This is a genomic window from Treponema sp. JC4, from assembly GCF_000260795.1.
Taxonomy (GTDB): Bacteria; Spirochaetota; Spirochaetia; order Treponematales; family Treponemataceae; genus Treponema_D.
This window is the reverse complement of the sequence record NZ_AJGU01000008.1, coordinates 1-57671: the sequence shown is the minus strand read 5'-3', so window position 1 is coordinate 57671 and position 57671 is coordinate 1. Positions and strand designations below refer to the sequence as shown.

Annotated in this window: 44 protein-coding genes and 2 pseudogenes (1 of these 46 running past the window's edge); 13 read left to right on the top strand and 33 right to left on the bottom strand. The window is 40.2% G+C overall.

The genetic code is table 11. The features are described 5' to 3' along the window. The 7 genes from uvrA to MSI_RS05480 all read right to left on the bottom strand — a co-directional run. A protein-coding gene (uvrA, locus tag MSI_RS05510) for an excinuclease ABC subunit UvrA (RefSeq protein WP_009104546.1) crosses the window boundary here: on the bottom strand, nucleotides 1–935 show its beginning. It extends 1912 nt beyond the left edge of the window; only the first 935 of its 2847 coding nucleotides appear in the window; its start codon is at nucleotides 933–935; the stop codon falls past the left edge of the window. A gap of 109 nt (nucleotides 936–1044) precedes the next feature. Next, the gene (gene ade, locus MSI_RS05505) at nucleotides 1045–2781 is read right to left on the bottom strand and encodes an adenine deaminase (protein ID WP_009104545.1); all 1737 of its coding nucleotides are present in this window, start codon (nucleotides 2779–2781) and stop codon (nucleotides 1045–1047) included. 16 nt (nucleotides 2782–2797) lie between these two features. Beyond that, nucleotides 2798–4105: an NCS2 family permease gene (locus tag MSI_RS05500; protein ID WP_009104543.1), complete on the bottom strand. Its 1308-nt coding sequence runs from the start codon at nucleotides 4103–4105 to the stop codon at nucleotides 2798–2800. A gap of 75 nt (nucleotides 4106–4180) precedes the next feature. Continuing rightward, nucleotides 4181–5389: a BMP family ABC transporter substrate-binding protein gene (locus MSI_RS05495; RefSeq protein WP_009104541.1), complete on the bottom strand. Its 1209-nt coding sequence runs from the start codon at nucleotides 5387–5389 to the stop codon at nucleotides 4181–4183. Further along, the gene (locus MSI_RS05490) at nucleotides 5386–8925 is read right to left on the bottom strand and encodes an HD domain-containing phosphohydrolase (RefSeq protein WP_009104538.1); all 3540 of its coding nucleotides are present in this window, start codon (nucleotides 8923–8925) and stop codon (nucleotides 5386–5388) included. Before MSI_RS05490 ends, MSI_RS05495 begins: the two co-directional genes overlap by 4 nt. Further along, on the bottom strand, nucleotides 8912–9961 hold the full coding sequence (locus tag MSI_RS05485) for a hypothetical protein (RefSeq protein ID WP_009104536.1): 1050 nt from the start codon (nucleotides 9959–9961) through the stop codon (nucleotides 8912–8914). Before MSI_RS05485 ends, MSI_RS05490 begins: the two co-directional genes overlap by 14 nt. A gap of 88 nt (nucleotides 9962–10049) precedes the next feature. Continuing rightward, complete coding sequence (locus MSI_RS05480; protein ID WP_009104534.1) at nucleotides 10050–11555, bottom strand: IMP dehydrogenase; 1506 nt, start codon at nucleotides 11553–11555, stop codon at nucleotides 10050–10052. Between the two features lie 317 nt (nucleotides 11556–11872). On the opposite strand from MSI_RS05480, the gene MSI_RS05470 reads away from it, so the two are divergent. Continuing rightward, nucleotides 11873–12691: an Rpn family recombination-promoting nuclease/putative transposase gene (locus MSI_RS05470; protein ID WP_009104532.1), complete on the top strand. Its 819-nt coding sequence runs from the start codon at nucleotides 11873–11875 to the stop codon at nucleotides 12689–12691. Between the two features lie 238 nt (nucleotides 12692–12929). Here the strand turns inward: MSI_RS05470 and MSI_RS05465 are convergent, their stop codons facing one another. Genes MSI_RS05465 through MSI_RS13895 form a run of 3 tightly spaced genes read right to left on the bottom strand, consistent with a single transcriptional unit; the run spans nucleotide 12930 to nucleotide 18903 of the window. Continuing rightward, complete coding sequence (locus MSI_RS05465; protein WP_009104529.1) at nucleotides 12930–16196, bottom strand: right-handed parallel beta-helix repeat-containing protein; 3267 nt, start codon at nucleotides 16194–16196, stop codon at nucleotides 12930–12932. A 10-nt stretch (nucleotides 16197–16206) separates the two neighbouring features. Continuing rightward, nucleotides 16207–17547 (bottom strand): InlB B-repeat-containing protein, encoded by a 1341-nt coding sequence (locus MSI_RS05460; protein WP_009104527.1) that lies wholly within the window; start codon nucleotides 17545–17547, stop codon nucleotides 16207–16209. Nucleotides 17548–17550: 3 nt separating this feature from the next. Continuing rightward, complete coding sequence (locus MSI_RS13895) at nucleotides 17551–18903, bottom strand: OmpA family protein (protein WP_009104525.1); 1353 nt, start codon at nucleotides 18901–18903, stop codon at nucleotides 17551–17553. 77 nt (nucleotides 18904–18980) lie between these two features. Here MSI_RS13895 and hydG point away from each other — a divergent pair, with 77 nt between their 5' ends. From hydG to hydE, 4 genes are read left to right on the top strand one after another with little or no spacing between them, the layout of a single operon-like run. Then, nucleotides 18981–20501 carry a [FeFe] hydrogenase H-cluster radical SAM maturase HydG gene (gene hydG, locus MSI_RS05450; protein ID WP_009104522.1) on the top strand — a complete coding sequence of 507 codons (1521 nt, stop codon included), beginning with the start codon at nucleotides 18981–18983 and terminating at the stop codon, nucleotides 20499–20501. Between the two features lie 43 nt (nucleotides 20502–20544). Beyond that, nucleotides 20545–20865 carry a GTPase gene (locus MSI_RS14285; RefSeq protein ID WP_009104519.1) on the top strand — a complete coding sequence of 107 codons (321 nt, stop codon included), beginning with the start codon at nucleotides 20545–20547 and terminating at the stop codon, nucleotides 20863–20865. Next, nucleotides 20825–21775: a [FeFe] hydrogenase H-cluster maturation GTPase HydF gene (gene hydF / locus MSI_RS05445; protein WP_009104517.1), complete on the top strand. Its 951-nt coding sequence runs from the start codon at nucleotides 20825–20827 to the stop codon at nucleotides 21773–21775. Before MSI_RS14285 ends, hydF begins: the two co-directional genes overlap by 41 nt. 2 nt (nucleotides 21776–21777) lie before the next feature. Next, nucleotides 21778–22833 carry a [FeFe] hydrogenase H-cluster radical SAM maturase HydE gene (gene hydE, locus MSI_RS05440; RefSeq protein ID WP_009104515.1) on the top strand — a complete coding sequence of 352 codons (1056 nt, stop codon included), beginning with the start codon at nucleotides 21778–21780 and terminating at the stop codon, nucleotides 22831–22833. A gap of 1 nt (nucleotide 22834) precedes the next feature. Here the strand turns inward: hydE and MSI_RS05435 are convergent, their stop codons facing one another. Beyond that, complete coding sequence (locus tag MSI_RS05435) at nucleotides 22835–23350, bottom strand: hypothetical protein (RefSeq protein ID WP_009104513.1); 516 nt, start codon at nucleotides 23348–23350, stop codon at nucleotides 22835–22837. Nucleotides 23351–23620: 270 nt separating this feature from the next. Here MSI_RS05435 and MSI_RS05430 point away from each other — a divergent pair, with 270 nt between their 5' ends. The 4 genes from MSI_RS05430 to MSI_RS05415 all read left to right on the top strand — a co-directional run bounded on the left by MSI_RS05430 (nucleotide 23621) and on the right by MSI_RS05415 (nucleotide 29272). Further along, nucleotides 23621–24847, top strand: coding sequence for an adenylosuccinate synthase (locus MSI_RS05430; protein ID WP_009104511.1), 1227 nt, complete (start codon nucleotides 23621–23623; stop codon nucleotides 24845–24847). A 163-nt stretch (nucleotides 24848–25010) separates the two neighbouring features. Beyond that, entirely contained in the window at nucleotides 25011–25376 is a 366-nt protein-coding gene (locus tag MSI_RS05425; RefSeq protein WP_009104509.1) for a hypothetical protein, read from the top strand. Between the two features lie 45 nt (nucleotides 25377–25421). Further along, on the top strand, nucleotides 25422–26672 hold the full coding sequence (locus tag MSI_RS05420) for a CapA family protein (protein ID WP_192807738.1): 1251 nt from the start codon (nucleotides 25422–25424) through the stop codon (nucleotides 26670–26672). Further along, entirely contained in the window at nucleotides 26663–29272 is a 2610-nt protein-coding gene (locus MSI_RS05415; RefSeq protein ID WP_009104504.1) for a helicase-related protein, read from the top strand. Before MSI_RS05420 ends, MSI_RS05415 begins: the two co-directional genes overlap by 10 nt. Here the strand turns inward: MSI_RS05415 and MSI_RS05410 are convergent. From MSI_RS05410 to MSI_RS05335, 17 genes and pseudogenes are all read right to left on the bottom strand, one after another. Next, nucleotides 29269–31059: a HEAT repeat domain-containing protein gene (locus MSI_RS05410; RefSeq protein WP_009104502.1), complete on the bottom strand. Its 1791-nt coding sequence runs from the start codon at nucleotides 31057–31059 to the stop codon at nucleotides 29269–29271. The two genes, MSI_RS05415 and MSI_RS05410, sit on opposite strands and share 4 nt — an antisense overlap. A 9-nt stretch (nucleotides 31060–31068) precedes the next feature. After that, entirely contained in the window at nucleotides 31069–32202 is a 1134-nt protein-coding gene (tgt, locus tag MSI_RS05405; protein ID WP_009104500.1) for a tRNA guanosine(34) transglycosylase Tgt, read from the bottom strand. 1 nt (nucleotide 32203) lies between these two features. Next, entirely contained in the window at nucleotides 32204–33283 is a 1080-nt protein-coding gene (locus MSI_RS05400; RefSeq protein ID WP_009104498.1) for an LptF/LptG family permease, read from the bottom strand. Nucleotides 33284–33301: 18 nt separating this feature from the next. Further along, nucleotides 33302–34338, bottom strand: a pseudogene (locus MSI_RS05395) (LptF/LptG family permease). Beyond that, complete coding sequence (locus MSI_RS13885; protein WP_009104491.1) at nucleotides 34335–34604, bottom strand: hypothetical protein; 270 nt, start codon at nucleotides 34602–34604, stop codon at nucleotides 34335–34337. The pseudogene MSI_RS05395 and the gene MSI_RS13885 overlap by 4 nt, the downstream one beginning before the upstream one ends. 12 nt (nucleotides 34605–34616) lie before the next feature. Beyond that, nucleotides 34617–35058 (bottom strand): annotated as a pseudogene (gene dut / locus MSI_RS05390) (dUTP diphosphatase). Between the two features lie 37 nt (nucleotides 35059–35095). Further along, the gene (gene eda / locus MSI_RS05385; RefSeq protein WP_009104484.1) at nucleotides 35096–35680 is read right to left on the bottom strand and encodes a bifunctional 4-hydroxy-2-oxoglutarate aldolase/2-dehydro-3-deoxy-phosphogluconate aldolase; all 585 of its coding nucleotides are present in this window, start codon (nucleotides 35678–35680) and stop codon (nucleotides 35096–35098) included. Between the two features lie 158 nt (nucleotides 35681–35838). Continuing rightward, nucleotides 35839–36951 carry a hypothetical protein gene (locus MSI_RS05380; protein WP_009104482.1) on the bottom strand — a complete coding sequence of 371 codons (1113 nt, stop codon included), beginning with the start codon at nucleotides 36949–36951 and terminating at the stop codon, nucleotides 35839–35841. Between the two features lie 176 nt (nucleotides 36952–37127). Further along, nucleotides 37128–39233 carry a polyribonucleotide nucleotidyltransferase gene (gene pnp / locus MSI_RS05375; protein ID WP_009104480.1) on the bottom strand — a complete coding sequence of 702 codons (2106 nt, stop codon included), beginning with the start codon at nucleotides 39231–39233 and terminating at the stop codon, nucleotides 37128–37130. 128 nt (nucleotides 39234–39361) lie between these two features. Then, a complete protein-coding gene (locus tag MSI_RS05370) occupies nucleotides 39362–39982 on the bottom strand; it encodes a response regulator transcription factor (RefSeq protein WP_009104478.1) in 621 nt (206 codons plus the stop codon). A 15-nt stretch (nucleotides 39983–39997) separates the two neighbouring features. Next, nucleotides 39998–40468, bottom strand: a complete 471-nt coding sequence (locus MSI_RS05365) for a sensor histidine kinase (RefSeq protein ID WP_009104475.1) — start codon at nucleotides 40466–40468, stop codon at nucleotides 39998–40000. Continuing rightward, nucleotides 40455–41159 carry a histidine kinase gene (locus MSI_RS05360; RefSeq protein WP_009104473.1) on the bottom strand — a complete coding sequence of 235 codons (705 nt, stop codon included), beginning with the start codon at nucleotides 41157–41159 and terminating at the stop codon, nucleotides 40455–40457. The genes MSI_RS05365 and MSI_RS05360 overlap by 14 nt, the downstream gene beginning before the upstream one ends. Before the next feature lie 3 nt (nucleotides 41160–41162). Next, nucleotides 41163–41783, bottom strand: coding sequence for a hypothetical protein (locus MSI_RS05355; protein WP_009104471.1), 621 nt, complete (start codon nucleotides 41781–41783; stop codon nucleotides 41163–41165). A 314-nt stretch (nucleotides 41784–42097) separates the two neighbouring features. Then, a complete protein-coding gene (rpsO, locus tag MSI_RS05350; protein WP_009104468.1) occupies nucleotides 42098–42367 on the bottom strand; it encodes a 30S ribosomal protein S15 in 270 nt (89 codons plus the stop codon). Between the two features lie 161 nt (nucleotides 42368–42528). After that, on the bottom strand, nucleotides 42529–43326 hold the full coding sequence (locus MSI_RS05345) for an FAD synthetase family protein (RefSeq protein ID WP_009104466.1): 798 nt from the start codon (nucleotides 43324–43326) through the stop codon (nucleotides 42529–42531). A 101-nt stretch (nucleotides 43327–43427) separates the two neighbouring features. Beyond that, entirely contained in the window at nucleotides 43428–43745 is a 318-nt protein-coding gene (locus MSI_RS05340) for a hypothetical protein (RefSeq protein WP_009104464.1), read from the bottom strand. Between the two features lie 137 nt (nucleotides 43746–43882). Next, nucleotides 43883–44890, bottom strand: coding sequence for a sensor histidine kinase (locus MSI_RS05335; RefSeq protein ID WP_009104462.1), 1008 nt, complete (start codon nucleotides 44888–44890; stop codon nucleotides 43883–43885). Between the two features lie 358 nt (nucleotides 44891–45248). On the opposite strand from MSI_RS05335, the gene MSI_RS05330 reads away from it, so the two are divergent. Continuing rightward, entirely contained in the window at nucleotides 45249–45959 is a 711-nt protein-coding gene (locus MSI_RS05330; RefSeq protein WP_039924359.1) for a response regulator transcription factor, read from the top strand. Between the two features lie 186 nt (nucleotides 45960–46145). Here the strand turns inward: MSI_RS05330 and MSI_RS05325 are convergent, their stop codons facing one another. From MSI_RS05325 to MSI_RS05315, 3 genes are all read right to left on the bottom strand, one after another. Then, on the bottom strand, nucleotides 46146–46964 hold the full coding sequence (locus tag MSI_RS05325) for a carbohydrate ABC transporter permease (RefSeq protein WP_009104458.1): 819 nt from the start codon (nucleotides 46962–46964) through the stop codon (nucleotides 46146–46148). Continuing rightward, complete coding sequence (locus tag MSI_RS05320) at nucleotides 46964–47854, bottom strand: carbohydrate ABC transporter permease (protein WP_009104457.1); 891 nt, start codon at nucleotides 47852–47854, stop codon at nucleotides 46964–46966. The genes MSI_RS05325 and MSI_RS05320 overlap by 1 nt, the downstream gene beginning before the upstream one ends. 99 nt (nucleotides 47855–47953) lie before the next feature. After that, a complete protein-coding gene (locus MSI_RS05315; protein WP_009104456.1) occupies nucleotides 47954–49240 on the bottom strand; it encodes an ABC transporter substrate-binding protein in 1287 nt (428 codons plus the stop codon). Between the two features lie 134 nt (nucleotides 49241–49374). Here MSI_RS05315 and MSI_RS05310 point away from each other — a divergent pair, with 134 nt between their 5' ends. After that, nucleotides 49375–52593 carry a glycoside hydrolase family 2 TIM barrel-domain containing protein gene (locus tag MSI_RS05310; protein WP_009104455.1) on the top strand — a complete coding sequence of 1073 codons (3219 nt, stop codon included), beginning with the start codon at nucleotides 49375–49377 and terminating at the stop codon, nucleotides 52591–52593. A gap of 32 nt (nucleotides 52594–52625) precedes the next feature. On the opposite strand, the gene MSI_RS05305 is transcribed toward MSI_RS05310, so the two are convergent. After that, nucleotides 52626–54632, bottom strand: a complete 2007-nt coding sequence (locus MSI_RS05305; RefSeq protein WP_009104454.1) for an ATP-dependent helicase — start codon at nucleotides 54630–54632, stop codon at nucleotides 52626–52628. A gap of 205 nt (nucleotides 54633–54837) precedes the next feature. Continuing rightward, nucleotides 54838–55755, bottom strand: coding sequence for a DUF5677 domain-containing protein (locus MSI_RS05300; RefSeq protein ID WP_009104453.1), 918 nt, complete (start codon nucleotides 55753–55755; stop codon nucleotides 54838–54840). 208 nt (nucleotides 55756–55963) lie between these two features. Here MSI_RS05300 and MSI_RS13880 point away from each other — a divergent pair, with 208 nt between their 5' ends. Continuing rightward, entirely contained in the window at nucleotides 55964–56884 is a 921-nt protein-coding gene (locus tag MSI_RS13880; protein ID WP_009104452.1) for a hypothetical protein, read from the top strand. Continuing rightward, nucleotides 56884–57671, top strand: a 788-nt coding sequence (locus tag MSI_RS13875) for a competence protein CoiA family protein (RefSeq protein WP_081481353.1), incomplete at its 3' end; no start/stop codon positions are given. The genes MSI_RS13880 and MSI_RS13875, both read left to right, overlap by 1 nt.

The window sequence follows — 57671 nt, the reverse complement described above, 5'->3', positions numbered from 1 at the left end:
GGCAGAGCCTTCTGATTAAAGCTTAAATTGCGGTCTGGAAGAATCTTACTTTCATCCCATTCCATTTTCTGGCCAAGACCTGTACATTCCGGGCAGGCACCAAAAGGGTTATTAAAAGAAAAAAGACGGGGCTGCAAATCCGGAATAGAAATACCGCAGTCTGGGCAGGCATTTTTCTGGCTGAAGAAAACCTCTTCTTCCCCCTCTTCTGTGCGGCGGGTAACAACAACAATTCCGTTTGCACTCTTAAGGGCAATTTCAACGCTGTCAGTAAGGCGGGTACGAACATCAGCGCTTTTTACGATTCGGTCAACAACAATTTCGATCGTGTGCTTTTTCTGCTTATCAAGCTTAATTGTCTCATCAAGGTCAGCCATAACGCCGTCAACGCGGGCACGGATAAAGCCCGATTTCTTAGCGTCCTCAAAAATCTTAGTATGCTCACCCTTTTTACCCCGCACAACCGGAGCCAGCACCTGCATTTTAGTGCCGTCTTCCCAGGTCATAATGGTATCTATAATCTGGTCAATGCTCTGCTCCCGGATTTCGCGACCGCAGTTAGGACAGTGAGGCTTACCGATTCGGCTGAAAAGCAGACGGTAATAGTCGTAGATTTCTGTAATAGTACCCACAGTAGAACGCGGGTTTTTATTTGTAGATTTCTGTTCAATAGAAATGGCAGGAGAAAGCCCTTCAATCAAATCAACATCAGGCTTATCCATTCGCCCAAGAAACTGGCGGGCATAGGCCGAAAGACTTTCCATATAACGGCGCTGACCTTCGGCAAAAAGCGTATCAAACGCCAGAGAAGATTTACCGCTACCGCTAAGCCCCGAAATTACAACAAGCTTATTGCGCGGAAGTTCAACATCAACATTTTTAAGGTTATGTTCCCGCGCCCCGCGGATAACTATCTTCTCATCATTTGCTTTCATACGGATAGTATAGTAGAAATCAGGGTAAGGGGAAAGTCTTCCCCTACGCGTGCACTTCGTTGCACGCTACCCCTTCTGCGGGCTCATACGCCGCCCGCAACGCCTGCTTTTAAATCTCAACACTTACATGCTTAAATTGAGTAACGTCAAAAAGTCCCATATCTGTAATCTTAAGGGCCGGAATTACAGGAAGAGCCATAAAGCAGAGAGTCATAAAAGGTGCAATTTCACTAGAAATATGAAGTTGATTTTTTACAATTTCCTTCATTTCTTTGATTTTTTCGGCAACCTCATAAGCAGGCTTAGTGCACATAAGACCGGCAATCTCATGCTGAAAGCTTGAAAGAATCTTTCCTTCTTTTGCAATCGCCATTCCACCACCAATCTCTATAAGGCAGTTTACAGCCGCTTCCATATCTTCATCTGAATCACCAATAACAATTATATTGTGGGAATCATGGGCTATTGTCATTGCCATAGCACCGCCCTTAAGTCCAAAGCCCTGAATAAGACCAAGACCTACATTCCCGGTTCCCTTATGACGTTCCACCACCGCAATCTTAACCACATCGTCAGAATTTCTTTGCCAGAAGCCATCCTTATCGCGGGAAACCTTCACTTCCGCATCTTCAGTTACAATAGAGTGAGGAATAATTTTAATTGCCCTTGCCCTGTCTGATTCCAGCTTCAGCGCCAGTCTTTCGCGGCTGAAGTTTTTTACATTCATTTTTCCGCTTACTTTTTCAGGCTTTACGACAAGGTCAGAAGCAAGATACTTTCCTTCATCAGAAACAAGTTTTCCTGAAGCCCAGACTTTTCTTACCTTAAAATCATTTAAATCATCGAATAATATCAAATCTGCAAGACGGCCCGGCGCAACAGCACCCCTGTCTTTAAGACCATAGCAGTTTGCAGCATTCAAAGTTGCCATTGTAAGTGCAGTAATAGGATTCAGCCCGTTTTTTATTGCAAGCCTTACGTTATTATCAATATGTCCGTCATTTACGATAGAAGAAGGCTGGCGGTCATCCGTACAGAACATGCACAAATGGGAATTATTATCGTTTACTATAGGTAAAAGCTTTTCAAGATCATTGCAGGCTGTTCCTTCCCGCAGCATAACGTACATTCCCCTCTTAAGCCTTTCAAGAGCTTCTTCCGGGGTCGAACATTCGTGGTCATTTATGGCACCGGCGGCAATATAAGCATCAAGCCAGTTTCCGAACAAGGAAGGACTGTGCCCGTCAAAATATTTTCCAGCCTTTCTTGCCGCCATGATTTTATCAAGAATCTCTTCATCCGCATTACAAACGCCCACATAATTCATAAACTCGCCCAGAGCAAGAATACGGGGATTTTCTATTCGGGAAGCAATTTCTTCTGCCCCCAGCTCTGCCCCGGAATTTTCAAAAGGAGTGGCAGGAACACAGGAAGGAAACTGAATAAAAACCTTGAGAGCAAGCTTTTCAGAAGCCTTAAGCATATAGTCCAGACCGTCAAGTCCACATACGTTACAGATTTCGTGAGGATCTGCAACAACCGTAGTTGTTCCATGGGGCACAACAAGGCGGGAAAACTCAGCCGGGCACAAATGACTTGATTCAATATGAACATGAGCATCTATGAGCCCCGGTGCAATATAGCTTCCTTTTGCATCAAAGACTTCTTTTACCGGCGGATAATTATAGCCGCCAAAGCCTGCAATATAGCCGTCAGAGATAAAAATATCCCCTTCAAAAACATTTCTGGTAAAAACATCGACAATCTTAGCATTTTTAATGCACAAATCTGCTGAGACTTTTCCAGTGGCTGTTTCAATCAGTTTTTTCAGTTCTTTTTTTTCCATAATCACATCTTACACATCAGGAAAGAATCCCGATAATTATTCTTATTACAAAAAGACCTGCTACAACCCAGGTCATAAGCTGTAACTGCTTGATACGGCCGGTAAAAGCCTTAAGAAGCACATAAGATAAAATTCCAAAAAGGATACCATCAGAAATACTTGAAGTACAGATCATCATAAGGATAGTAAGAAAGGCAGGAATTAATTCCGTGTAATCTGAATAATCAATATCCTTCATAGGTTCAATCATCATACCGCCGACAAGAATAAGGGCAGCTGCTGTTGCGGCAGAGGGAATAGAACCAAAAATCGGTTCTATAAAAAGAGACAGAAGAAAGAGAATTCCCACAACAATCGTCGTAAGTCCTGTACGGCCTCCTTCTGCAACACCGGTAGAACTTTCAACAAAAGTTGTAATTGTAGAAGTTCCAAAAACAGCACCCACTGTAGTTCCCACGGCATCCGCCATCAGGGCTTCTCTTGTGCGCGGAATGCTGCCGTCCTTTTGTATCATGTTAGATTTACCGGCACAGGCTATCAGGGTTCCCACGGTATTAAACATATCTACATATAAAAGGGTAACCGTAATGATTATAAAATCTGAAAGAGTCTTATGATTTGTAAAAATCTCAGAAAAAGAAAATTCACAAAAATAAGGACTTGCCGGAAGAAAGCTGCCGCCAGCGTATTTTGTTTCCCCCATAGGAATTCCAAGAAGAGTTATAATAAGAATACCAATCAAGATTGCTCCGCGGACATTCCTGACCATAAGTATAGCTGTAATAACTACACCAAGAATGGTCAGAAGTGGAGTTCCCGTAAACCAGTGGGAATTAATGGCTGTAATCGTAGAGTCATCAGCAACAATTACGTTTCCATTTTTCAAACCTATATAAGCTACAAAGAGTCCAACCCCTGCTCCGATTGCCTTTTTAAGATTAGGCGGAATGCTGTTTACAATTGCCTCCCGCAAATTTGTTACGGTAAGAAGGATAAAAATTATACCTTCCATAAGGGTAGCTGTAAGCGCCCACTGCCAGGAATAGCCCATAGAATTACAGATTGTATAGGCGAACATGGCATTTACGCCCATGCTGGCAGAAAGAGCAAATGGAAGGTTGGCATAAAAGCCCATTACAAAACAGGATATTGCAGAAGCAATGGCAGTAGCGGCAAAAACCTTGGTAAAATCCATACCGCAGGCAGAAAGAATAAGAGGATTAACCGCAAGAATATAGGCCATGGTCATAAAGGTAGATAGGCCTGCTATTATTTCGGTTTTTACATCACTGCCGTTTTCTTTAAGCTTAAAAATCTTAAACATACTTAAAGAATACACGTCAAATTTAAAAAAGGAAAGAAAAAAAATGCGGGACACTTTCCCGCATTTTTTTATTTTCTATTTTATTTCAATTACATCTTTAAGTACGTAGCAGAAAGCCGGTGCACTGCGTTTTTCGCACTCGTTGAAAGGCTTTCTTAAATCCCAGCTATCAGAAGGATCATAGGGATTTACTCCAATAAAATTTCCCTTAAAAACTGATATGGTTCCAGCCTTAAACTGCTTTTCAGTTTTTGAAATTTCCTCTTCCGTTCCAGCTGCAAGAATATGGCGGTTTAAACCTACAATTTCAATCCAGCCCTTATCAAAACCGCCGGTTGAATCATTGGTTTTATAAGGACTTTTTAAAAGGCTTTCAATCTTCTTACCTTCCATGACAGCCCTGCAGGCATTAAGAATATAAGGAGTCCAGTCAATGCGGCAGGAAACAAGAGATGTTGTAGGAGCTACATCAATCATGCTCTGGTTATAACCTACATGAAAAACAGTTTTTCCCTGTTTTACGCTGGCTTCTTCACAGGCAATTGCAGGGCCGGAAGTATCAGAATGCTGGCTGATAATTACACAACCTTCATCAATAAGTTTTTCTGCAGTTTTCTTTTCGATTACGTGATTACTCCAGGTATTTGTGTAGCGGACAAGCATTTCTGCTTCCGGAACAATGCTGTGAACTCCAAGATAAAAGGCTGTATAACCGGAAATTACCTCTGCATAAGAAAAAGCACCGACATAACCTACCTTTACGGCATTACGCTTAATCTTTCCGCTGGCAATAAGTTCACGAATCTTGAGCCCTGCAATAATTCCGCACAAATAGCGGCCTTCATGAATTGTTCCCATAAAATTATGATAATTAGCAAGCAGTGGCTCTTTATCTGCTAAATCACCCGTTGCATGGCAGAATTGAACTTCCGGATATTTAGCTGCCATCTTTTTAGTAGCCTCTCCATAGCCGTAGCTGACGGTAAAAATAAGACGGCAGCCTTCCTTTACAAGTGCTTCAATAGCATCTTCGCAGGCAGTCCCGTTTTCACCGATATTGTATTTTGCAAAAACCTGAACCTTATCACCAAAAGTATCTTCAAGCGCCGTCTGCGAACGGAAAAAATTAATTGAATAGGCAGTAGCTGTGTCAGCATTGTAAATAAAGCCGATTTTTAAAAGGTTCTCATCTTTACTGTGAGAAAAGATTTTTGTATTCAAAAACATTATTAAAATACCGGCCATTACAGTAAGGACGGTAAGGACATATTTGTTTTTTATCATCTTTTTGCCTCCGTTTCAGGCTGGGCACTTTCTTCCACAGTCTTAGAAACGTTGATTTTTCCACTTGCAATCAAAGAAAGCATGATTTTTACTAAGCCCGGATCAAACTGAGTTCCAGAGCAGCGTTTAAGCTCGGAAACTACATAATCCATATCAAGCGCCTTACGGTAAACACGGGTTGCAGTCATGGCATCAAAGGCATCTGCAATTCCGATAATTCGCGCATTCAAAGGAATCTCTTCTCCCTTCAAGCCGGTTGGATAGCCGGTTCCGTCGTAACGCTCGTGATGATATTTTGCCCCTTCATCTACATGAGGAATAAGGGTAAAGTCCTTCATAATCTCACCACCAATAATAGTGTGAGTTTTCATAATCTCATATTCTTCATCATTAAGTTCTGCAGGCTTATTCAAAACAGAATCAGGAACACCAATTTTTCCGATATCATGCAAAAGTCCTGTCCGTCGGATTTGAGTCTGCTCTTCTTCGGTAAAGCCCAGTTCGCGGGCAATCAAAACCGCATATTCTGCTACGCGGTAGGCATGACGGCCTGTACTCTTATCACGGGCTTCGACAGCATTCGCAATAGAAAAGATTGTTTCATTACCCATGCGGATCTGATGCCTGATTGATTCCATTTCGGCTCTCTGTTTTTCCATCCTTCGTTCCTGAAAGCCAGAAACAATAAACCAGGTAAGCCAGATAATGGCAAGCATGGCAACCGCAAGTATATAGAAGAGGAACCACCAGTTATCAAACATTCGGTAGGTCTTCTGAATTGTGTAAACCGACTCTTCAAGAATATTTCTTCCCTTTGAATCAAGAACCGCAATATGAAATTTATATTCCCCTGCCCTAAGGTTTGTGTAAATAACGCTGGAAAGATCATTCTGCAGCATTACAGAAGGCTTTTCATCAAGGCCCTCAAAAAAGAGGCTGATATATGGAGTATTAATAGAATAATTTATGATTTCCGGAACAATTTCCAGAGTATCAGTTTCTGCAGGGATAACAAAAGGAATATCCTTTTGAACAATATGGCGTCTTCCATCTATTAATACAGACTTCATCTGCATACGGTAGGAATGTTCAGCTTTATCGTAGGTATTCAGGTTGATTCTGCTGGCTCCGGTATCGCAGGAAAGATAGAGATTTCCTTCCTCATCAATATAATTCCAGGAATTGGCAGTAAGGGAACCTCTCAAGCCCTTTTTCAAATCAAGAAGCTCGTAATCAATTTTTCTTCCGGAAAGCAGTTCGTCCCGGTTTACAACAAAGATTCCCGCGCTGCTCAGAACAAAAACATTATTGTTTTCAAGAACGACTAAATCATAATTGTTGGAAAAAGGAAAATTTGAAAGGGATTTTACCTTAAAATTTCCGGCCTGGTCAAAAGCCATGTAGTTAATGCTGTTACTTGTAATTACAAAGACACCAGAAGGGTCTTTAGAATCATTTACAGTACGAAGAATTACGTTTGAAGAAAGGCCGTCTGACCTCTTGATAAGGCGCTTTATGCTGTAAGAAGTTTCTTCCCCTTCTTTAGAAATCAGGGCAAGTCCACCGCCGTCAGTTCCGGCAAGAATAAGACTTCCGTCCTTCTGTCCAAGCGTCAGAACCTGAGGATTTTCAAGCCCATCCTTATCAGAAAGCCACTGAACAATCTGGTCATTTTTAACAAAGGCAAGACCGTCGCTCATACCAGCCGCAATAGTTCCGTCAGCAAGCTCCCTTGCCACACGGAACTGGTGCCCCTTACCAATAGAAACAATTTTTCCATTAGTGTAAGCATGAACCAGGCCCCTTGCCTTTGTGGCAATCCACATAGAACCGTCTTCTGCAATGCAAAGACAGCGGACTCGGGTATTGGAAAGCAGGGCTGTAAGTTCGTTTTTAAGAGCCTTTCCGTTTTCAGAATTAATGGCCATAAGCCCGTTATCGGTAGCAAAATAAAAGTTTCCGTTAAAACGCGCAGTTGAGTTCACAACACTTTCAGGAAGCTCAGCAAGGGCATAGACATCCAGAAAAGAAGAAGAGCACATCTTCAAAAGACCAAGACGAGAGGAAGTAAACCAGAGGTTTCCCTGGTAATCTTCGGTCATATTATCAATGGAATTATTAAAAACTCCTGTTTCAATGCGCTGGTAGACTCCGTTTTCAACATAGCCTGCCCCGTTATCTGCGCACAAAAACATAACATCATCATAAAAGGAAATTGAATTGATATGTCTTACACCCGTGCACTTTATCTCAGAAAGAAATTCTGCCTTATTTTCTTTTACTTCAAAAACCATAAGGCGGTTTGATTCCGTAGAGGCATACAAGTATCCGTCAGGAGAAAAAGAGGCAGCGGTAAAATTTTCAGAAATCTCAGAAGAAGACCAGGAAAGCTCAGTTCCTGTCATTATAAATAAACTTCCGCCTGCCGTAACAGCGGCAACGTGATCCTTTTCATCAGGGCTTACAGTAAGGGCAGTCTGAATCTGAGGAAGGGTTTTTACAATGCCAAGACCGTCTGCATTTGAAAGCACAGCCAGAGCCTCTGCAGTTCCAACATAATAAAGACCGTTTGAACCACGGGTAATGCTTCTGATTGCGTCGGCAGGAAGACCATCCTTTTCTTCAATCACGTTCATTATGCTTTCGTTGATAATGATTGAAAGACCGTTATCATTAGTTCCAACAAAAAGTCGTCCTTCATCATCAACATAAAGACAGCGGACAGCCTTAATGGAATCAAATTCTGTCATAAGGCGGAATTCATGACCGTTATGGCGGTAAAGCCCTTCATAAGTTCCAATCCAGAGGATACCGTCGTTGGTAGAAGCAATATCATTTGCCTTGCTTCCTGGAAGTCCGTTTAACTTATTGTAAATTGTATGAACATAGGAATTATACTCTTTAATAGAAGAAGCATAAGTTTTTTGAGGAATAAAAATAGCCAAAAATAAAAGAATCAGTGCAGGCTGAATCTTCAGGATTTTAGGAAGGAAGGGCTTTAACACCCGGTATACTCTTATAAAAATAAAAAGGGCAACAAGGGTAAAAACCTTATCCAGAAAATCAATATAAAACTGCCCCAGCACAATGCGCACAGGCTTTGGAGTTCCCCAGCTTTCAAAAAGTTCAACTACGGAATTTCCCCAGACATTTCCAACATCGCCGTCATAAAAAACAGCGTTTAAGACAACAGAAATCAGAACACAGACAAGAGTTACAAGAACACTAAGCGACATGGTCTTTAAAAGCGTATTCAGCCAGCCTCTTGCCGCAAGAACTCCTACAATAAAGGCAATAAAAACTGCCGTAATGGAATAAACATAGGAAATTGGATTTAATAATCCGTGAATCATATTTCCCGAAACACCCACAATTGCGCCGCAGATCGGGCCAAGAGTATAGGCTGTAAAGAAGGTTCCAAAGGAATCCATCCATAAAGGAAGCTTAAAAAAGTCTGCAATTACCCTTCCCCCGACATTTGCAAACATGCTGAAAAAAACAATCAGGACAACCTGATAAGGCTTATATGTTTTCAACTTTCAATGCCTCCTGCTCTTCAATTCCCTGGAAAACGGCACCAATAATACAGAAAGGCTCTCCTGCATTATCAAACTGAACATTTGTTGTAAGGACACAAAGCTGATTTGTAGTTTTCATGCGGACAGAAGTTTTTTCTCCGGTTCCTTCCCGCGCATTTTTCAGGAAAACCATAGTTTCAACATCAGAAAAGGCAAATAAATCACGAAGAGAAGGATGCTCTCCCTCAGAAATATTGAACTTTTTTGTAGCACAAGGGTTTTGAATACAGACATTTCCGTCCATATCAAAAATCAAAATCGGAATATCAAGAGTATCATAAACCTGACGGCTTACATTTTTAACATTTGGCCGGTAAGTAATGTGCCAGCGGCAGGCAAACCACCAGGAAAAATAAACAAAGGAAAGGGCAATAGAATAAGGAAAGGTCGGATATTTTGCAGAAAAAACAGTATGCATTACATCAGGAAGAGCCGCAAAAATTACAATAAAGTTTGCGCAGATAACTTCAAGGGCAAAAACCTTATCACGGTGGATTTTCTTGCTTTTATACCATTTAATGCCAAAATACAAAAGAATACAGGCCATAACCAGCATAAAGATATAATGAAAAGCAAACTTTCCGTCGCCGGTGTTTTCATAAGCCGTACAGGAATTATAACGTACATAATTCAGGGCATTTTTGCTGCCAAAAATCAGCATGTCAAAAATAAAATATAAAAGTAAGCAGGCGATAATCATAAAATGAAAAGTGTTTTTGATATTCAATTCCCTAAGCAGAAAGGAAAGCTCGATTATCAAAAACAAATCAATTCCTGCAAGCCCAAAAAAACGCGGGATATAGGCATAATTCAGGTTTTCCGTAAAGGCCATAAAAACATAACCCGTACAAATCATAAAGATTGCAGAGCCAAAATGGAGGGTATAAACCCGGATATAGCCGGATTCAGGCTCATGTATAAAGAAAGAAATGGCTGTTGCAATTGCAAGCGAACCGCAGGCCACCAGAAGGAGATTTAGAAAGATTCCTAACATAAAGAAACCCCGTATAATTAACTTTTTGTATTAAGAAAATTATAAGGGGTTCTTCAAAATCTGTAAAGAATGCGACGCTGTAATTTAATTAGTTTGCTTTAATAGAATTCTTAACAATAACGTCGTGAGCGCCGCCTTCGCGGATAGAGGCAGAACTTACGCGGGTAATTTTTGCCTTCTGCTGAAGTTCCGGAATGCTAACAGCACCACAGTTACACATAGCGTGAATAACCTTGCTTGTTGTAAGGGTAACGTTATCGTGCAATGAACCGGCATAAGGAACGTAAGAGTCAACGCCCTCTTCAAAAGCCATGCCTTTTTTACCGCCCAAATCATAACGCTGCCAGTTGCGGGCACGGTTAGAACCTTCACCCCAGTACTCTTTAACGTAGTTACCATTAACGATAAGTTTATTTGTAGGAGATTCATCAAAGCGGGCAAAGTAGCGGCCAAGCATTACAAAATCTGCACCCATAGCCAAAGCCAGAGTAACGTGATGGTCATAAACAATACCACCGTCCGAGCAGATAGGAACGTAAATACCAGTTTTTTCGTAGTAGGCGTCGCGGGCCTTAGCAACTTCAATTGTAGCAGTAGCCTGACCACGGCCAATACCCTTCTGCTCGCGGGTAATACAGATAGAACCGCCGCCAATACCAATTTTTACAAAATCAGCACCAGCTTCAGCAAGGAAGTTAAAGCCTTCAGCATCAACAACGTTACCAGCACCAACCTTAGCATTAGGCCATTTAGCGTGAATATCCTGCAAAGCACGGCGCTGCCATTCAGTAAAGCCTTCAGATGAATCCAGAGTCATTACATCAACACCAGCAGCAAGCAAAGCAGGAACACGTTCCATATAATCGCGGGTATTAATACCAGCACCAACGATATAGCGTTTTTTAGAATCCAAAAGTTCAAGAGGATGTTCAGTGTGGCTTGCCGCATCCTTACGGAAAACCAGATACAAAAGATTGCCGTTTTTATCAACAACAGGAAGCTGATTGATTTTGTTAGCCCAAATCAAATCATTAGCTTCTTCCAAAGTAATACCGTCTTCAGCCTTTACCAGGTCTTTAAGCGGAGTCATATATTCAGAAACTTTTGCGTCAGGAGCGCAGTGATTAATTCTAAAATCGCGTTCAGTAATAATACCAAGAAGCTTACCGTTAGCAGAACCGTCTTCAGTTACAGCAACAGTAGAGTGACCAGTTACTTCAATCAAAGAAACCAGTTCAGTCAAAGTCTGGTCAGGACGGATATTAGTATCAGAAGAAACAAAGCCAGCCTTGTAATCTTTTACGCGGGCAACCATGGCAGCCTGATTTTCAATAGTCTGAGAACCATAAATGAAGGAAATTCCACCCTCTTTTGCAAGGGCAACCGCCAGCTTATCATCAGAAACAGCCTGCATAACCGCACTTACCATCGGAATATTCATTGTAAGGGGACATTTTTCGCCGTTTTTCTTATTGTAGCGGACAACCGGAGTCTGCAAAGAAACATTAGCCGGAATACAATCAGGGCCAGTGTAGCCCGGAACCAACAGATACTCATCGAATGTGTGGGATTCTTCTTCAAAAAAATATGCCATGCTTTACCTCTTTATTTAATCGAACATTCTAGAGTAAATTACGGATTTATACAATGGTGGCGCAGCCGACTTTTCCCAGACGCATTTCGCAGTTCCCTTCCGGTCAGTTCCCGTCCTTTCGTCCGGTAACCGCTTCGCGCTGCTCAATTCTTGGCGCAGGGGAAATTTAAAAGTTAGCAGCGCCACCTTACCTATTAATAGTCTTTTCATAAAATTTCGTCGAAAATTTCAAACTTTTTTCCAAATCCATTTCCGATTTTTTACAGTCTGCAGCTAGTGTATATGTAAGGAAATAATACAAACTACAGGAGGGCTTTATGCAGGAAATTAAACCAATTGAAGAACTGGAATACAGTGACGATTTTATGTTTCATCAGGTGATGAAGGATGATAAAATCTGCATCGGGGTTCTTGAACGGCTTCTCAAAATTAAAATCGATCACATAGAGCGTGTGGAACTTGAAAAACCTATCAAACCATATTATCAGTCAAAAAGTGTAAGGCTTGATGTCTATATAAAGGACTCTGATCGCGTTTTTGACATAGAAATGCAGACCAAAAATTATGATAACTTGCCATGCAGAGTCAGATATTATCAGTCAATGATAGATGTAAATGCACTCTTAAAAGGACAGAAATATGAGCAGTTGAATGAAAGTTTTATAATTTTTATTTGCAAGGATGATCCAGTAGGAAGAAACTTTCCTATCTATACCTATCTTGAAACCTGTCAGGAAGATAAAACTTTACTTCTTAATGACAGAACCCATAAATATTTTTTTAATGCAGAGGCGGCAGACGATGTAAAAGATGTTGAACTCAGGGCATTTCTGAATTATATTAAAACAGGAACGGCTTCAGATGAATTTACAAGTAGAATCGATTCAATTGTTGAAGAAGTAAAACATAATGAGGACGTTAAGGAGCTTTATTTGTTTGAATCTATTGTAATTCAGGATGCAAAATCAGAAGGAAGAGCTGAAGGTCTTGCCGAAGGCGCACAGCAGAAAGCTGTTGAAGCTGCAATAAATCTTCTCAAAATGAAAATACTGTCCGACGAACAAATTGCACAGGCTCAGGGATTAACTGTCGAAAAAGTAATTGAACTAAAATCGCAGTTAGATAAGGAAAAGTAATATAATCTGCAGGGGTAAATTCCTCACAGAGAGCACGGGGCACACAGAGCGGGATTCTTTTTGACACGGATTAAACGGATGGATACGGATGTGCACGGATACTCTTTATAAGCTCATAAATAATTAGCCGCAGATGGGACACAGATGAACACAGATAGGATGATGGTAAAAGAAAGCCCACCGCGAGGGGTGGGCTATTTGAGAAAACTAGGTTTCTGATTTTAATTCATTCAAGAGGCTAGTCTGGTTGGATTTCACCAGCACCTTCAGGGATATCTACTGTATATTGATTTGTTTTATTAAGAACACCAGCTACAGTTGTATCACCTTCCTCTGCAGGTTCTGCGACACCATTATATAATACATATCCACTGGTTATAGTTAGAGAACCAACATTAACAATTCCACCACCATCAGTTGAAGCATAATTATAATAAACACCACCAGTAAGAGCTGTCTGATTTCCTAATGTCAAAGAACAACTTGTATTGTTATAAATTCCACCACCGTTTGCTGCATAATTTGAACGAGATGTTTTTGTAGCATTTTGTGTATGACTAGAACTATCACCAATAACAGCAGTACCAATCATAATCATTGTTTTATTGTTATAAGCACCACCACCTGCAGTTTTTGCTCTGTTATGCTCAAAACTTCCCCCTGTAAAGTTGAATACATTTTCATTATATATTCCCCCACCATTTTCTGTTGCATAGTTATATGAAACTACACCAGCTCTCATATTTAATTGAGAACCTTCAGTGTAAATACCAGCGCCACTTGTTGCATAGTTATAATAAATTCCTTCTGTGTAATCTGCTTCTACACCATCATCACTATATCCGATATTTAAAACCCCTTTGTTATAAATACCACCTCCATTAGTTGCTGAATTTGAATGATTACTATCCGTAGCTACACTGGCAGGATTTGCAGCTCCAATTACAGCCTTGTCATAAAGGAACATAGTTGCTCCGTTATATACACCTCCACCTTGTGTTGTTGTAGAAGTACTAGATGCTGTATTACTTGCAATACTACCCGCACTCATTTTAAATGTTGCGGTATTACCATCAGAATAAACACCAGCGCCATTAACAGCATTGTTACCTGTAATGTTTGGATAACAGCTGTTTGCAGTCTGCATTGTAAAACTTCCGGCATTGTAAATTGCACCACCGTTACCATTTTCAGCTGTATTATTTGAAACTCCTGAATTACCCTGTAAAGTAAGAATATTTTCATTAAAGATACCAGCGCCAGCCTCAGAGTTTGCACTTGCAGTATTATAATTTATTGTTGAAGATGCAGTCTGAGTTCCTGTAACGGTGAGATCACCTGTATTGTAAATACCACCACCAGTTACGGCTGTGTTTGCAGCCTCAGAAGCACCGACCTTAGAAGATGTGAGTGTTAATGTTCCTGTAGTGTAAATACCACCACCAGAGCCGTTTGTTGCAGAGTTTCCTGTAATTTCAGTATTTGTAATGGTATTTGTTGTACCACTTGTATAAATACCACCACCAGAACCATTTGTTGCAGAGTTTCCTGTAATTTCAGTATTTGAAATGGTATTTGTTGCCCCGCTTGTGAAAATACCTCCACCAGAATCATCAGCAGTATTATTTTTTATAACAGAATTGGTAATAGTATTTGTTGAACCACTTGCATATATAGCACCACCTTTACCATTTGTGGCAGAGTTTCCGTTCACAGTCGCATAACTTACATTAAATAATGTTCCGTTTGAATAAACAGCTCCACCAGCTAATGCTGTATTGTCAGATAAAGTAACATAATTATCCTGCGAGCCAGTTATTTTTAGTTTACCTGCATTATAGATACCACCTCCATTATTTGATGCAATATTAGACTTCACAGAACCACTGTCTATAATTACATTACCGGTATCCGCAACAAATAAACCTGCACCGTCCGTAGAAGAATTGCCAGTAAACGAAGTTCCTTCAAGATAAAGAGTTCCTACTTTTACATAAGCTCCACCACCAAACTGAGCGGTATTGTCCTTAACAACAGAATCAGCACCCAAAGTAACAGAAATGTCTATACTGTTTGTGGCATTAAGATAAAGACCGCCACCCACTAATCCAGTTCCAGCAAGATCAGTTCCTTTTCCACCTTTTACTGTAATTTTACGCAAAATTACAGGAACATCTGTTGAAACTGTCAAAACACTATTTCCATCAGCTTTACCAATAATACTGTTAGTACTACTACCAGTTTCACCCTCAATAATGATCTGTTTTGCCTTGGAAGAATCAGTTGTTATAATTACATTTTCAGTTATCTCACCAATAATATAGATTGTCCAGCCCAAGTTTCCATCAGCTAACTGTCCTAACGCATACGCAAGAGTCTGATATGGTTTTTCCTTGCTACCAGAATCTGTTGCATCATCACCAGCAGCAGAAACATATCTTTCATTTTTTAGCCATTTTGCATAATAAGTTAACGGTCCGGGACTAATTGTATTAATAGGAGTCTTTAGAATTTTATCTCCTGTACCTTCTGCATTTGTATACCAACCTATAAAAGCTGCATCATCTCGTTTCATATCATCTTTTGTTGGTAATGTAGTACTTTCATAAGGGCTGTAGAACTCAGGTTTATCTACATTCTCTTTCCAGTAAGAAACATGCTCAGCAGATTCCATTCCTTCATATGTAATTGAATACATTTGATTAAGTACTATAGTCAAATCATCTTTTTTACTCTCACAACCAGTTGCAACTACTAATGTATCACTACGATAAGACTCTTTCTTTGTTGATGTGTTTTCCCCAATAGTACTGGTTATAGAAAATTTGCTTAAATATGTATCGCTTTTTACTGCTGATTTTTTGTATTTAATAAATCCAGTTCCATTATCAGGAAGTGTAACTGACAAAACATCGGTATCAGTTCCTTCCCAAGTGTCTTCATAGATTTTGCTTCCATCATCTTTTTTTGTAAGGGTAACTACAACGTTTGTAACCTTACTCTCACTGTCAGCTCCCAGAGTGTAACTTAGAGTTATATCAACAGAACCTTCTCCTGAACCATTAGGTGATAAAGGAAATTTAATTGAATTTGAACCAGAAACTATAGGCTGATTATTTAAGGTTCCAGAAACTATATAATCTCTATCACCTTTTTTTGCATAGCCTTCCAGTGTAAAATCCCAATTTCCAGCAGACAGTCGGAATGAAGCCTTACTTAATTCTTCCCAGGCCATATATTCGACAGCTTTTCCTGAAGTTGTTGGTAAAACTGTCTGTTCTGCCTCACCGGTCTCAGCCCCTTTTAGAGTAAACAATAGAGTTGTTGTATCAGCAGTTGTAGGAACTATTGTTCTGCTGGAGTTTCCATTTTCCTGAATTAAAAAATGAACAATACAAGTATTTGTATTTTCTAAAGATTCATCTGAAAAATTCTGCAAATTACTACATGAAAAAAAACTAAAAATATAAATAAAAGATAAAATTATTGTACATATTTTTCTCATATAAGCCACCTTATTCTGTTATCACTACATATGTAGTATTAGAATACGAACCTTCACTATCCGTAGCCAAAACCATGATATAGTTTATTCCTAAATCTGCATCACTGATATCCCAGATATAACCATCAGAAGCAGGTGATATTTTTGTTGTAGTTTCCCCGTTAATATACCAAGTATAACTATCGAAGCCTGATGTTACAGTGAACTTAATCTGATTTTGACTTCGTGATGCGCTTGTAGAACTAGGTGTAACAGTAATTGTCTTATCAGGCACATCTTTAACTTCAGTTGATATACCACCACCTTCAATTGAATTCTCTTTCCACTGTGCAGTAAGTGTTACATTATTAGAAGGCATTATGAATGACGTTGTACCAGTTATTTCATAAACTGTCATACCGTCACTCCATCCTATAAAGGTATAGCCGTAACGTTCACCAATCTCAAAAATTACATTAACTGTCACACCTGGTTTGTAATCCTTTGCAGCTGGCACAGAAATTTCAACTTCTGGTGCTCCATCGACATAAGTAACAGTTGATGAATCTGCATCACCCCACACAGCATAAAGAATCTTATCTGCTGTTAATTCTATTTCTTCCTTATCAGTATATTGTACTTCTGTTGCAGTTTGAGATTCACTCCATCCTAAGAATTTATAATTGGCACGTGTGAATGTATTTACAGCAAGAGCTTGTTTTAGCCCGTCAATAAACTCTTGAGTTACATCAGCAGGACCGCCGTCATAATTAGCCTTAAAGGTAAGAGTATGTAAATCAGCCCAAACAGCATAAACAGTTTCACTTGAACTTATAGAAACACTCTGTTCATCTTTATAGCGAATTTCACTTGATTCAGCATCAATTCCCCATCCCTTAAAACCTTTACCTGATAACGTAAACTGATTTTTCCAGAGATTCTGAGAAAGACCACTATTAAATGCCTGAGTCACCTCTGTGACCTCACCTTCGGGTCCTTGATAACTACCACCATTACCTTTAAAGGTAATGAAAAGATCTCCCCATATAGCATATAAAACAATATCAGATTTTACTGTAATTTCACCTTTATCGGGATAGTTTGGTTCTATTGCATTTTTATCTTCATTCCATCCCTTGAAAATACAATTGTTACGAGTAAAACTATTAGCAGTAAGCTGTTTCTTTTCACCGTAATCAAAATTCTGTATAAATGTTTTACTTCCACTTGAAGTTTCTCCACCATTTCCATCAAAAGTAACTGTGAACTTTGTCTGAATCTCATCCTTATCATACAAATCCATGCAGGAAGTGAGCGAGAGAGCGCAGAGCATGGTGATAAGGGCAATAAAAGTATATTTCAATTTTGTCATACTCTACTCCTTTTCTGTCAAAATGAATTCTACGCGGCGGTTTTTCCAGGCTTCGTCTTTTTTGTTTGTGACCATCTTTTCTGAACCGCGTCCAACAGCATTAAGACGTTCGGCTTCTATACCACGGGCAATAAGCTCTTTCTTAACAGTCTGGGCACGGGCAGAAGAAAGAGGAAGAAGCTCTTTGAGGTGCTCGCGTTCTGTACCGCTGACATTGTTTGCATGACCTTCAATTGTAACATTGTAGTTAGCATATTTTTTGAGAATCTGTGCAACAGTATCAAAGAGGTCTTTATTACGCTGAATTTCTTCGTCTGTAAGGCCTTCGTAGCCGGCAGAGTTTGGACCGAATTGAATAGAAGAAAGTGAGAAGTGAAGAACACCGTCATCTTCCTGAACCATAACACCGGTCTGAATAATTCCCGGAATAAATCCGTCTGCACCGTCATTGGCCTTAACGTACCATACGTACTGGTAAATGGCACCACCGTCAACAATTGAACCGTTCTGGCTGATACCCTTCCAGGTGTAATCCTCAGGCAACTTTCCTTTACCTTTATCAATAAAGAAGATTTTCTGACCAGGATCGTAAACGCGGAGTTCCCAGCTATTAACGCCTTCGTGCTCATCGGCATCTGATGAAACATCAAAGACTACAATATCATCTTCACCGTCTCCGTTAGGTGTAAACATCTTGCTTCTTGTAGTTGCAAAGACATTAAGGGTTCCGCCATCCATATTAAAGCTGCCAAGTTTTGAAGGACTAAAGAGAACCCTCATTCCTAAAGAAACCCGCCCGGAAGATACCATACCTTCATTTTCCATGCGGAAAGTATGGTAATAACCGACTGCAGGAATAAAATCAAAAGCCTTGTAAGACAAAAGATTAGGAAAATCAACAAGTAATCCTGCTTCAATTACAGGAGAAAATCCCTGAGAAACCTCATCTTTTCCGATTGTCTTTTTGCTCTTTGAACGATATCCGTCTGCCTTATAAAAATCGGCAAGGACAGCAAGATTTGGACGTACAGCAAGCCATTCAGGGAAGAAAGGAATGATTTCTTTTCCAAAATCATAACCTGCTTCAAGGCCAGCCTTCCATTCGGTCATCTCATAAACGAGTTCACCCTTGTCATTAGAAAAAGAAACGCCACCAAGAAGTCCAAGAGAAAGATTTCCAAGATAAACGCCGCCTTCAATATTTCCCCCACCACCAAAGCCGAAGACTTTTTCACCGTTCTGAAAAGCCGGGATGGACATATCGCCATGCACGCCGGCAAAATATTTAAGCTGGGCATGAAGCGGGAGAATACAACAACTGAGAATAACAAATAATAATAATTTAGCCTTTCGCATGCCTATAGTTTAAAGGCAAATTGCTATAAGTCAACTTTTATTTGCTCTGTTTTCTATAATATGCTATTCTTAGCGCCATGAATAAGGTTTCCGACTGGGTAAAAACACAAATAAAACAGGATCAGATTGACCGCTATCTGGAAAACGGTAAAGATTTTATAGACGATGATTATATAAACCGTACGCTTGCAGAAAACAGCTCTAATATAGAAAGAAAACGCGTTGAAGACATTCTTCAAAAGGCCCACGACATCACCCTTATGGACGATGCCGACGTAGCAGCCCTCTGTAACATCAAAGACCCGGAACTCCGTTCACTTGTTTTTAAGGCTGCTGAAGAAATCAAACAGAAAGTTTACGACAACCGCATTGTAATGTTTGCCCCCCTCTACCTCAGTTCAAAATGCGTAAACGCCTGCCGCTACTGCGGTTTCCGCTCAGATAACACCGAACAGAAACGCTCAGTTCTTACTCAGGCAGAAGTTGAAGAAGAAACCCACGTTCTGGCTTCAAAAATCGGGCATAAACGCCTTGTAATTGTATTTGGCGAACACCCCGAATCAAATGCAGACTACATTGCAGACTGCATGAAGACAATTTATTCAGTAAAAGACAAGGTTCGTAACGGCTGGGGACAGATTCGCCGCGTAAACGTAAACGCCGCCCCAATGAGCATTGAAGACCTTAAAAAACTCAACGACGCAGGAATCGGAACTTTTCAGGTATTTCAGGAAACTTACGACCACAAAATATACGCCCAGATGCACCCGGAAAACACGCTTAAGGGCAACTACCAGTGGCGGCTTTACGCCCACCACCGGGCAATGGAAGCTGGAATTGACGACGTAGCAATCGGCTGTCTTTTTGGACTTGCAGACTGGCGCTTTGACGTAATGGGAATGGTTGCCCACGCCCGCGACCTTGAAAAACACTTTGGACTTGGTCCACACACTCTTTCTGTTCCCCGCCTTGAAAAAGCAATCGGAACAAACTTCAGTTTTATTAAAAACTGGGTAAACGACGAGGACTTTAAATACCTGGTTGCAGTCCTTCGTGTTGCAATTCCATACGCAGGCCTTATCGTTACCAACCGCGAAAAGCCTCAGACTATCAGAGAGCTTTCAAACATCATCACCCAGCGCGATGCCGACAGCCGCATAGGACTGCGCGCCTATTCAGAAGCCTACCGCCAGGGACTCAATACCGCCGCCGACTGCCAGAAGCTGGACACCGCTCAGTTTGAACTTGGAGACACCCGCAGCCTTGATGAGGTTATCCGCGAAGCAGCCCAGCTTGGTCACATTGTTTCTTTTTGTACCGCCGGATACCGCTGCGGCCGAACTGGCAAAAAAATCATGACTCTTCTTCGTAACGGAACCGAAGGCTGTTTCTGTAAGCTAAACGCAGTCCTTACCTTCCAGGAGTGGCTGGACGATTTTGCAAGCGAAGAAACCCGCAGAATCGGAATGGAGCTAATTCAGCGCGAAATGGAGGAAATCCGCAGCAAGGTTCCTGGCACCTACCCGCACGCCCTTTTTACAAACTTCAACGCAAGTTACCAGAAGCTTTTGCAGGGGGAGCGAGACCTATATTTTTAGAAAGGAGGGGAGAGCCCCGCAACGCCCCCAAAGGAGACTTACAATGCAAACTTTTTCTACCCCAAATTCAGAATCTATTCACATTGTAATTGCCGGTAATACAAATGCCGGAAAGTCTTCACTATTTAATGCTTTTCTACGAAACGATATTGCCGTAGTATCTAAAAACGCCGGAACAACCACAGACCCTGTAAGCCGAAAAATTGAACTTGCAAATCTTGGTCCCTGCACCATCACAGATACAGCAGGCTTAGACGATAATACAGAACTAGGTTCAGAACGCATAAAAAAAATCTCTTTCCAGAATCCGAACCGCAGACCTTGTGCTCTTTGCAACTCCGTTAAACCAGGCTTTTACCGATGACGAAAAATCCCTGATTTCAGAACTTACAAAAGTCAAACTCCCACTTATTGCAGTTTTTACCTTTGATGATAAAAAAGACAACAAAATCCATACTCAGAAAGAAGCCTACTTCAAAAGCGCCGGCTGCAAAACTGCCTATTTTTCTTCCAAAGAAAATACCGCTTCCCACATTAAAACTTTGTATAAATTAATAGAAGAAAGTGCTCCAGAAGTTACCAGAGAACTTACTCCGGTAGAAGGCCTTGTCCGCCCCGGTTCAACAGTTCTTCTTGTAACACCAATAGATTCTGCAGCTCCAAAAGGAAGACTTATTCTTCCCCAGGTAGAAACGCTGCGAGACCTTTTAGACCGCGACTGTAACGCAATTGTAGTAAAAGAAAACACCTTACAGAGCGCCCTTGAAAACCTTAAAAATCCGCCGGATTTAGTAATTACAGACAGCCAGGCTTTTGCAGAAGTTTCCAAGATTTTGCCGCAAGAGCAGCCTCTTACATCTTTTTCAATTCTTTTTGCCCGAAAAAAAGGCGATTTTGAATACTTTATGCAGTCTCTTTCTGCTCTGGAAAATTTCCCGGACGGAGGCAAAGTTCTTATTATGGAAGCTTGTGCCCACCACCAGAAAGAGGATGATATCGGTACTGTAAAGATTCCAAAGCTTTTTAAGAAAAAAATCTGTGCTGGCGGAAAGGCAGTAACTTTTGAATGGAGCCGGGAAATCCCTGCAAATATAAAAGATTTTTCCCTTGTAATTCACTGCGGCGCCTGTATGATTACCCAGAAAACAATGCTTGAACGCACAAGTATCTTAAAAGCAAAAGGGATTCCTGTAATAAACTACGGCCTCTTTTTAGCCTGGGCAAACGGACTTCTTCCACGGGCAATTGAACCATTAAAAGGAATTGCAAAATAAAAATGAAGGAAGGCCTTACAGAAAAAATCGACAGTCTGCAAACTTCTCTTCCTTCTCTTAATGAACTTATCTATTTAATAGAAGAATTAAAGAATTCGGACGACGACACTCTCAGATATCTTTTTACAAGCGCCCGTCTTATTACAGAAAAGACCTACGGCAAAAAAGTTTTTATCCGCGGGCTTATTGAGTTTTCAAATTACTGTAAGAACAACTGCTACTACTGCGGAATTCGTAAAGATAACAAATCCGTAGACCGCTACCGTCTTACAAAGGAAGAGATTTTAGAATGCTGTGCCCAAGGCTGGGAACTTGGCTTCAGGACCTTTGTTCTCCAAAGCGGAGAAGATGATTTTCATTCCGCAGAAGATATTGCAAAGCTTACAAGTTCAATTAAATCTGCTCACCCGGATTGTGCCGTCACCCTTTCCCTTGGCGAAAAATCCCGGGAAGAATACGCACTTTTCCGCAGTGCCGGTGCCGACCGCTATCTTTTGCGCCACGAAAGCGCCGACTGCTCTCATTACAAAAAACTTAAGCCGCCTGCACTTACTTTTGAAAATCGCATGCGCTGCCTGCAAGACTTAAAAGAACTTGGCTTTCAGACAGGGGCAGGCTTTATGGTAGGCTCCCCTTTCCAGACTTCAGAGTCGCTTGCAAAAGATTTACTTTTCCTAAAAGAATTCCAGCCCCACATGGTAGGGATAGGACCTTTTATTCCCCACCATGCAACGCCTTTTAAGGATTTTCCACAAGGTTCTGTAAAACTCACTTTGATTATGATTGCACTGACAAGGATTCTTCTTCCTCATGCCCTGATTCCAGCCACAACAGCTCTGGGAACTGCCGACCCGCTTGGCCGCGAAAAAGGCTTACAGGCTGGAGCAAATGTTGTAATGCCAAATCTTTCGCCAGTCAGCGTGAGAAAAAAATACGAGCTATACGAAAATAAAATCTGCACTTCAAGCGAAGCCGCAGAATGTATTGAATGCCTAAAACGACGCCTGGAAAAGATTGACCGACAGATAGTCGTTGACCGGGGAGACTGGCAGGCTTAGGCTAAACTTCGTTCAGCATTTCCATAAAAGCATTTTTTTCGGCATTAAACTTACGAATCTGGTCGTTGAGCAAATCGATGTTTTTTTCGCAGTAAGTTCGGATTGTAGTTTTGTGCTGGGCTGCTTCGTAGTTAGCCTGTTTAAGCAAAAGGGCATATACATCATCAAGCGATTTGAATTCGTTTACAAAAATAACTTTACCGCCGATTGTTTTGGCAATTCCTTCAAGGTTTGATTCAAGAGTACCGTTATCAAACTGAGTGGAAATCCACATGCTTGGAGTTATGGCAGGGAAAATTACTTTGAGTTCGTCAGGTTCGTATTCACGTCCCATTACACGTGCTTTAATTCCGCTTAAATCCGATTTGAGAAGAAATTCGATTTTTTTGGAAATACAGGTTAAATCCTTATCATTAATTACAACCTGAAAAACCGGAGTCTTAAGACGAATCAGGATTTTATTGTCCTTGAATGAGCAAACATTAGCCTTATGTGAAAGTACAGCACCTACGTACATATCCTTAATTATAACAGTAATTTTATAAAATTGTATAGATTTTTTTTGAAGTTCAGGGGGCACTGATTATGTAAGAAAAATGGCTTCCGGTCGAGCCATTTTTCTCTTCCATATTTCAGTTCCACCTTTACCCCTGCTTAAAAACTTCATAATGACTAAAATCTTGCTTTATGATATAGTATGCGCGTGCTGAGACTTGAGATGATTCTTCGGGGCAGCACAAAAATATCTTTTACTCCGCGATGATTCAGCGGAAGGGAGAAAAAATCCATGAATATTGTAGTAATGGGTGCCCAGTGGGGCGATGAAGGCAAGGGAAAAATCGTTGACTACCTTGCTCAGGATGCAAAATACGTTGTTCGTTTTGCGGGCGGCGCTAATGCAGGTCACACAATCGTTGTTGATGGTAAAAAGTACGCTCTCCATCAGGTTCCGTCTGGAATCCTTTATCCGGAAAAATCTGTTTTCCTTGGAAGCGGAATGGTAATCGACCCTGAGGCTCTTTTTAAGGAACTTCAGATGCTCAAAGACAACGGTGTAAACTGGGAAGGCCGTGTATTTATTTCTGACCGTGCCCACCTTACTCTTCCAGGCTACCGTGAAATGGATAAGGCCCGCGATGCAGCTCGCAAGCGCCCTATCGGAACTACAGGCCGCGGAATTGGTACTACATATTCTATGAAATCTGAACGCGACGGTATCCGTGTTGCTGACCTTGACTGGGAAGAAAAATGGAACGACCTTGACGATGCAGATAAAAAATTCCTTGAACAGTATAAAGACCAGCTTATCAAAATGCGCGTAAACATTGCAGCTAAAATGTATGAATACCGCGATGAAAAGATTTTGTTCGAAGGTGCTCAGGGTGCTATGCTGGACATTGACTCTGGTACATATCCTTATGTTTCATCTGGTGCTTCAGGAAGCTACGGTGCTTCTTCAGGTTCTGGAATTGGTCCTAAGGCTCTGGACAAGATTTACGGTGTATTCAAGGCTTATGAAACCCGCGTTGGTAACGGTCCAATGCCATCTGAATTCAATGCTGATACAGAAGGCGAACTCTGCGACTACGTTCGTAACACAGGTAACGAGTTTGGTGTAACAACTGGTCGTCCACGCCGCTGCGGATACCTTGACCTTGTAGCTCTCCGCTATGCCTGCCACGTAAACTCAATCGACAACCTTGTTCTTACTCACCTTGATATTTACGACGACATGAACGAAATTGAAGCTTGTGTTGCTTACGACATCGACGGAAAAATCGTAACAGACTTCCCTACTTCAATTCCTGAACTCAACCGCGCAAAACCTGTTCTTAAGAAGTTTGACGGCTGGAAGGCTGACATTACAAAATGTACAGACTACAAAAAGCTTCCAAAAAATGCCAAGGCTTATGTAGAGTTCATTGAAGACTTTACAGGCACAAAAGTTGGTATTGTTTCTGTAGGTGCAGACCGCAACCAGACTTTCGTTCGCGAAAAAATCTGGCATAAATAAAATTACTTATATTTAAGCTTAAAAGCGGGAATGTGATTTTTACACATTCCCGCTTTTTTTTTTTGCATTTATTAACAATCTTTTAGCCATTTTTGCAGGTTCGGAGTATAAATAGATGTAAAGAAATTAAACATTTACTTCGAAACAAGCAGGAGGAATTATTATGGATACAAAAGAATTAAAAGAAATGATGATGAAACAGGGAGTTCCAGAAGAGCAGATTGAAAAAGTTGACCTTGCAAAACTGGCCGAAATTATTGATAAGGCTTCAAATATTGATGAGATCGGTGCAGGCTTAAAAGAACTATTTCCAGATTTCGACGAAGCTGCATTCCGAAAAAAAATTGCAGAAAATACAGAAGCAAGTGATAAGGTTGAAGATCTTTCTGATAATGCCCTTGCAAGTGTTGCTGGAGGAGCTGGTAAAAATAAAATGTCAACGGAAGATAAGGTCCTTGCTATTGTTGGAGGAATAATAGCGGTAGGAGCTTTGGGTTATCTGGCTGTAGAAGGAACTAAACCTCGTTAATTAATTTTCTACAATTTTTATAGAATATGCCGTATAATGGAAGCAATGCAAAAATTGTTTTCTTATACGGCATTTTTATTTTCCCTGCTATTATTTTCCTGCGCTACAACAAAGGCTCCTGTAAATGCTGATATAAGTGAAAGTTCTGCTGCGAGTGCCGCCGTCAGTCCGGCTAAAAAATCAGAAATAGATTCCCCCACTCTTACAATCACCTTTGCGGGCGATATTATGGCCCACACCTACAATCACAACATTACAAAGTATGATAAAATCTGGGACGGAGTCAGAGAATACATAGAAAGCGCTGACCTTGCTTTTGCAAATATTGAATCCCCGGTTGATCAGACAAAGCCGGTTTCTTCCTACCCAAATTTTAACCTTCCCCGCCGTTATGTTGAGGCAGCAATTGATGCGGGTTTTGATGTATTTTCCCTTGCCAACAATCATTCCTTTGACCAGTTCGAGAAAGGAATCCAGCATACTATCAGAAGTGCAGAAGAAATTACTGCTGAATATGAAAAAAAGGATCAGTATGTCTATTTTTCGGGCCTTAAAAAGAATAAGGGCGATTCCTACTCTTATAACATAGTAGAAAAAAACGGCTGGAAGATTTTATTTCTGCCGGTAACGGGAATTTTAAACTACCCTCACGACCACGCCTTTATAAATTATGTAAAAAGCAGTGAAAAATCTCACCGGGAGTTTGTGGAATTCTGTAAAAAACTTAGGACTGAAAATCCCTGTGATTTATTTGTAATTTCCATGCATGCGGACGAACCGGAATATAAGAGAGCTGTTCTTAAAAGCCAGAGGGATTTTTACTTGCAGCTGCTGGAAGTGGCAGACGTGGTCTGGGCAAATCATGCACACATCATAAAAGACCGGGAATTTGTGTTTGAAGCAGAAAGCGGTCGACATAAGCTGATTATGTATGCGAACGGAAATACAATCAGTGCCCAGAGAACCCAACCGACTTTTGACGCAGGAACTCCAATGAGCGAACGAGACCACACAGGAGACGGACTTTTATATTCTGTGCAATTTATAAAGACTAAAGCGGGCAAAACACGCTATAATACAGAAGGAAAACCTGAAAATCCGGTTCAGATAAAAAAGGCTCAACCGGTTTTTATTACTACTTATATCAACACCGCCTGGGAATTTGTGCTCAAGCCGCTTAATCAGGAATTTGTGGATTATCTGAAAGAGGTAAAACGTAAGAACTGGGCATCCTACATTGAAAGGCGGATTAAAGTTGACAGGGAAGAAACAAAGGATTTAATTACATGGCAATAGACTATAAATCATTACCAGTTTACGCGCAAAAACAGAAAATTTTAGACTGTCTGGAAAATCATCAGGTTGTAATTGTAGAAAGCCCAACCGGTTCCGGAAAAACAACCCAGATTCCGGTGATTTTATACGAAGCAGGCTATGCAACCAACGGAATGATTGGCGTAACTCAGCCCCGCCGAATTGCGGCCCTAAGCGTAAGCGAATTTATTTCAAAGCAGCTGGGAACTACTTACCCTGGCCTTGTCGGCTACAAAATGCGTTTTGAAGACCAGACAAACCAGGACACAAGAATCAAAATCATGACAGACGGAATCCTCCTTCAGGAAATGAAGCTGGACCCATGGCTTTCTAAATACAGCGTTTTAATGATTGATGAAGCCCACGAACGAAGTTTGAACATTGACTTTGTTCTTGGACTTGTAAAACGCGTTTTGAAAGAGAGAAAGGACTTTCACGTAATTGTTTCTTCAGCGACGATGAACACCCAGGTCTTTTCTGAATATTTTGACAACGCGCCTATTGTTTCTATTGATACTATAACCTACCCGGTAAGCGTGGTTTACGACCCTATTGAAGGCGGAGCAACTACCGCGACTGAGGCCGGCTGCGATGCAATTTTGAACAAAATCTGCCGCACGGTAGACCGCGTTTTAGACAACGGAGATGACGGCGGAATCCTGATTTTCCTTCCGGGCGAAAAAATCATCAAAGACTGTATGTACCGGCTTGAGCACGCGCCTTTCAGCCGTCAGCTCTGGGTACTGCCACTTTATGGCCGCCTGCAAAAAGAAGAACAGGAAAGGGTTTTTGACAATCCTCCTAACGGCAAGAAAAAGGTCGTAATTTCCACAAACATTGCAGAAACTTCGGTAACAATTCAGGACATCACAACCGTAATTGACTGCGGTCTTGCAAAACTGAACTTTTACAGTCCGAGAACCTTTACCTCAAGCCTGGTGGAAACTTTGGTCAGCAAGGCCAGCTGTAATCAGCGTAAGGGACGAGCCGGCCGTACTCACGAAGGAACCTGTTACCGCCTTTATTCGCGCAAGGATTTTGAAAGCCGCGAAATGTACACAAAGGAAGAAATCTACCGCACAGACTTGAGTGAGGTTGTTCTCCGCATGGCTGAGCTTGGAATCACTGATTTTTACAACTTTGATTTTATTGCAAGCCCGGGCCGCGAAGGAATTATCGGTGCCGTAGACACTTTGAATATGCTGGGAGCGCTCGACAGCGACAATACTCTTTCTGAAATCGGAAAGCTGATGGTAAAGTTCCCGCTGGAGCCGAGAATCAGCCGAATTATTGTAGAAGCTATTATGCGCTACCCGGATGTTACCGACAAGGCTCTTGTGGCAGCCTCTTTTTTGAGTGCAAACTCTCCTTTTGTTCTGCCACCTAATGAAGAAATGGAAGCCCGCAAGGCTCACCACCGTTTCCGCGACCTTCAGGGCGACTTCGGAACTTTTATCAACCTCTTTAACGCCTGGAAACAGACCGATAACCGCGAAAAGTTCTGCAAGAAAAATTACCTTGACGAACGCGTAATGTCGGAAATTGAAAATATCTACATTCAGCTTGGCGAAATTGTGGGCGATAAAATGGGAATCCCGCTTACCCACAAAAACGGCAGCATGCAGGATTACCTCTGCTGTATTGCGGCGGGTATGATTCAGTTTGTCTGCATACGAACTGGACGTGAAAATTACCGCTCTCTTACAGCAGACCACATCTGCATTCACCCGGGAAGCGTTATGTTCCGCCAGAATCCGGTATTCATTGTGGCAGGAGAAATCGTACGTACCTCCCGCATTTTTGCGATGAGCGTTTCGCCACTTACCCACCCTATGCTAGATATGATAAATCCAGATCTTTTTGACCGCCTTATGGCCTGTAAGTCTGCAAAAGATACAGCCCGGGCTGAAAAACGCGAAAAAAAGTTGCAGGAAATTGCCAAGGCAAGCCTTAAAAAATCAGATAAGAAAAATGCAGACAACAAGGCTAAAAATCAGGCAGCTGCAAAAGAAGCAGACGAAAACTTTTACTTTGGCGGCGACAGCTTTGAAACAAAGAAGATTAAAGGAAAGAAAACTGCCCTTCTTCCTCTTGAGCGCTTTATTACCGCAGCCCAGAATGAGACAGATAAAAATAAAATCAAGGCCTGCGCAAATCTCAAGGGCCGCATAATTCTCCGCGACGGAGGAATGCTTTTGGACGGCGAAAAACTTTCTACAATTCTTGAAATTGCAAAGAATATCATTCTTACCCCGATTGCAGAAAAGCACTGGAACCGTAATTTTAACGGAAGCATTTACAACGAGGTAGAAAAAGAGCAGATTATTTTTGCCCTGGAAGTAGTACTTCGTACAACAATCGCAAAGCAGAAAAACAAGGAATACGGCTTTATCACTCTCTACACAGACGGAAAGGGAAATTACTGGCTTAAAACTTCCCGCGGCTTTTCAACTGCCCTTCAGGAGACTCACGCCAGCCTGGAAGCCCTGGTAGAAGAAGAGGTAGATTTCAGTCCGGAAGCCGAAGAGCGCATTAACGCAGCCCTCCGGCTTGTGAATAAGTTTTACGATAAGAAGGATTAGTCTTTTTTCTCTTCCTCTTTTTTAGCTTCGTCTTCAATTCCAAGCATTTTCTTTGCGCGGTTGCGGACAGAACCGTTACCTTTGCGGTCAAGGGCAAGAGAGCGGATTTTTTCTTCTACAGGACCAGAGAACTTGTAGTTTTTGTACATATCAAGACCGATATTCTGTAAATCTCCGTCTTTACTTTCAAGATACTTGAGACAGATAGCCTCATAGCTGTGTTTAGAGCGTTTTGCAAGTTCGTTTCCAATTCCCTTGGCAAGGTTTTTCATGCGGACATCAGAAAGACACTTTTCTGCAAGGGCAAGAATTTCTTCTTCACCGTGTTCAGCATCAAGCAGGGCAATAACAACCTTAACCTTGATATTGTCAGACACCTTCTTTTCGAGCATGTCTTTAAGGAACTTGTCTGCATTAGGCTCGTTATAAAGAGGCAGGGCTGAAATTGCCGCTTCCTTAATTATACGTTCGCTGTCGTTTTCGGCACGGTACATGAGATATGGAATTGCGTGATAATCAAGAATCTTTTTAGAAACATTGATAGCTTCCTGACGTACCTTCCAGTGCTCGTCTCGGATTCCCTGAAGAATACAAGCCTGAGCTTTTCCGTCCTGAGGGAATTCTCCAAGTCCTTTAATTGCATACTGGCGCAGGTTAGGATTTGCATCCTTATAGGTATTTATAAGAACAGGAACTGCTTCCATCTTTCCCATAAGGCCAAGGGCTTCTGCGGCATACATGCGGACAAAAGCGTTTTCATCTTCGTTTTCAAGAATTGCTACAATTTTATCAAAGGTTTCTACAGCGTGAAGCTTACCAAGGGTACGCATTAAAGTCTGGCGCTGGGCATCACTTAAATCATCGCGTTCAAGATATTCTGCAATTGAAAGAGCAGACTTGGCATCACCAATTTCGCCGATTGTAGAAAGAGTATCGTTGAAGTAGGTTTCGTTGTCGCTTTCAAGAATTGTAAAGACTGCAGGAATTGCGGCGTCTGTGTGAACCTTCTGAATGTATTCAAAGCAGGCTTTTACAACATCAGTTTTTGTATCGTAAGGGTCGTTTAGAACGGTTACGGCAAAGTTTTCCAGACAAGGATCTTCAAGCTTTCCAAAATATTCAAGGATTTTCTGCTGAATCTGAACGTTTTCGCTTACTTCAAAAAGGTCGTAAATCTCTTCGGTAAAGCGAGGGTCGTCATTAGTCATTAAATTATCAATCAGTTTTGTAATTTCAGAAGGAAGTCCGTACTTGATTGTCTTTTTATTTTCTTCAGGAACTTCGTCATTTTCGTCTTTATCGGCAGCGGCTTTTGCCTTTTCTTCGTCAATCGGCTTAGGGCGTTTTTTAGGCGGAACATCTGAAACTCCGGCCGGAGAATTTGATTTTTTTTCAGAAGAATTTTCTTCTTCGGCGGAAGCTTCCGGGCTAACTTCGTCTTCAGTTTCTTCTGTGAGTTCTTCGGCTTCAAGAGAGCTTTCATCTTCTGAGGCCGCTTCCGCTTCTTCTTCTGGAGTTGAGTCTTCCGGTTGGGCTTCTGTATTGTCCGTGCCGGCCGAAGAAGCCTCATCATCAGGGGACTGAAGCAGTTTTTTTTCTTCTTCTGTAAGTTCAAGGCCATCCAGCAGGTCGGAAAGAGAGTCATCGATTGTAGAACCTGTATCGTCCGGGAGAGAGCCCTCGCCAAGGGGATACAAATCCTTAACCTGGGTAGGGTCAGCAGTCTCCTGTGCAAAAAGTGCGGCAGAAAATAAGGTAAAAATTGCAATTCGGACTGATTTTTTCACGGCTGCCCCCTAGACTCCCGAGTGGAATTTTTCAAGGAAGTTTTTGCGGTATTCTTCAAAGCGGTCTTCGTTGATTGCCGCACGGATTTCACCAATCATATTGTGGAGGAAATAAAGGTTGTGGTAGCTTGCAAGAATTGAGCTGAGGATTTCCTGTTCTTTAAAAATGTGACGGAGGTAAGCCTTTGTGTAAGTGCGGCAAACCTTGCAGTTGCACTCTGGGTCAAGCGGCTCGTGACTGTGAGTCCAGCGCTCCTGCTTAATGGAAAGCATTCCCCGGTGAGTAAAGTATGAACCGTTACGGGCGTTGCGGGTCGGAAGAACACAGTCGAACATATCGATTCCGGCCTGTACGGCATCAAGAATATATTCAGGAGTTCCGATTCCCATTACGTACTTTGGCTTATTTTCCGGCAGGTACTGAACGGTGTAATTAAGGAAGCGGGTAAATTCTTCGGGAGTTTCGCCCACGCTAAGACCACCGATTGCAATACCAGGCATATCCTGTTCGCTTACAAACTCTGCACTCTGCTTACGCAGGTCTTCAAAAAAGTTTCCCTGAACGATTGGGAAAAGCATTCCCTTGTAGCCCTTTTCTACTTCGCTTTCCCACTCTTTTTTTGCACGAAGGAGCCAGTCGCAGGTAACCTTAAGGGCTTTTTCTGCAACTTTGCGGGGTTCACCCGCCCCTGTGCATACGTCCAGCTGCATCTGAATGTCGGAATTAAACTTTCTCTGGGTCTGAACTACGCTTTCCGGCGTGAACATGTGGTAGCTTCCGTCGATATTGCTCTGAAAGCGTACTCCTTCATCAGTAATTTTTCTGAGTTTTGAAAGGCTGAATACCTGGAATCCGCCTGAGTCTGTCAAAAAGTTTCGGTTCCACTTAGAAAAACCGTGAAGTCCGCCTGCTTCTTCAATAAGGTCTGCACCCGGGCGCAAAAAAAGATGATAGGTATTTGCAAGAATGATTTCAAAATTAATTTCTTCAAGAAAATCCTTTGGCATTGCCTTTACTGTGGCATTGGTTCCTACAGGCATAAAAACCGGAGTCTGAACATCGCCGTGAGCCAGATGAATAACGCCGGTGCGGGCTTTTCCGTCGGCAGATTTATGTTTAATGTCAAAAATGTTTGTTATCATACTAAGTCCTACTATATTTTAATAATATTATACTCGCAATTGTAAATAAAATCACAGGCGACCAGGCACCTGCAAAAGGTGAAATATAGCCGTGCTTTGCAAAAACCATTGTTACCATGTGCATTACATAAAAAAGTACAGAAGCGCTGATGCAGGAAGCAAGGCTGATTAAAAGAACGTTCTTTCTTGTCTTTCCTGTAAGTCCGATTGAAAGAAAAACTACAATAAAGACGATAAAGGGAAAGGCAAATTTCTTGTAGTATTCCGAAAGCTGCTCCCCAAAAGGAAGGCCGGCTTTTCTAAGATGATCGATATAGATTTTTGCTTCCTTTGCAGAAACCGACTGAACGTCTACAATATTTTTTCGGAAGATTTCATAAGATTCAGTAAGATTTTCTTCAAGCAGGGGGTCAAAAGCTCTGCTTGTAAAGCGGCCATTTTCATCCTTAACATATTCCAGAGTATTCTGAAGGCGCCAGTGTTTAAGTTCAAAATCCCAGCTTGCTAAATCTGCGTGAACAAGGCTTAAAAAGTTTTTATTTTCATCGCGGAAAATTACATAAAGATTTTGCAGGCGTTTTGTCTCTTCAAAATATCTGGCGGCATTATAAATAATTTTACCGTTTTCTGAAATTACAATTACATTATTATTATTGTCGCTTTCAAATTTCTGAAGCAGCTGATTCTGCAGCTTCATCTTTTTTTCGTAAGTCTGAACTACAAGACCGTTTTCAAAGGCAAATAGCCCGAAGGAAAGAAGAATAGAAAGAATGAGCACAGGAGAAGTAAACTTAAAAAGCGAAACACCGGAAGCAAAAAGGGCTTGAAGCTCATTGTTGGCATACATGTTACTGAGCGAATAGGAAGAAGAAAAGAGAATTGCAACCGGCACGGCATACCAGATTGTTTTTGGAATATAGTTGAGCATAACCACGCCGATATCATGCCAGGAAGAGCCGTTCTGAAGATAAGTCGTAAGATTCATAAAAAGATCTACAAGGTTCAAAACCAGGGCAAAAAATAATACTGCGCCCACAAAAAGAGGAATGATTTTTTTTAGAAGATATCCGACAAGTTTCAAGCTTCTTCTCCTTTCCGCCTACTTTTTTAACAAAACGGCAAGGAAAGCCAGTGCCATAAAGCCGATTACAAAGTTAGGAACCCAGATACACCAGAAAGGATTAAGACCTACCCTCTGAACAAAAAGCTGCCCCATAATCTGCATTGCCCAGTAAAGCACGCAGACAACAAGACCAATAAAAAGACAGATTGTCTGGCCGCGATGCTTTCCAAATACAAAAGCAATAGAAAAAGCAAGGAAGGCAAAAAAGATTGAACCAAAAGGCAGGGCAAATTTCTTATGAAACTCCATTGTCCAAAGGCGCAGTCGGCGTTTTTCTGAGTAAGTATCACCGGAAGTTTCTTTCATGCGTTTAAGCTCTCGGGAAAGGTCGTAGGTTGTCATTTCGCGGGCAGAGTGAGAGGTATTTCCAAGAACTGCCTTATCAAAAACATTGAGGACAGTACGCTCAGATTCCATTACATCATAATTATGCTTGGCATTATGTCTTATAGAAAGGACTGTGGCATCATCCATGGAAAGTTCCATTAAAACCCCTTCTGTCTGTCCGCCGCGCAGGGAAGATTTTCCTGCAATAATGATTTTATCAGTATCATTATCTGTATCGAAAAGAATAAGGTCGCTTACAGAACCTGAATTCACCTGCCCCATTACAATGCTGGTGCTGTCCAGAGTTTTTACGCTGTTTGATTCAAGCGAAACGGTCGGTGTGGACTGCATGATTTTTCTGAAAAGCTGATTATACTTCATGGTTCCCAGAGGAAGCAGATAATCGTTTACAAAAAAGAACCGATTGAAATTGCAGTTCCCAGAATGATTACCGGGTAGAAAATCTTAATAAAAGAAAAGCCCGAGGCACGGAAAATCAGGATTTCGTTACTGCTCATCATGCCGCCAAGACTCATGGAAAAACCTACCAGGGTTGCAAAAGGAGCCGACTGGGCAATAATAAAAGGCAGGCTGTAAAACATAATGCGCATAACGTCGCTGAAGGGAGCCGATTTTGCAAGCAGCTGTTCTACAGTAAGAAGAATCTGGTTTACAAAGAAAATCATAAAAAAGAAAAGGAAAGCAACCAGAAAATATAAAATAAATCCTTAAAAAGATATTTTACAAGAATATGATTTTTAAGCTCGCCTGATTTGAGGACATTTACACTGAACCATTCGTATTTTTCTTCAACAAATTCAATTGCCGGACTCAGTTTTTCAAGAATCCGGTCAATAAGAGGTTCAATGCGTTTGTAAAATCTTGATTTTCGGTCAGAAACAATGCGGAGCGCATGCTCGAACTGCTTCTTTATTTTGGTTATATCAGGCAAGTTAAAACTTCCTTATACTCCGGTAGAACCAAAACCGCCGGCCCCGCGTTCTGTTTCTTCAAGGCTTGTTACTACAGAAAAATCTGCCTGAATTACAGGTGCAACCAGCATCTGGGCAATGCGGTCTCCGTTATTTACAGTAAAAGGCTTATCGCCAAGGTTAATTAAAATTACGTTGATTTCTCCGCGGTAATCGCTGTCGATAGTGCCGGGAGTATTCAAAACTGTAACTCCATTTTTTTGCAGCTAAGCCTGAGCGGGGACGAATCTGAACCTCGTAACCTTGGGGAATTTCAAAAAAAAGTCCGGTTGGAACCATTGCTGATTTTCCACTTTCAATTACAAGGGGCTCTTTCAAAAGTGCGCAGATATCAGCACCTGCAGCACCTGAAGTTTTATAAAGAGGAAGCTTTGCTCCCTCATTCGCTACTACTTTAATATTTATCTTTGTCATAAGTTTATTATAAGGGATAATTAAAAAAGATTCATCACTAAGATTTTAACACCCAGGTACCGCCGACTGCTATTACATTTTTACAGGCAAGATAATCTTCTGAGTTGGCAGCATCAATTCCGCCGGTTGGAATAAACTTTACATTAGGGAAAGGGCCTGAAAGAGCCTTGAGCATTTTTACTCCGCCGCTGACTTCTGCAGGGAAAAATTTCAGGACTCCAAGCCCGTACATAAGAGCCTCTTCAACCTGGCTTGGTGTATTAATGCCGGGGAAAATCGCAAGGTCATTCTTTATGCACCATTCTACAGTTGCCGGATTAAAACCCGGAGCCATAACAAACTGAGCACCGCTTTTTTTTGCAAGTTTTGCAAGCTTTGGATTAATTACAGTTCCTGCCCCACAAAGCATTTTTGGACAAAGTTTTCTTACAGCACTTATACATTCTGCAATTTTATTAAAATCTTCATCAGAGGCAGTTGCACTTCTAAAGGCAAACTCCACGGCGCTGTAACCGCGGCTTACAAGTGAATGGGCTAATTTTACAGCTTCCTCTTTATCAAAAACTGTAACAACAGGAACTATTTTTACTTCGCTAAGGCGAGTGACAATTTCTTCAAACATTTTATTAATTATAGCACATTCACCGCTTTGTATAAACTGCAAAAAAAAAGTCGCACCCCTTCGGCTTGCTTAATTTTTCCAGCAAAGCTGTAAAAAGGGCCGGATCGCACGCTGATGACAATCCGGCCCAAAGGTATCAAATATTTTTTTAATTCAGATTAGAAAGAGTATTTCCAGTAAACAGGGAAATTTACATTTGAGTAGTCTTTTCCGAAGAAGAAGTTTACACCGGCGCTAAGCTCGTGATTTCCAAGAGTATAAGTTACAGAAGGATTGATCTGGTATACGTTTTCAGTTTTCTTTTCTTCATCAGATTCTGCATCCAAAGCAGCTGCAAAAGCACAGTCAGCAGAAAGATTTTCAAGAACATTGTAGCCGGCTGTTACAGCAAGATAAAAATCATACTCTGCATCTTCTTTGTTATTTGTGAAGTTTGTTGCAAATTCACCAACTGTGTGGAAGGCATCAAGTTCATAAGTTGCAGTAAGAGTCATGATATTTCCAGACACACCTTCTTTACCAGAAGCATGAATTTTAGTTACATCTGGAGCAACTGAATCGTTGTAACCAAAGCCTGCGCCAAGAACAAGACCTTCGATTTTCAAAAGACTTGCATAAAGGCCGAAGGCAAAACCGTCTCTGTTATTTACATCAGTTTCTTTGTTATCACAGATATTTTTTACTGTAGCAGCAAGTTCAAAAACATCATTTGCATATCCAGCGCCAAAGTTTACAACAGGCTTATATGTATCGTGTCCGAATACAGAGAAGAAATCTATACCACCTGCAAGAGTAAGACCTTCTACAGGACGGATAAGAAGACCTAAATCGCTTCCAAGATTACCTGTTGAAGCATTGTCATCCCAGATTGGAAAGTAAGAAGCTGTTGCCCAAACTTTTTCGTGGAATTCAAAACCAAGGAAATCAAATGGACGTACTTCTACGAAAGTATCTCCAAAATCATAACCAAAGCCAGGATCTTCAGTAGCACCAATACCAAAATATTTTTCACCATCAAAGTCGTAAAGATCTTCATTTATAGACCAGAAAACAAGTTCAATACCTGCATCAACTTTTTCTGAAGAATATTCAAAAGTAGTTTTATTTTTGATTCCAGCAAATGTTGATTCAGAATCTGCATCTTCAACTTTTGTGATGTTTACGATATCGCTTGAAAGTTTGTTTGAGAACGATACTTCAGCTTCTGCAAATGCAAAGGCTGATGCCAAAGAAAGAGCTACACCAACTGCAGCAATTTTTGATTTAAACATTTATAACTCCTTTTTAGTTATCCTAAACTAACACGTTAGGCTTAACTAACGCGAATATAAAACCATATTATCAGTAAAATTGCAAGATATTTTTTAAATTTTTCTGAAGATTTTTAGAGAGAGTAAAAAAAAAAAGGCTGCCCTCACGGACAGCCTTTACCTAACTTAGAAAAAAATTATTTCTTTTCTTCCAAAGCATCAACATAAGAAAGGTTCAATCTTCCCTGCTTGTCAACTTCAAGCAATTTTACAGGAATTACCTGACCTTCTTTCAAAACGTCTGTTACCTTGCTTACGCGCTGGCGGCTGAGTTTTGAAATGTGGCAGAGACCTTCTTTTCCCGGAAGGATTTCTACGAAAGCGCCGAATTCCATAATGCGTTTTACAGTTCCCTGATAGATTGTTCCTACTTCTGGATCTTCTGTAATACCCTTTACAGCCTTCTGAGCAGCTTCTGCGTTCATTCCGTTCTTAGCATAGATTGTTACAGTTCCGTCATCATCAGTGTTGATTGTTACATCATACTGAGAACAGAGAGCCTTAACGTTCTTTCCGCCAGGTCCGATCAAAGCGCCAATCTTGTCTACAGGAATCTTCATTGTAAGAATCTGTGGAGCGTTCTTAGCCAAAGGAGCTGGTTTATCAATGCATTTTTCCATGATAGAAAGGATGTGCAAACGACCCTGACGAGCCTGTTCCATAGCCTTCTTCATAATTTCAGTTGTTACACCGGCAATCTTAATATCCATCTGGAAACCAGTAATACCGTCTTTTGTTCCGGCTACCTTGAAGTCCATATCACCAAGGTGGTCTTCTTCACCAAGGATATCAGAAAGGATTGAGTAACGTCCGTAAGGATTGTCTCCCTCAGGTTCTGTAATAAGACCCATAGCAATACCAGCTACCATCTTCTTCATTGGAACGCCGGCAGCCAGCATACAGAGAGTACCACCACAAGTAGAAGCCTGTGATGAAGAACCGTTAGATTCCATGATTTCAGAAACTACACGGATTGTGTAAGGGAACTCTTCGCGGCTTGGAACCATAGCAGCAAGTGAGCGGCGGGCAAGATTTCCGTGACCAATTTCGCGGCGGCCTGTTGTAAGCTTACCAGTTTCACCAACTGAGTATGGAGGGAAGTTATAGTGAAGGATGAAGTGCTCGCTTCTGTCTCCATCAATATCATCATAAGACTGTTCATCCATTGCAGTACCCAAAGTACAAACAGCAAGAGACTGTGTTTCACCACGAGTAAAGAGAGCCGATCCGTGTGGAGTTGGCAATACGTTTACTTCACAAGTGATAGGACGGATTTCGTCAGTCTTACGACCATCAATACGTACACCGTCATCAAGAATAGATTTACGGAGAAGCTTGTACTGAATATCGTCCATCAAAGTCATGAACAATTTAGCCTGAATTGGATCTTCAAGTTGTTCAGCATATTTTGCAGCAAGTTCTTTTTCAACTTTTGCAATAGCCTTGCCGCGGGCCATTTTTCCATCCTGGAAGCAGGCTTCTTTAAGGAGTGGAGTTGCTTCAGCTTCAATCTGTTCAGCGTTAGCCAAAGTTACATCAAGAGGATTCAAAGGAAGCTTTTCTTTACCAGCTTTAGCGGCAAGTTCTTCCTGAAGTTTACACATATCAGAAATGAAAGCCTGTGCCTTTTCCAAAGCTCCAAGCATTACATCTTCAGAAACTTCGTTTGCACCACCTTCAACCATTGTAAATCCGTCTTTAGTTCCGGCAACAACAATTTCAAGTTCAGATTCTTCAATCTGTTTGAAAGTTGGGTTTACAATGTATTCACCATTCAAGTATCCAATACGGCAGGCAGCAACCGGGCCGTGGAAAGGAATATCAGAAATTGTAGTTGCAGCAGAAGCGGCAATTACAGCAAGAATATCCTGAGTGTGAACGCCATCACAAGAAACACAAGTTGGAACAATCTGAAGTTCGTGACCAAAAGATGGCTCAAAAAGTGGGCGCATAGGACGGTCGATAAGGCGGCTTACCAAAATTTCCTTATCCTTTGGACGACCTTCGCGCTTTACAAATCCGCCAGGGATTTTTCCGGCAGCATAGAATTTTTCGTTGTACTCAACAGTAACAGGCACAAAATCCTGACCTTCTGTTACGCTTGATGAAGCACAAATTGTTGCGATAACTGCGGCTCCACCCCACTGAGCATAAACGCATCCGTTAGCCTGTTTACCGATTTTTCCTGTTTCGAGGATGAGATCGGCATCTCCAAGTTTGTAGGTTACTCTTTCTACAGACATAAATTTTACTCCTACATACGTCACTACATCCGACGCATGCTTTTTTCTATTTATTAGTTACACTAATATTCAAAATAATAATAGTTCATTTTAAGCCATAAAATGCTTTTAATCAATGGAAGATTTCCCTACTCTCCATACCGTTTTTCAAGCTCACTTCTGTCATTTACGCCGGTCTTTTCATAAATGCTGGAAATATAATTTTCCACCGCCCGTTTTTTTATTCCCAGCTGCTCAGAAATCTGTTCATTTGAAAGATGGCGCAGTAAAAGTCCCATTACTTCTTTTTCACGCTTTGTAAGGGCATCTGTAAAAGTATTGTATTTTATAAGATTTGGCTGCAGTTCTTCCTGAATAAAAATATCGCCCTTCAAAATTTTTTCCATTCCTTCAAGAAGAGTCTTTGAATTCGCATTTTTAGAAATATATCCGGCTGCCCCTGCACTTATGGCATTTTTTACAAATCCGCCCGCAAAAAACATGGAATAAACAAGGATTTTTAAGGAAGGATAAAGAGTACAAAGTTCCTTTATAAAATCAAAACCTGTATTTTCTCCGTAAAAGTTCAAATCGCAGATTACAAGAGAAGGCAATTCCCCCCTGTCAGCAAACTTTTCAAAATCAGAAAAAGCAGCCTCATGAGTTCCCGCAGAACCTGCACAAAGCCAGTCCGAATTAGAAGTAAGCCAGCTTGAAGTTCCAAGCCGCAGCATCTGATGATCATCAATTATATAGAAAGTTTTACTCATTTTATGCCTCAAAAATCACTTATCCAGAACAACGGTAATCTGAGTTCCACACTCCTCTTCCGCACGGAAGCTTACTTTTCCACCCAAAAGCTGAGCCCGCTCCACAATGTTTCTAAGTCCAAAGTGAAGTTTTTCTATTTTGTCAAAAATGCCGTTATTAATCTGATTCAAAAGCTTTTCACTCATTCCAATTCCATCATCAGAAATTATGATTTTAAGCCCGTCGATATGATGAGATTTAAAGAAAACTGTAACTTCGCTTGCGTGAGCATGCTTCTGAATATTCTGAAAAGCCTCCTGAACAATGCGGTAAATATGCATAAGCTGTTCCGAGCTCCATTTTGAAAAATCAACGGAATTTTCGCAGACAATTCTGAACTGAAAATCCTTGCCGTTTCCGTTAAAAGTCTTCTGTCCCAGAACTTCAAGAGCAGAAATCATATCATTGCTACTGATATTAGGCGGAGTGAGGTTATAGCAGAGCATTCTGATATTTTCGATATTCTGATTTTGGGTCTGTATGATTTTTTTTTGCAGCTTCCTTGTCTTCAAGATTTTCTGCAAGAAGAGAAACATACTTTAAGCTCTGAGCAACCGTATCGTGAAGTTCCCGGGAAATTCTTTTACGTTCGGATTCCTGCACTTCCATAGAATGGTGAAGAAACTGTTCAGAATCAAAAATGATTTTATCACGGCGCTTAATTTCAAGAATGTTCAGATAAATAAGAATTGCACCTCCGACAAGAATAGTTGCAAAAAACCAGATAAAATAAGTAAAAATTTTCTGATGGGTATCATCCAGGGCAAAATTCACGTTCCTAAGGTAAGAAAGCATAAGAAAATCAATCTGCTCAAGGGCTTTTTCAATTTCCAGCTTGTTTTCTTCAGGATTTTCCATAAGAACAAGAAGAATGCGGCTGTAAGAAAGGCACTGCTCAAGCTGATTTTTTGTAACTTCCTTTAATTCCGGGTAGGAAGAAAATTTTTCAGGCCTGAAATTCTCAAGCCGATTAATGAACTCTCTGCAGGATTTTATATCCCGCCAGTCATTAAAATAAAGCCAGCTTTCATAAATATTTTCTGCAGAATAAAAGTGATTCTTATTTTCTACCCCGGAACAGGCTGTAAAAATCAATATAAAAATTGAAAGGATAGAAATGGTATAAAATTTCTTCATAAATTAAAAAGTTTCCTTTAACAGTCTGTGCTTTTTAGCAAAAGCAATAAAAAGAAGATGAATTCCAAAACCTGCAAAGGTTGTGATAATTCTGTCCAGAATAATAATTGGAAATCGTCCTACAATACAAGACGTAAGCACATCCATGTATTCTCCGCTGAAGGCAAAAATCAGCTTATCAAAGGTCCAATTGCCCACATTCATTCTGAAAGTAAAATAACTTATGAAGCCGGAAACGACAGAACATACAAGTGCTGCAGAAACTGACGCTGTAAGAATATAGATAAAAGTATGATTAACGCCCTTCTTAAGATTTTCTTCTTTACGGATAAAAAGCCAGGTAATCAGAATGATAACAAAAGCAGAAAGTGAATAAACCCAGACATAATCAGTTTTTCCGTATAATAGTTCAAGTTTAAGACAGACAATTGAAATATTAATAACATAGACTATAAAGGAAGCAAGAGGCCCGAAAGAAAAAAGAACCGCTATCAGAAAAATCGTATCAAAGAAAAGGGGCACATGCAGAAAATCCTGAAAAAGAGTAGCAACCGCAAAATCCATAATTCCTGCAAGCAGCACGCAAACACAAAGGGTAAGACTATATTTAATTTTTTCACTCATAATCATGCCTTATTTTAATATATAAAAAGTCCGCCTGAATTAATAGTTTTTTTTAACATTTCAGGCGGACGAAAAAATAAAATGATAAACTCTCTTTTTATGGTTTTATTTTTTTTATACTAAACCTCTTTTTTATTGCCTGCTTAGTATGATTAATTTAAAAAAAAATTAACAGTGAGTTTTACCCACTAAATTTCAGTGAGTTAACTCACTGGTTTTCTATGAGTTAACTCACCTTTTTTAAGAAGAGGTTTTTAAAACAAAAAAAATCCCGCGGGACGAACCAGGCGGGATTTTACAGTAAAGAACCTGACTTATTTGCGGAGACCAAGCTCTTTGATGAATGCACGGTAACCTTCGAGGTCTGTGCGTTCAAAATAGCGGAGCATCTTACGACGCTGACCAACAACTTTAAGAAGAGCACGTTTACCACAAGCATCTTTTGGGAATGCTTTTGAGTGTGCTGTAAGCTGTGCTACACGCTGAGTAAGCAAAGCGATCTGAACTTTTACGTTACCAGTGTCTGTGTCTTTTACACCGTACTGTTTTACAGTTGCGGCTGTTGTTTCTTTTGAAAGTGCCATTTTGGAACCCCTTAAAAAATATTAAAATATATCTGCATTCGCGAAAAACCTTGCAGGTCAATTTCCGGGTTTCTGGAAAGAAATCACAAAGTAAATCGTATAAACAGATTTAATTATGATAAAATATTACAAAGATTTAATCAAGGTAGCCGAGTCTTTTACTAAAAACTTACCCATGTCAGATTGCTCATCACGTCAAAAATCAGCTCATTTTCAGTAATTTCCAAACGGATTGCTTCTGCACTTTCATTCTTTACTCGGTAAACGCCAGCAGGAGGAAGAACCTGGGTAATTTCTGTTTTTGAAATATGAAGTTTGTCTTCCGAACGCTGGGTACATTTTTTTAAGTCCAGCTCATAGTCCCGGCATAAAAGTTCATTTGCAGTAGAAAAGAAACCTTTTTTTATCATTGAGCGGATGTAGGAAGATGAGATACGTTCTTCTTCATCTGCCCCGGGTTTATACAAAACCTGAGGAAGGAAACTTGTTTTTACTTCGTTCTGCTCTGCCCAGTATTTTATGGCAGTCATATCGGTAGCGCCCTTATAGCCGCAGCGGAAATCCTCACCTTCTACAAAAACTTTCATATTGCAGACATTTTTCAAAATTGTAAGGAATTCATGACCGCTGATCTTTGCAATTTCATCAGTAAAATCAAGAACAATTGCAAATTTTATTCCAAGTTCTTCCATTATATTAAGACGCTGTTCCAGAGTAGAAACATCGCCTGCATAGTCTGCCGAATGTTTATAAAGAGGAAGTGGTCGCTTAAAAGTTACAATTCCCGGAAGAAGGTTTTCCTTCTGACACAGATTTACAAGTTCCTGAATAATTCTTCTGTGGCCAAGATGAAGCCCGTCGAAACTTCCGATTGAAATGCCAGAGCCTGCAAGAAGTTCCAGAGGCGATTCTTCTTTTGAAACTGAATTCTGAATGTCTTTCCAAGAATATAAAATCATATATTATATTATATCGTATTTGCGGCAAAAAAAAAGTCCTGCGGAACCTACCGCAGGACAGGGGGTAACAACTTTAATAGTTGCAAACTAGAATAGCTTGCTTAATTTTTCAAGGCAACATTTTTCATAAGATTGTTGTCTGTACTGTAAGCAACCACATCTTTTAAGCTGCCTGTTTTAAGCGGGAGAATTACGATTGAGTTTTCTGCGCCAGAAACAACTACCATCGTAGAATTCAAGCCGGTTGCAACCTTCATTGAATCCGTCATTCTCATTCCGACCTTTACAGGACTCCAGGTGCCGTCTTTTTCTCTATAGGTAACTTTACCAGAAACGGCCCTTACCAGGTAATTCTGCTCTGCAAAAAGAGCAAAACCAAATAAAACAAAAATGACACATAAGGAAAAAAATTTCTTCATTTTCCCTCCCAAAAGAAAAATCATCCCATTTTTTATAAGAACATTTTTTTATGTGTCAAAATTTATTATAAGGCAGTTTTTATTAATTGCAAGAAAAATTTAAAATCAGCATTGCAGTGTAAATCTGATTTTCGCATTTACAACTTCAGTTCATCTGCAGCAATATTTACCAGAGGGATTTTTATTTCCAGTCTGAAGCCGCCCTCTTTTGGAGTTGAAACTTCAAGCTTTCCCATGACCTTACTGAGGCGCTCTTCCATACCCGCAAGTCCGATTCCTTTTACAACCTCTTTAGAACCAATTCCGTCATCTTTTATTACCATTGTAAGAAGATTTACATCGTCCCAAAAGGTAACGTAAATATTTTTTGCCCGGCCGTGGCGGATTGCATTTGTAAGGCCTTCCTGCAGGGTATGCATGATTATTGCATTTATTGTGATTCCGTAGTTTTCCTTAAGGTTACCGCTCTGAATGTCCACGTTGATTCCGGTAATCTGCTGAAAAATGCGTTTAATTTCAAAAATGGCTGTAAGGTTATTTTGAGTTGGTGATTCAACTTCGCGGATCTGACGCAGGGTCTTTCGGGTTTCCTTAAGACCGTTTGAAGCAAGGTTTCGCACAGTTAAAAGAGTATCAGAAAGTTTATCTCTTTCAATTTCTGGATTACTCATAATGGCATCAATAATTGCCGTGATGTTTACAAAGGCATAACCACAGGAATCGTGCATGTCGCGGGTAATTCTCATTCGCTCGTTCTGTACCGCTTCTTCACCATGATTTTTTGCATATTCCTGAAGCTTGTTGTTGAGTTCGGACATCTGATTCATTACAAGATTCTGGTGACGAACAGTTTCAGAAGTAAGAATATAATTTTTTGCCACCTGCTTTAAAATCATGGCCATTATGGTACAAAGCGTCATTGTAAAAACGACAGAATTAATTTCGCTGAAGGTTTTTACAAAGCCCTTTACACTACCCCCTGCAGCAGAAAAACCTGAAATAGCTTCAATTACGCTGAAAAACATTAAGGCTGTAGAACTTGTAATAAGCTTTACTCCAAATTTATAGCCATAAACCGTGCAGATTAAAAAAGAAACATAAATGAAAAGTTTGAGGGTAAAAGTCTGATTTGTCGAATAAGCCATAAGACAGGCAGAAGTCAGCCCCAGCACATAGAAAAGAATTTTTGAATAGAAATTATCAACAAAAAGAATTGCATAGGCGCTTATTATATATAGAAGAAAAAAAGAATAAAAAGTAAGAAAAAAAGATTTTTACGGTAAAAAAATCTGAAGTCGAAGATTTGATATTGTAATCACGCAAAGGAGAAAAGCAGAAAAGATTTAGGAAATTTGTAAAAGTTATAAAACATAAGCAAAGAACTACAAAAAAGGAAAAACACGGAGAAGAAAAGCTGAATCTTTTATTTCTAAACTAAAACGTCTTGAATGAAGCATTTTTTTATTATACATCAAAATGGCAAACTGTGTTATAATTTTAGATATGGAAAAGTTGAAATTGATGCTGGTGGACGACCAGAGCCTTTTTACCGAAAGTTTGTGCACCTTTTTGAATAACTATGCTGAAGATATGAGAGTAGTCAGCAAGGCCTGTAATGGACGTGAAGCAGTAAAATTTTGCGAAATAGAAAAGCCCGATGTAATTCTTATGGATATTAATATGCCGGAAATGAACGGCATTGAGGCTGTAAAAATAATTAAATCAAAGCATCCTGAAATCCTTATCATTATGCTTTCTACTTATGATGAAGATGCTTACGTACGCGAAGCCCTTTTGAGCGGAGCAAGCGGATATTTATTAAAAGATTTATCCCCTACCGAGTTGATTATGAGCATAAGGGCCTTGAAATCAGGGGTTTTACAGATAAGCCCAAGCATTGTTCAAAAGATGATTCAGGCTCAGTTTGTAGGTTCGACTGCTTCTGACGGGGATGTAAAAGATTCTGAAAAAACAAAAGAAGCTGATGAAAATCTGTTAAATGAAGCGGCTGAAAAAAAATTTGAATGGCTAAAGACCCTTACAAAACGCGAACGCCAGATTTTCGCTCTTATTGCAACCGGCCACGATAATGACGAAATTGCAGAAGAGCTGGATCTGGCGCTGCAGACAGTAAGAAACCAGGTAAGTACGATTTATTCAAAGCTTGGCGTTAAGGACAGGTTTGAAATTATTAAACTGGCTAATAAGGTGTAGGACTGCTTATAAAAAAAACGGAGTGCGGAGCCCTGTTTTGTGTAGCATAGAAACGCTAGCAGACAGCTACCCATAAATAAAAACGCGGTAACGAAAAAAGATTTCTTTTTCATACCGCGTTCCTGCATTTCTCGGCGGAACAAAACAGGGTTCCGCACGCAAGTTTTTTTTAAGGTAGATTTTACCTTATTTTACCGAGCCTGTAACACCTTCAATGAACTTCTTCTGCTGACTGAAGAAGAGAACTACAGTCGGGATTGTCATAATTGATACACAGAGCATCAAAAGACCGTAGTCGGTAACGTAGCCGGCAGTAAGACCAGATACCAGAAGCGGCATAGTCTGCATCTTCTGATTCTGCATTACGATAAGCGGCCACATGTAGTTATTCCAGGCAGTCATAAAGGTAACGATTGCGGCTGCAGCAAAGGTTGGAGCCATAATCGGAACGTAAACACGGATATAAATCTGAAGTTCATTCAAACCGTCTACACGGGCAGCCTGAATTGTTTCAACAGGGAAGCTTACAGAATTCTGGCGGAAGAAGAAAATCAAAAAGGCAGTAGAAACACCCGGTAGAACAAAGCCCATAGTTGAGTTCAAAAGATGAACCGAACTGAACATTTTGAAAAGCGGAACCATTGTTGTAGCAAGCGGAATCATCATTGAAAGAAGAAGAATGTTCATAAGGCGGGTCTTTGCCTTATCACGGTAAATCTGAAAGCCGTAACCTGCCATAGAACATACAAAAATGCTCAACAAGGTCTGAATTGCAGAAGTTCTTATTGAGTTCCAGAAAGCACGTGGAAGTCCTTTTGGAATATTACGGATATTGCTTAAAAGTGCTGTACCCGGTGTGATTTTTCCGGTAATTACATCAACAGAATTGTTTGTAGCACCTGCAATCATCCAGTAGAAAGGAAAAATTGAAAGCAGACAAACTATAACAATAAAAGTATATTCTGCAGTTCTAAAAATATTTGATTTTTTTGTTAATCTACTCATTATTCTCTATCTCCTAATTTAAGCTGTATGAATGAAAGGAGCGCAACAAGAATCAAGATTGCATAAGAAACTGTTGCAGCATATCCGAACTGCGGGTTGAATCTGAAAGACAGATTGTAAATATACTGAGAGATTGTAAGGGTTGCATTTCCAGGGCCGCCACCGGTAAGGTTACGAACTTCATCAAAGAGCTGCAGTGTACCGTTTGTAGACATAATTGCTGTAAGAAGAATTACAGGTTTAAGCTGAGGAAGTGTAATCTTAAAGAAAGACTGAATAGGATTTGCACCGTCAATGCGGGCAGCCTCGTAAATACTTGAGTCAATATTCTGAAGACCTGCAAGGAAGAATACTGTATTGTAACCAGTCCAGCGCCAGGTGATTGTAAGGATGATTACAACCTTTGCCCAGATTGGATCATCAAGCCAGTTGAAGGCTTCGTCGAGGATTCCCCATTTTACAAAAAGAACGTTTACAAGTCCGTCCAGACTGAAAAGGGATTTAAAAATAAGGGCAGAACTTACAAGGGAAGTTGCACAAGGAAGAAAAACCAGGGTTCTGAAAAGTCCCTTATATTTCAATTTGGGATCATTCAAAATTGATGCCAGAATCAGAGCAAGAAAGAGCATGATAGGCACCTGGAAAACAAAATAGATGAATACGTTTTTTACTGCGGCAATAAACATTTCGTCCTGAAAAAGACGCATGTAGTTTCGCAGCCCCGAAAACTGAAGGTTGTTTCCCATTCCGCTTTTTAAAGACAGAATGAAAGACTGGATCATGGGGTAAAAACTCATAATGAAAATAAGAATTGAAGCTGGCGCAACAAAGTTCCAGCCTGCAATGCTGTATTTTCGCTCCAAGGATCTTGGTTTCTTTGCTAGTGGCATATTAGACTCCCTTAAAATACTTTTTTACAATTATTAATATGCACTTCCTTAAATGCACATTAATAATTGGGAGACGGATAAATCCGTCTCCCTTAAAAATTAATATCCCATCAAGAACTCTACGTTCTTCTGTGCATCTGCAAGACCTGAATCGATTGTGCTTGAACCGTTCAAGATTCCGCTCATTGCAACACCAATTGCGTTACGAGCTTCGTAGTTGAATACACCGTATTTAACCTGAGGGATTTTTCCAGAGTATTCTACGATCTTCTTGTAGATTTTATCTCCACCAAAGAAGTCGTTAGCAGCATCGTAAGCTGGAGAAGAAGCAGCTGGGAGCCATGTAGCGATTGCACCAGCAGATGGCAAAATCTTTGTATACAAATCAACGCTTCCACCGAATGTAGCGCTAAGGAAGTCAGCAGCAACATCAGCATGTTTAGAGCTGTTCATTACCATCCAGCTTGAACCACCCTGGCTAGAGTAGTTTACAGCAGAAGGAACACCGTCAACCTTTGGAGTGCTTACAACAGCCCACTTACCTTTCTGGTCTGGCTGAGTTCCGATTGTACCAACGATCCAGCAGCCGTTGATTGTAGAAGCTACAGTTCCGTTGTTGATTGTTGCAACGTAAGCGTTCCAGTCTGTTACAGTTACACAAACGCCTTCCTTAATCATTTCTGCATAAAGGCTTACACATTTTTTAAGGATGTCGTTGTTCTTCATGAAAGGTTTTCCATCAGCATCAAAAAGCCATGTTCCGCAAGACTGGAGCATAAGCATGATACAGTCAGGTTCGTTTCCTACATAAGAAATCAAAGCTTTTCCTGTCTTAGCCTTTACGATTTTTCCAAGTTCAATAAAGCGAGACCATGTGATATCGTTGAAATCTTCAACTTTAAGGCCAGCCTGTTCAATAATATCTTTACGGAGGAATGTAGCAGTAGCACCATTATCAAATGGAACTGAATAGTGCTTTCCGTTCATTTCGCCATAGCCTACTTTGAAGCTTGCAAATTCATCAAGTTTTACTTTTCCATCAAGAGGATAGAAAGCTTTTGGATAGTTCTGCATATTCTTCTGGATTGCGTTATCCTGACAGAGAATGATATCAGGCAAAGATGATGTATCATTTGCAGAAAGTGATGTAATGAGTTTCTGCTGAAGGTCATCCCAAGGGGTTTCTACTACATTGATGTTTACATTTGGATGAGATTCTTTGTAAATCTTAGCAGCCTCATTCATAGAAAAAATGTTGAACTGGGGATCCCAGCACCAAACTGTTAAAGTTACGTCCTTATTAGCTGCAGCTTTTCCGCCACCACAGCTTATAAAACTGGTAGCCATTGCGGCTAATCCTAACAAAGCACATAATGTCTTTTTCATTTTTTCCTCCTAAGAAAAAACATTTTTAAAATCTTATTGTCTTCAGTTTAAGTCAGAATCATCAAAATGAAAGGTAAAAAATCCTAGTATTTAAATACCTTATTTTTTAGTATTTTTGGACTTAAACTTAAAATATGAAAAACTTTTATGAAAATCCGGAAATACAGTCTTTAAATCGTCTTCCTTCAAGAAGCCATCTTATTCCTTTTGCTGATGCAAAATCTTCTATAATAGAATGTGCAGAAGGACCTGAAAGTCATGAAAAAACAGAGTCGTCTTTTGTAAAATATCTTGATGGAAAATGGGATTTTGCCTTTTCTACAAATCCGGAGCTTTCTTTTAATGATGTAAATAAATGGGACAAGATTAATGTTCCAGGAACCTGGTCTCTTCAAGGCTGGGATAAGCCCCACTACACCAACGTTCAGATGCCTTTTGATACAATTCCGCCAAATGTGCCGGAAGAAAATCCAACTGGTCTTTACCGCCTTAAGGTAAAAATCCCATCTGAATGGAAGGGACGCAGAGTTGTTCTTCATATCGGTTCTGCAGAAAGCGTTACCCAGGTTTTTGTAAACGGAATTCAGGCTGGAATCAGCAAAGACACCCGTTTGCCTTGTGAATTTGATATTTCTTACTATATAAAAGATGCAGTAGCAGAAGGAAAAGAAGTTACTATCGACATTAAGGTTATCCGCTACTCGGATGCTTCTTTTGTGGAAGATCAGGACCAGTGGTGGTTTGGAGGAATTCACAGAAGCGTTTATCTTTATACAACTGAAGATACTTATATTGCAGACGTTTCTGCCCTTTCACATCTTGAAGAAGCTGGTCCTGTAATTGCGGCAGATGTTGACGGAATTAAGAATGCCTTCCACGAAGATAAAAAAACTAAGGGCTATAAGGCTGGCGATAAGGCAACCGGAATTATTCCTCTTTACGTAACTCTTGGACGCAGTGACCTGACTAAAGAAATCAGCCGCTTTAATCATGCTGATAACGACAAATTTGAACGAGTCGTAAAATATGCCGTCTACGAACTGGATGGAAGTGTTCAAAAAGGAAGTGTAGGAAAACAGATTGCAGAAGGCTGGAAAACAGGAACTTTATGCCTTCGCCTCAACCTTAATCAAATCAGAAGTCATATAAAAATTGAAAATCCAAAACTCTGGAGTCATGAGCACCCTAACCTTTACCTTGTCTGCGTAAGTCTTCATGAATCCGACGGAGGAAAACCTGGCCGTCATATTGAATCAGTCTGCTTTACAACAGGATTCAAATCAGTTCAGATCAAAAACCGCGAGCTTTTGATAAACGGAAAGATGGTTTACATAAAAGGTGTGAACCGACACGAACACAGTGAAGTCCACGGAAAAACTCTGACAACAGCAGAAATGGTAAAAGACCTTCATATTATGAAGTCTTACAATTTTAATGCCGTTCGTACCTGCCACTATCCTGATGATGAACGCTGGTATGAGCTTTGCAACCGCTACGGAATGTACGTGCTGGATGAGGCAAATATTGAAAATCACGCTAATTATGATGTAATAACCCGTAATGATGAATGGACAAATGCCTACATGCAGCGAATTATGCGAATGGTCCGCCGCGATAAAAATAATGTCTGTATTTTCGGCTGGTCTCTTGGTAACGAAAGCGGAGACGGTCAGAATCAGGTGGCAGCCCAGGCCTGGATTCGACGTGTAGACCCTACCCGACTTGTTCATTACGAAGGCTTTGTCCGCCCTCCTTTTACTCAGGGAGATTTTTCTTTAGACAGTCTTTCCCGCGGTAAGGGCTTAACAGATCTTATAGGCCCTATGTACCCTTCTATTGCCCTTATAAAAGAATATGCCACTAGCCGAGAAGATTACCGCCCTATTATTATGTGCGAGTATTCTCACGCAATGGGAAATGCAAACGGATCGCTTGGAGATTACTGGCGGGCAATTTACAGCACCCACGGACTTCAAGGAGGCTTTATCTGGGACTGGATTGACCAGGGCTTAGCGGCTGAGGCACCATTGGGAGCTGACGGTCAGCCTCAGGGAGGCAAATACTGGAAGTACGGTGGTGACTTTGGCGATAAGCCTAGTGATTACGACTTCTGTTTAAACGGAATTATGTTCCCTGACCAGACTACAAAGCCTGCAATGGAAGAATGTAAAAAAATCTTTGCGCCGATATTCTTCCGCCCACTTGATGCCGCAAACGGAAAATATGAAGTTGAAAACCGCTTTGATTTTACAAGTCTTGATAACGTAAAACTTATCTGGAATATTTTGAAAAATGGTTGCAGCGTTAAAAAAGGCGAAGTTCATCTTGGCGATTCAAAGGTTCTGCCTGGCGAAAAGAAGGAAATCTCTATTCCAACTGGAGATTTTACTTCAAAAGCAGACGGCGAATACCTTTTGAATGTCCAGTTTGCCTATAAAAACGAAACATCTTTTTCTCCTGCCGGCTGGATTTTCGGACTGGACGAAGTTTTATTAAACAAAGTTGATTTGAGTAAAGCTCTTTTCAACCAGGAAGCCGGAGTTGAAGAAGGTACTCTTAATAAACTTGCAAAAGAACTTACTCCTGAACTTTTCCGTTCCTTTACAGAAAACGAATGTGTAAAACGAGAGCTTAACAGGATTAATGAAAATCCTCTTCCTTTCTCTCTCTTTAATAAGCCTACCGTTGAATGGCTTAAAAAAGATTTACCAAATGAAGAAGTAAAAGCTGACGGAAAAGGCGGCTTTGAGATTTTTACCGGAAGCAAGGCAGAAAAGAAGGAAAAACTTGCAGACGTAAAACTTTCTTATGAAAGTGTAAAATCTCCGGCTGGAAGCCCTGCAGTAAAAGTCACAGCAGACTTTGAACTGACTCCTGCAATGGCAGAATATCCCCGTGCAGGACTTTGCCTGAAAATCCCGGCAGAATACGACAGGGTAAACTGGTACGGACGAGGTCCTCAAGAATGTTATTCAGACAGGAAGGACGGCGCTCTACTGGGACTTTACTCTAAAAAGGCCTGCGAGCTTGAAGTTCCATATATTGTTCCTCAGGAAAACGGCAGCCGCTGTGATACCCGCTATCTCTACCTTGAAGGAGAGGGAGTTAAGCCTCTTCACATTCAAAGCGAAGCACCTTTCAGCTTTAATTACAGCCGATACACTGAGGCGGATTTATGGAAATGCGAACACCGTAGTGAACTCACGCCGACTTGCAGCGCGAAAAACGGGTATTATACACTGCACCTGGACGCTGTAATTCGCGGGGTTGGAACCGGAGCCTGCGGTCCTGACACTCTGGCGGAATATAAGATAATGCCAGGAAAATATAAGCTGGAATTTATTATCTACTAAAAGATTAAGGGGGAGTTACGACTCCCCTTTTTTTACATCTGCGACTTAAGCTTATCCAGGAAGTTACTGAACATTTCGCCAGTTTCTTCCTCGGTGAGCTGCTTTGGCTCATGATATTCCACAAGATTCTGAGGAATTTCATCCAGAAAGCGGCTTGGTTCACTTTCTACAGTCATCTGTAATTTGCGTCGCTTCTGGCAGGCTGTCATAAAAAGTTTATCGCGGGCACGGGTAATTGCAACGTAAAAAAGACGGCGCTCTTCTTCTACATCTCCGCCGTTTTCTTCAACAGAACGGGCATGAGGAATGAGTCCCTCTTCTACACCTGCAATAAAGACAACCGGAAATTCCAGACCTTTAGAGGCGTGAATAGTCATTAAATTGACTTTTCCACTTGCTTCTTCATCATCCAAGTCATCGCTGGACATAAGGGTAACACGATTCAGATAAGCGTAAAGGTTAGCGTTCTGGTTTTCAGGGTTATTTTCCCAGCGCTCAATCATACCGATAAACATTTCGATATTATTAAGCTTAAAGCGAACGGCCTTTTCACTCTTAGGATATTCTGTAATCAGATAATCCCTGTAGTTGATGTCTTCTACCAGCTGGCGGACTTTATTTGCAAGACCACGGCCACTCAAAAGCTTCTGACGGTGACTTTCAATAAGATTTACAAAGTCTTCCAGATCCTGCTTAAGAGCATCACTAGCCTCCGAAGCTTCTGCGTGAATAAGATAATCAATTGCGTTCCAGAGGGTACAGCCATTTAATTCTGCGGCATCGTTAATAACCTGAATTGCAGCACGTCCGATTCCCCGCCTAGGAGTATTAATGATTCGCAGCAAATTTATATCATCATCATGGTTAGAAATTACACGAAGATAGCTGATAACATCCTTAATTTCCTTGCGTTCAAAAAAGGAAGTTCCACCGCTCATGGTATAGGGAATATTGTTCTGTAAAAGAGCCTCTTCTATAAAGCGGCTCTGGGTATTTGCCCGGATAAGGATTCCAAAATCATCAAATTTGCGTTTTTCTTCGCCCGCAATTCCAAGAATTGATTCGGAAATAAAATCTGCCTCGTCAGTTTCATTTTCCGGCATGAAGATTTCAATTGGCTTACCTGCCCCGTTTCCACTCCAGAGTTTTTTATCCTTGCGGTTGGTATTGTGGCTGATAACGCCGTTTGCCGCATCAAGAATTGTTCCTGTTGAACGGTAATTCTGCTCCAGGCGGATTTCGGTAACGTCAAAATCGTGCTCAAAGTTTACTATATTCTGGTAGTCAGCACCGCGCCAGCTGTAAATGGACTGGTCATCATCCCCTACTACGGCAACGTTTTTGTCTGCCAGCAGATGCATAAGCTCATACTGCTGGTGGCTGGTATCCTGAAATTCATCAACCATAATGTACTTAAAGCGCTCGCGGTAACGGGCAAGCACCTCAGGATTTTCGTGGAAAAGTTTGATTGGCAAAACAATCAGATCATCAAAGTCAACTGCGTTATAAAGCTTAAGGCCTTCCTGATAGCACTCATAAAGAGGACGGTACATATCGTTGGCAGTTTCCCAGGTCTTGCGGCCGGTTTTAATGTTGGAAATAAGCTGGCCGATTTTATAAATATCAAGGGCTTCAGGGCTGTATTTTAGTTCCCGGCCGCATTCCTTAATCAGGGCAACGCGGTCAGTTTCATCATAAATAGAAAAGTTTTCGCGGTAACCAAGCTTTTCAATATCCTGACGGAGCACCTTAACACCAAAAGCATGGAAGGTCGAAACCGTAAGATTCTGCAGCTTACGCTGAGTCAAATCCTTAATTCGCTCTTCCATCTCCTTTGCAGCCTTATTCGTAAAGGTCAGCGCCAGAATCTGGCTCTGAGGAATCCCCTTATCAAGCATGTGAGCAATTCTGAATGTAATAACGCGAGTTTTTCCAGAGCCCGCCCCCGCAATAATCAAAATCGCGCCTTCAGTCGTAATAACCGCGCGGTACTGCTCCGGGTTCAGCTCCTTCTTTAAGCTTTCGAGATCAATTGCCATAGGAAAGACAGTATATCAAAAAAATGATTGTATATCATCTGATTATTTATTTTTATAGGCCATTTTTTTGCTCTCGCAAAAACCGCGCTATCCGCGGTTCCGCCTTTCGGCTTCATTCTTCCGCTTTCGCTTCAGAACGGCTTCGCCGCCGCTACTATCGCTTGTCCGTACTTAATTTAATAGCTAGTATAAAGGCTTTTTTAGATTATTTAACTGCTTCAAAATGTTTTATGCATTCTACAGAAAGTTTTGTAAACTCACTTATAAGACTTTTTAAGAGAACTTTATCTTTTGTTATCATTTTAAGACAATCTAAGAAAGAACATAATTCATACTGAAGCATTTCTATTGTATTACGAATAAGAAAACTAATTTGTCTAGATATGTCTTCATCATCGGTATATACAGCATAAGATGTAGCATGAACAAATTTACAAGCATAAGTATATGAAAATGCAAAAGTATTTATTAAGTTTTCATTTTCACAATTTCTAATTAAGTCTGTCAAAGTAACTTTATTATTTTTTTTAAGTTTATTTTGAGCCCACCCATATTCATATTTGAAAGTATCACCGTATTTTTCTAGATATCTAGATAATTTTTGTTTATCATCTTCTTCTGCATTCCCATTAGATTGCAACATAAGATAATATGACATAAAAGCATGATCAATAAAGGCTTCTGATATATCCTCATTTTTCAGAACATAAGAAAAAATAATAAAATGCTCATAAATATTACGATAAATCGAATAACAATCTGAATAATTTTTTGAGCAATACAAAGTAATAATTGATGACAATTTTGTGATTGATTTTAGAATCAACTTATGAAGAATTGATATGTGCTTTGCTATTTTTCCCTTTTCAATATATTTAGTTTCAATTCGGTAAAAAATTTTTCTGATTTCTTCATTATATAAAGCAAGAGATTGCAAATCATTGTTGTTACAAAGCTGAGAATAGTCTTCCTGCGTCTTTTTATATAAAGAATTGTATAAAATTTGATTTGCGCTGTTATTTAGGTCCCATAAAAATTTGCCTGAATAATTATGAACTTTATTTTCATCTGAAAAATCAACAAAAGGACAATTATCTATAAAAGTATCAATTTCTGTTTTCATTAAAAAAATTGTACCATGTAATTGACTTATTTTATATAGATTTTATATAGTTAAACTTGTTCCATGGTAGAGCTAGCAGCTAGTGCGAAGATTAAATCATACCATATCTTATTACTTAATGATTACCTACGAGCATCAGGTTATTGCTGCTTAAAGGTACTAGCAAAAAAAGCAAACGCAATAAATAGGATGCTCAAGGAGTATCATTATGTCTCATGAAGAATTCTTTAAGAATGAAGCCAAGAAATTCTTAAAAGATTGGAAAACCCAAACCCAAACAGTTGAGAGTGATGGATTTATTACCTATCACTATGATTGGAAGTTCTACGATGTAGGCGACCTGTTCTTTTATTATGAATTAGATGATAAAGATGAACAGGATATAAAGCTTGCAAGAGCACAACACTACATTGCAAAGATGGTTGGCTTTAAGAAATGGGATGAGCTTATTCATGCCTCTGAAGCACGAATGGAACTTTCTGAATTATTACTTCGCAGATTTAAAAACACACAGGATGTACAAGACTGGGAAGAGACCTTGTATTATACAGGTATTTTACAGTATGGAGATGAAGCTGTTTTAGATTATGCAAGACAGTATTTTGATCTTGGCAATAGAAAAGAAATTGTTAATCTTCCTGCTGATAAAATTTCTTTACTTACAGGTAAATTAAAAACTGCAGAATTAAATAATTTCTCTGATGAAAATAATCCTGATGGAATTTTAAGAAAAGATTCTTATGTATTTTGTACACACTGCAATAAGGCATTTAATTTCAATCAGTCTAAAGTAATTAAAGAAAATGATTCAACAAAAACAATGGTGGTTTGCAAAAACTATCCTAATTGTAGAGGTACTTATCTTGATTTCAAAGTTTTGTCACCAACAATCATGTATGGCCAAACAAAGATAGCTGGTCTTGAAAAAGGTATAAATGCTCTTAAAACAGATTTTACAATGGACACAAAAGTACATTGCATCCATTGTGGAAGAGAATATCTTTATAAAGAAGCAAATGTTGTACAGTTTCCAGATGATGAAGAACCATTAGTTTATTGCAAGCATTATCCAGAATGTGATGGTAGCTTAATAGACATGATGAATGCAGATAAAACAGGAGGAAGATAATGATGATAAAACACTATATCCTCCAAGCAATAGATTTATCTGGAAAATCAGTTTTTATTGATGATGTTCCAAATGGAAAAAAATGCGGCTGTTTTTGTTCCGAATGTAAAGGAGCCCTGATTGCAAGACAAGGCAACGTAAAAGCTCATCATTTTGCACATGAAAGCGGAAATGATAATATAAAATGCAGTCAAACAGCATTACATCTTCTTGCAAAAGAAATCATAACGGAAGAAAAAATGATTCCGGCATTTGTAAATGGAAAAATGGAATTTGTAACTGTTGAGAATATAGAACAAGAAAAGAATCTAGGTGATATAAAACCTGATTTATATTCTGAATTCAACGGAAAACCAATAGCAGTGGAAATTTATGTTTCACATCCTGTCGATGATGCAAAATTTGCAAAAATTCAAAATCATAAACTTACAACTTTTGAAATAGACCTTTCTGAACTTCTTTTTGAAACAAAAGAAGAAGTTAAAAATGCAATTTATGATTTGAAGAAAATCCGGCCAATTTATGATGAATACTTTACAGAAAAGATTCTTACACAAAAAAAACTATTTATTCATAACAACGGTATGAAAAAGAATATCATGAATGGCATTGTTTATAAGTGTCCTATGAATTTAGGGATAAGAAATATGAATGTTGAAATGGAAAAGGTAAAATCTTCTATTTGCGAAATATGCCCATTTGGTTACAAATCGCAAAATGAAAATTTTGTCCATTGTATAGGACATCTAAATATGAACCTTTCAAAGGATATTTTTCTATCAAAACT

Coding starts and splice junctions, on each gene's coding strand:
- ade (WP_009104545.1), bottom strand. CDS start 2,781: ATGGAAAAAAAAGAACTGAAAAAACTGATTGAAACAGCCACTGGAAAA.
- MSI_RS05500 (WP_009104543.1), bottom strand. CDS start 4,105: ATGTTTAAGATTTTTAAGCTTAAAGAAAACGGCAGTGATGTAAAAACC.
- MSI_RS05495 (WP_009104541.1), bottom strand. CDS start 5,389: ATGATAAAAAACAAATATGTCCTTACCGTCCTTACTGTAATGGCCGGT.
- MSI_RS05485 (WP_009104536.1), bottom strand. CDS start 9,961: ATGTTAGGAATCTTTCTAAATCTCCTTCTGGTGGCCTGCGGTTCGCTT.
- MSI_RS05480 (WP_009104534.1), bottom strand. CDS start 11,555: ATGGCATATTTTTTTGAAGAAGAATCCCACACATTCGATGAGTATCTG.
- MSI_RS05470 (WP_009104532.1), top strand. CDS start 11,873: ATGCAGGAAATTAAACCAATTGAAGAACTGGAATACAGTGACGATTTT.
- MSI_RS05465 (WP_009104529.1), bottom strand. CDS start 16,196: ATGAGAAAAATATGTACAATAATTTTATCTTTTATTTATATTTTTAGT.
- MSI_RS05460 (WP_009104527.1), bottom strand. CDS start 17,547: ATGACAAAATTGAAATATACTTTTATTGCCCTTATCACCATGCTCTGC.
- MSI_RS13895 (WP_009104525.1), bottom strand. CDS start 18,903: ATGCGAAAGGCTAAATTATTATTATTTGTTATTCTCAGTTGTTGTATT.
- hydG (WP_009104522.1), top strand. CDS start 18,981: ATGAATAAGGTTTCCGACTGGGTAAAAACACAAATAAAACAGGATCAG.
- MSI_RS14285 (WP_009104519.1), top strand. CDS start 20,545: ATGCAAACTTTTTCTACCCCAAATTCAGAATCTATTCACATTGTAATT.
- hydE (WP_009104515.1), top strand. CDS start 21,778: ATGAAGGAAGGCCTTACAGAAAAAATCGACAGTCTGCAAACTTCTCTT.
- MSI_RS05435 (WP_009104513.1), bottom strand. CDS start 23,350: ATGTACGTAGGTGCTGTACTTTCACATAAGGCTAATGTTTGCTCATTC.
- MSI_RS05430 (WP_009104511.1), top strand. CDS start 23,621: ATGAATATTGTAGTAATGGGTGCCCAGTGGGGCGATGAAGGCAAGGGA.
- MSI_RS05425 (WP_009104509.1), top strand. CDS start 25,011: ATGGATACAAAAGAATTAAAAGAAATGATGATGAAACAGGGAGTTCCA.
- MSI_RS05420 (WP_192807738.1), top strand. CDS start 25,422: ATGCAAAAATTGTTTTCTTATACGGCATTTTTATTTTCCCTGCTATTA.
- MSI_RS05415 (WP_009104504.1), top strand. CDS start 26,663: ATGGCAATAGACTATAAATCATTACCAGTTTACGCGCAAAAACAGAAA.
- tgt (WP_009104500.1), bottom strand. CDS start 32,202: ATGATAACAAACATTTTTGACATTAAACATAAATCTGCCGACGGAAAA.
- eda (WP_009104484.1), bottom strand. CDS start 35,680: ATGTTTGAAGAAATTGTCACTCGCCTTAGCGAAGTAAAAATAGTTCCT.
- MSI_RS05380 (WP_009104482.1), bottom strand. CDS start 36,951: ATGTTTAAATCAAAAATTGCTGCAGTTGGTGTAGCTCTTTCTTTGGCA.
- pnp (WP_009104480.1), bottom strand. CDS start 39,233: ATGTCTGTAGAAAGAGTAACCTACAAACTTGGAGATGCCGATCTCATC.
- MSI_RS05370 (WP_009104478.1), bottom strand. CDS start 39,982: ATGAGTAAAACTTTCTATATAATTGATGATCATCAGATGCTGCGGCTT.
- MSI_RS05365 (WP_009104475.1), bottom strand. CDS start 40,468: ATGCTCTGCTATAACCTCACTCCGCCTAATATCAGTAGCAATGATATG.
- MSI_RS05360 (WP_009104473.1), bottom strand. CDS start 41,159: ATGAAGAAATTTTATACCATTTCTATCCTTTCAATTTTTATATTGATT.
- MSI_RS05355 (WP_009104471.1), bottom strand. CDS start 41,783: ATGAGTGAAAAAATTAAATATAGTCTTACCCTTTGTGTTTGCGTGCTG.
- rpsO (WP_009104468.1), bottom strand. CDS start 42,367: ATGGCACTTTCAAAAGAAACAACAGCCGCAACTGTAAAACAGTACGGT.
- MSI_RS05345 (WP_009104466.1), bottom strand. CDS start 43,326: ATGATTTTATATTCTTGGAAAGACATTCAGAATTCAGTTTCAAAAGAA.
- MSI_RS05340 (WP_009104464.1), bottom strand. CDS start 43,745: ATGAAGAAATTTTTTTCCTTATGTGTCATTTTTGTTTTATTTGGTTTT.
- MSI_RS05335 (WP_009104462.1), bottom strand. CDS start 44,890: ATGGCTTATTCGACAAATCAGACTTTTACCCTCAAACTTTTCATTTAT.
- MSI_RS05330 (WP_039924359.1), top strand. CDS start 45,249: ATGGAAAAGTTGAAATTGATGCTGGTGGACGACCAGAGCCTTTTTACC.
- MSI_RS05325 (WP_009104458.1), bottom strand. CDS start 46,964: ATGAGTAGATTAACAAAAAAATCAAATATTTTTAGAACTGCAGAATAT.
- MSI_RS05320 (WP_009104457.1), bottom strand. CDS start 47,854: ATGCCACTAGCAAAGAAACCAAGATCCTTGGAGCGAAAATACAGCATT.
- MSI_RS05315 (WP_009104456.1), bottom strand. CDS start 49,240: ATGAAAAAGACATTATGTGCTTTGTTAGGATTAGCCGCAATGGCTACC.
- MSI_RS05310 (WP_009104455.1), top strand. CDS start 49,375: ATGAAAAACTTTTATGAAAATCCGGAAATACAGTCTTTAAATCGTCTT.
- MSI_RS05305 (WP_009104454.1), bottom strand. CDS start 54,632: ATGGCAATTGATCTCGAAAGCTTAAAGAAGGAGCTGAACCCGGAGCAG.
- MSI_RS05300 (WP_009104453.1), bottom strand. CDS start 55,755: ATGAAAACAGAAATTGATACTTTTATAGATAATTGTCCTTTTGTTGAT.
- MSI_RS13880 (WP_009104452.1), top strand. CDS start 55,964: ATGTCTCATGAAGAATTCTTTAAGAATGAAGCCAAGAAATTCTTAAAA.